The 57,671-nt window shown below is 34.8% G+C and carries 55 protein-coding genes, 2 tRNA genes and 1 rRNA gene (1 of these 58 running past the window's edge); 32 read left to right on the top strand and 26 right to left on the bottom strand.

The genetic code is table 11. From position 1 onward, the window contains the following. The 3 genes from gltB to lysA all read left to right on the top strand — a co-directional run. Positions 1–3,186, top strand: the 3' portion of a protein-coding gene (gltB, locus tag H599_RS0104870; RefSeq protein WP_026713095.1) for a glutamate synthase large subunit. 1,329 nt of this gene lie to the left of the window's left edge; only the last 3,186 of its 4,515 coding nucleotides appear in the window; its start codon lies beyond the left edge, outside the window; its stop codon occupies positions 3,184–3,186. Positions 3,187–3,190: 4 nt separating this feature from the next. Continuing rightward, positions 3,191–4,645, top strand: coding sequence for a glutamate synthase subunit beta (locus H599_RS0104865; RefSeq protein ID WP_026713094.1), 1,455 nt, complete (start codon positions 3,191–3,193; stop codon positions 4,643–4,645). A 212-nt stretch (positions 4,646–4,857) separates the two neighbouring features. Continuing rightward, positions 4,858–6,075: a diaminopimelate decarboxylase gene (gene lysA, locus H599_RS0104860; RefSeq protein ID WP_026713093.1), complete on the top strand. Its 1,218-nt coding sequence runs from the start codon at positions 4,858–4,860 to the stop codon at positions 6,073–6,075. Positions 6,076–6,137: 62 nt separating this feature from the next. On the opposite strand, the gene pafA is transcribed toward lysA, so the two are convergent. After that, positions 6,138–7,751: an alkaline phosphatase PafA gene (pafA, locus tag H599_RS0104855; protein ID WP_026713092.1), complete on the bottom strand. Its 1,614-nt coding sequence runs from the start codon at positions 7,749–7,751 to the stop codon at positions 6,138–6,140. Positions 7,752–7,942: 191 nt separating this feature from the next. Between pafA and H599_RS0104850 the strand changes: the two genes are divergently transcribed. The 4 genes from H599_RS0104850 (at position 7,943) to H599_RS0104835 (ending at position 14,386) form a co-directional block, all read left to right on the top strand. Beyond that, the gene (locus H599_RS0104850; protein WP_026713091.1) at positions 7,943–9,340 is read left to right on the top strand and encodes an alpha/beta hydrolase family protein; all 1,398 of its coding nucleotides are present in this window, start codon (positions 7,943–7,945) and stop codon (positions 9,338–9,340) included. Positions 9,341–9,669: 329 nt separating this feature from the next. Then, positions 9,670–11,931: a TonB-dependent siderophore receptor gene (locus H599_RS0104845; RefSeq protein WP_026713090.1), complete on the top strand. Its 2,262-nt coding sequence runs from the start codon at positions 9,670–9,672 to the stop codon at positions 11,929–11,931. A 120-nt stretch (positions 11,932–12,051) separates the two neighbouring features. Continuing rightward, positions 12,052–12,939 (top strand): dienelactone hydrolase family protein, encoded by an 888-nt coding sequence (locus H599_RS0104840; protein WP_026713089.1) that lies wholly within the window; start codon positions 12,052–12,054, stop codon positions 12,937–12,939. Positions 12,940–13,171: 232 nt separating this feature from the next. Further along, on the top strand, positions 13,172–14,386 hold the full coding sequence (locus H599_RS0104835; RefSeq protein ID WP_026713088.1) for an RsmB/NOP family class I SAM-dependent RNA methyltransferase: 1,215 nt from the start codon (positions 13,172–13,174) through the stop codon (positions 14,384–14,386). A 117-nt stretch (positions 14,387–14,503) separates the two neighbouring features. Here the strand turns inward: H599_RS0104835 and rho are convergent, their stop codons facing one another. Continuing rightward, entirely contained in the window at positions 14,504–16,294 is a 1,791-nt protein-coding gene (gene rho / locus H599_RS0104830) for a transcription termination factor Rho (protein WP_026713087.1), read from the bottom strand. Positions 16,295–16,477: 183 nt separating this feature from the next. Here rho and H599_RS0104825 point away from each other — a divergent pair, with 183 nt between their 5' ends. The 3 genes from H599_RS0104825 (at position 16,478) to H599_RS0104815 (ending at position 19,378) form a co-directional block, all read left to right on the top strand. Next, the gene (locus tag H599_RS0104825) at positions 16,478–16,891 is read left to right on the top strand and encodes a DUF4293 domain-containing protein (RefSeq protein ID WP_026713086.1); all 414 of its coding nucleotides are present in this window, start codon (positions 16,478–16,480) and stop codon (positions 16,889–16,891) included. 99 nt (positions 16,892–16,990) lie between these two features. Further along, positions 16,991–17,653, top strand: a complete 663-nt coding sequence (locus tag H599_RS0104820; protein ID WP_026713085.1) for a response regulator — start codon at positions 16,991–16,993, stop codon at positions 17,651–17,653. Between the two features lie 27 nt (positions 17,654–17,680). Further along, positions 17,681–19,378 (top strand): tetratricopeptide repeat-containing sensor histidine kinase, encoded by a 1,698-nt coding sequence (locus H599_RS0104815; RefSeq protein ID WP_026713084.1) that lies wholly within the window; start codon positions 17,681–17,683, stop codon positions 19,376–19,378. On the opposite strand, the gene H599_RS0104810 is transcribed toward H599_RS0104815, so the two are convergent. Continuing rightward, complete coding sequence (locus H599_RS0104810) at positions 19,379–19,876, bottom strand: metallophosphoesterase family protein (RefSeq protein ID WP_026713083.1); 498 nt, start codon at positions 19,874–19,876, stop codon at positions 19,379–19,381. 212 nt (positions 19,877–20,088) lie between these two features. On the opposite strand from H599_RS0104810, the gene truA reads away from it, so the two are divergent. From truA to H599_RS19220, 4 genes are all read left to right on the top strand, one after another. After that, the gene (gene truA, locus H599_RS0104805; RefSeq protein ID WP_026713082.1) at positions 20,089–20,829 is read left to right on the top strand and encodes a tRNA pseudouridine(38-40) synthase TruA; all 741 of its coding nucleotides are present in this window, start codon (positions 20,089–20,091) and stop codon (positions 20,827–20,829) included. Positions 20,830–20,920: 91 nt separating this feature from the next. After that, a complete protein-coding gene (locus H599_RS0104800; protein WP_026713081.1) occupies positions 20,921–22,675 on the top strand; it encodes an ABC transporter ATP-binding protein in 1,755 nt (584 codons plus the stop codon). A 3-nt stretch (positions 22,676–22,678) separates the two neighbouring features. Continuing rightward, complete coding sequence (locus H599_RS0104795; RefSeq protein ID WP_026713080.1) at positions 22,679–23,464, top strand: ABC transporter ATP-binding protein; 786 nt, start codon at positions 22,679–22,681, stop codon at positions 23,462–23,464. A gap of 137 nt (positions 23,465–23,601) precedes the next feature. Further along, a complete protein-coding gene (locus H599_RS19220; protein WP_051590643.1) occupies positions 23,602–24,456 on the top strand; it encodes a DUF5602 domain-containing protein in 855 nt (284 codons plus the stop codon). Positions 24,457–24,511: 55 nt separating this feature from the next. Here H599_RS19220 and H599_RS0104785 read toward each other — a convergent pair whose 3' ends face one another. The 5 genes from H599_RS0104785 to H599_RS0104765 form a co-directional block, all read right to left on the bottom strand. After that, positions 24,512–24,976, bottom strand: coding sequence for a tRNA (cytidine(34)-2'-O)-methyltransferase (locus tag H599_RS0104785; RefSeq protein WP_026713079.1), 465 nt, complete (start codon positions 24,974–24,976; stop codon positions 24,512–24,514). Positions 24,977–24,997: 21 nt separating this feature from the next. Further along, positions 24,998–25,567: a pseudouridine synthase gene (locus H599_RS0104780; protein WP_026713078.1), complete on the bottom strand. Its 570-nt coding sequence runs from the start codon at positions 25,565–25,567 to the stop codon at positions 24,998–25,000. A gap of 99 nt (positions 25,568–25,666) precedes the next feature. After that, the gene (locus tag H599_RS0104775; RefSeq protein WP_155960743.1) at positions 25,667–27,034 is read right to left on the bottom strand and encodes an outer membrane beta-barrel protein; all 1,368 of its coding nucleotides are present in this window, start codon (positions 27,032–27,034) and stop codon (positions 25,667–25,669) included. A 39-nt stretch (positions 27,035–27,073) separates the two neighbouring features. After that, positions 27,074–27,628 (bottom strand): RNA polymerase sigma factor, encoded by a 555-nt coding sequence (locus H599_RS0104770; RefSeq protein ID WP_026713076.1) that lies wholly within the window; start codon positions 27,626–27,628, stop codon positions 27,074–27,076. Positions 27,629–27,685: 57 nt separating this feature from the next. Continuing rightward, the gene (locus H599_RS0104765) at positions 27,686–28,024 is read right to left on the bottom strand and encodes a hypothetical protein (RefSeq protein WP_162174247.1); all 339 of its coding nucleotides are present in this window, start codon (positions 28,022–28,024) and stop codon (positions 27,686–27,688) included. 221 nt (positions 28,025–28,245) lie between these two features. On the opposite strand from H599_RS0104765, the gene rmuC reads away from it, so the two are divergent. Both rmuC and H599_RS0104750 read left to right on the top strand, forming a co-directional pair. Next, positions 28,246–29,613 carry a DNA recombination protein RmuC gene (gene rmuC, locus H599_RS0104760; RefSeq protein ID WP_026713074.1) on the top strand — a complete coding sequence of 456 codons (1,368 nt, stop codon included), beginning with the start codon at positions 28,246–28,248 and terminating at the stop codon, positions 29,611–29,613. A gap of 181 nt (positions 29,614–29,794) precedes the next feature. After that, the gene (locus tag H599_RS0104750; RefSeq protein ID WP_026713073.1) at positions 29,795–30,337 is read left to right on the top strand and encodes a YceI family protein; all 543 of its coding nucleotides are present in this window, start codon (positions 29,795–29,797) and stop codon (positions 30,335–30,337) included. Positions 30,338–30,342: 5 nt separating this feature from the next. Here H599_RS0104750 and H599_RS0104745 read toward each other — a convergent pair whose 3' ends face one another. Then, entirely contained in the window at positions 30,343–31,227 is an 885-nt protein-coding gene (locus H599_RS0104745; protein ID WP_026713072.1) for a DUF5777 family beta-barrel protein, read from the bottom strand. Positions 31,228–31,234: 7 nt separating this feature from the next. Further along, a complete protein-coding gene (locus H599_RS0104740; protein ID WP_026713071.1) occupies positions 31,235–31,624 on the bottom strand; it encodes an OB-fold protein in 390 nt (129 codons plus the stop codon). A 90-nt stretch (positions 31,625–31,714) separates the two neighbouring features. Here H599_RS0104740 and H599_RS19215 point away from each other — a divergent pair, with 90 nt between their 5' ends. Together H599_RS19215 and H599_RS0104730 are read left to right on the top strand one after the other, a co-directional pair. After that, complete coding sequence (locus H599_RS19215) at positions 31,715–32,101, top strand: hypothetical protein (RefSeq protein ID WP_035141187.1); 387 nt, start codon at positions 31,715–31,717, stop codon at positions 32,099–32,101. A gap of 5 nt (positions 32,102–32,106) precedes the next feature. After that, positions 32,107–32,652, top strand: a complete 546-nt coding sequence (locus H599_RS0104730) for a YceI family protein (RefSeq protein WP_026713070.1) — start codon at positions 32,107–32,109, stop codon at positions 32,650–32,652. Positions 32,653–32,667: 15 nt separating this feature from the next. Here the strand turns inward: H599_RS0104730 and H599_RS0104725 are convergent, their stop codons facing one another. From H599_RS0104725 to H599_RS0104690, 8 genes are all read right to left on the bottom strand, one after another. Next, positions 32,668–33,582 (bottom strand): TIGR01777 family oxidoreductase, encoded by a 915-nt coding sequence (locus H599_RS0104725; RefSeq protein WP_026713069.1) that lies wholly within the window; start codon positions 33,580–33,582, stop codon positions 32,668–32,670. A gap of 20 nt (positions 33,583–33,602) precedes the next feature. After that, positions 33,603–34,895 carry a cryptochrome/photolyase family protein gene (locus tag H599_RS0104720; protein WP_026713068.1) on the bottom strand — a complete coding sequence of 431 codons (1,293 nt, stop codon included), beginning with the start codon at positions 34,893–34,895 and terminating at the stop codon, positions 33,603–33,605. 5 nt (positions 34,896–34,900) lie between these two features. Further along, the gene (locus H599_RS0104715) at positions 34,901–35,359 is read right to left on the bottom strand and encodes an SRPBCC family protein (RefSeq protein WP_026713067.1); all 459 of its coding nucleotides are present in this window, start codon (positions 35,357–35,359) and stop codon (positions 34,901–34,903) included. A 342-nt stretch (positions 35,360–35,701) separates the two neighbouring features. Beyond that, the gene (locus H599_RS0104710; protein ID WP_026713066.1) at positions 35,702–36,142 is read right to left on the bottom strand and encodes a sterol desaturase family protein; all 441 of its coding nucleotides are present in this window, start codon (positions 36,140–36,142) and stop codon (positions 35,702–35,704) included. A 23-nt stretch (positions 36,143–36,165) separates the two neighbouring features. After that, on the bottom strand, positions 36,166–37,008 hold the full coding sequence (locus H599_RS0104705; protein ID WP_026713065.1) for a phytoene/squalene synthase family protein: 843 nt from the start codon (positions 37,006–37,008) through the stop codon (positions 36,166–36,168). Then, positions 36,992–38,479 (bottom strand): phytoene desaturase family protein, encoded by a 1,488-nt coding sequence (locus H599_RS0104700; protein ID WP_026713064.1) that lies wholly within the window; start codon positions 38,477–38,479, stop codon positions 36,992–36,994. The genes H599_RS0104705 and H599_RS0104700 overlap by 17 nt, the downstream gene beginning before the upstream one ends. Positions 38,480–38,515: 36 nt before the next feature. Then, positions 38,516–39,412 carry a MerR family transcriptional regulator gene (locus H599_RS0104695; protein WP_026713063.1) on the bottom strand — a complete coding sequence of 299 codons (897 nt, stop codon included), beginning with the start codon at positions 39,410–39,412 and terminating at the stop codon, positions 38,516–38,518. 67 nt (positions 39,413–39,479) lie between these two features. After that, positions 39,480–40,439: an ion channel gene (locus H599_RS0104690; protein WP_026713062.1), complete on the bottom strand. Its 960-nt coding sequence runs from the start codon at positions 40,437–40,439 to the stop codon at positions 39,480–39,482. A 159-nt stretch (positions 40,440–40,598) separates the two neighbouring features. Here H599_RS0104690 and H599_RS0104685 point away from each other — a divergent pair, with 159 nt between their 5' ends. From H599_RS0104685 to H599_RS20990, 3 genes are all read left to right on the top strand, one after another. Continuing rightward, positions 40,599–41,306, top strand: coding sequence for a DUF4197 domain-containing protein (locus H599_RS0104685; protein WP_026713061.1), 708 nt, complete (start codon positions 40,599–40,601; stop codon positions 41,304–41,306). 33 nt (positions 41,307–41,339) lie between these two features. After that, positions 41,340–42,194, top strand: a complete 855-nt coding sequence (gene purU, locus H599_RS0104680; protein ID WP_026713060.1) for a formyltetrahydrofolate deformylase — start codon at positions 41,340–41,342, stop codon at positions 42,192–42,194. Positions 42,195–42,596: 402 nt separating this feature from the next. Continuing rightward, the gene (locus H599_RS20990; RefSeq protein ID WP_169736894.1) at positions 42,597–42,743 is read left to right on the top strand and encodes a hypothetical protein; all 147 of its coding nucleotides are present in this window, start codon (positions 42,597–42,599) and stop codon (positions 42,741–42,743) included. Here H599_RS20990 and H599_RS0104670 read toward each other — a convergent pair. After that, on the bottom strand, positions 42,738–43,538 hold the full coding sequence (locus H599_RS0104670) for an ABC transporter substrate-binding protein (RefSeq protein ID WP_026713059.1): 801 nt from the start codon (positions 43,536–43,538) through the stop codon (positions 42,738–42,740). The two genes, H599_RS20990 and H599_RS0104670, sit on opposite strands and share 6 nt — an antisense overlap. 79 nt (positions 43,539–43,617) lie before the next feature. Continuing rightward, entirely contained in the window at positions 43,618–44,439 is an 822-nt protein-coding gene (pyrF, locus tag H599_RS0104665; RefSeq protein ID WP_026713058.1) for an orotidine-5'-phosphate decarboxylase, read from the bottom strand. Between the two features lie 175 nt (positions 44,440–44,614). Here pyrF and H599_RS21065 point away from each other — a divergent pair, with 175 nt between their 5' ends. From H599_RS21065 to H599_RS0104620, 9 genes are all read left to right on the top strand, one after another. Beyond that, a complete protein-coding gene (locus tag H599_RS21065; protein ID WP_026713057.1) occupies positions 44,615–45,178 on the top strand; it encodes a helix-turn-helix domain-containing protein in 564 nt (187 codons plus the stop codon). A gap of 12 nt (positions 45,179–45,190) precedes the next feature. Further along, positions 45,191–45,637 (top strand): response regulator, encoded by a 447-nt coding sequence (locus H599_RS0104655; protein WP_026713056.1) that lies wholly within the window; start codon positions 45,191–45,193, stop codon positions 45,635–45,637. 3 nt (positions 45,638–45,640) lie between these two features. Then, positions 45,641–47,407, top strand: coding sequence for a sensor histidine kinase (locus H599_RS0104650; RefSeq protein WP_026713055.1), 1,767 nt, complete (start codon positions 45,641–45,643; stop codon positions 47,405–47,407). A gap of 84 nt (positions 47,408–47,491) precedes the next feature. Then, complete coding sequence (locus tag H599_RS0104645; protein WP_155960742.1) at positions 47,492–48,043, top strand: hypothetical protein; 552 nt, start codon at positions 47,492–47,494, stop codon at positions 48,041–48,043. A 183-nt stretch (positions 48,044–48,226) separates the two neighbouring features. Continuing rightward, positions 48,227–48,856 (top strand): porin family protein, encoded by a 630-nt coding sequence (locus tag H599_RS0104640; protein WP_026713053.1) that lies wholly within the window; start codon positions 48,227–48,229, stop codon positions 48,854–48,856. Positions 48,857–48,884: 28 nt separating this feature from the next. Next, positions 48,885–49,037: a lmo0937 family membrane protein gene (locus H599_RS20730; RefSeq protein ID WP_155960741.1), complete on the top strand. Its 153-nt coding sequence runs from the start codon at positions 48,885–48,887 to the stop codon at positions 49,035–49,037. Between the two features lie 25 nt (positions 49,038–49,062). Then, on the top strand, positions 49,063–49,329 hold the full coding sequence (locus H599_RS0104630) for a YtxH domain-containing protein (RefSeq protein ID WP_026713052.1): 267 nt from the start codon (positions 49,063–49,065) through the stop codon (positions 49,327–49,329). Between the two features lie 66 nt (positions 49,330–49,395). Further along, positions 49,396–49,932, top strand: coding sequence for a hypothetical protein (locus H599_RS0104625; RefSeq protein ID WP_026713051.1), 537 nt, complete (start codon positions 49,396–49,398; stop codon positions 49,930–49,932). 73 nt (positions 49,933–50,005) lie between these two features. Beyond that, entirely contained in the window at positions 50,006–50,653 is a 648-nt protein-coding gene (locus tag H599_RS0104620; RefSeq protein WP_026713050.1) for a DUF6565 domain-containing protein, read from the top strand. A gap of 126 nt (positions 50,654–50,779) precedes the next feature. Here the strand turns inward: H599_RS0104620 and H599_RS0104615 are convergent, their stop codons facing one another. The 3 genes from H599_RS0104615 to H599_RS0104605 form a co-directional block, all read right to left on the bottom strand. Next, entirely contained in the window at positions 50,780–52,846 is a 2,067-nt protein-coding gene (locus H599_RS0104615; protein WP_026713049.1) for a DUF5723 family protein, read from the bottom strand. 132 nt (positions 52,847–52,978) lie between these two features. Further along, the gene (gene prfA / locus H599_RS0104610) at positions 52,979–54,055 is read right to left on the bottom strand and encodes a peptide chain release factor 1 (protein WP_026713048.1); all 1,077 of its coding nucleotides are present in this window, start codon (positions 54,053–54,055) and stop codon (positions 52,979–52,981) included. A gap of 185 nt (positions 54,056–54,240) precedes the next feature. After that, positions 54,241–55,401, bottom strand: coding sequence for an MFS transporter (locus H599_RS0104605; protein WP_026713047.1), 1,161 nt, complete (start codon positions 55,399–55,401; stop codon positions 54,241–54,243). Positions 55,402–55,542: 141 nt separating this feature from the next. Here H599_RS0104605 and H599_RS0104600 point away from each other — a divergent pair, with 141 nt between their 5' ends. Both H599_RS0104600 and H599_RS0104595 read left to right on the top strand, forming a co-directional pair. Beyond that, positions 55,543–56,019 (top strand): DUF6265 family protein, encoded by a 477-nt coding sequence (locus H599_RS0104600; RefSeq protein WP_026713046.1) that lies wholly within the window; start codon positions 55,543–55,545, stop codon positions 56,017–56,019. A 107-nt stretch (positions 56,020–56,126) separates the two neighbouring features. After that, the gene (locus H599_RS0104595; RefSeq protein ID WP_026713045.1) at positions 56,127–57,095 is read left to right on the top strand and encodes a family 43 glycosylhydrolase; all 969 of its coding nucleotides are present in this window, start codon (positions 56,127–56,129) and stop codon (positions 57,093–57,095) included. Positions 57,096–57,136: 41 nt separating this feature from the next. Here the strand turns inward: H599_RS0104595 and H599_RS0104590 are convergent. From H599_RS0104590 to rrf, 3 genes are all read right to left on the bottom strand, one after another. After that, positions 57,137–57,222: transfer RNA gene (locus tag H599_RS0104590), tRNA-Leu, on the bottom strand. Positions 57,223–57,229: 7 nt separating this feature from the next. Beyond that, a tRNA-Phe gene (locus tag H599_RS0104585) sits at positions 57,230–57,302 on the bottom strand. A 58-nt stretch (positions 57,303–57,360) separates the two neighbouring features. Next, positions 57,361–57,469, bottom strand: a 5S ribosomal RNA gene (rrf, locus tag H599_RS0104580). Between the last annotated feature and the right edge of the window lie 202 nt (positions 57,470–57,671).

Below are 57,671 nucleotides of genomic sequence, written 5' to 3'. Positions count from 1 at the left end.
TTAAGAGACGTTCCTACCACAACTAAAGCCTGTCCAATTGAAACTATCGATTTAAAAACAAGAGAACGTTTATTTAACTATACATTAGAGGATATTCAGGATATGATTACTCCTATGGCTCAGGCTGGTAAAGAAGCTTTGGGTTCAATGGGTACTGACACTCCACTTGCTGTATTATCAGACAGACCTCAATTAATCCCTAACTATTTCAAACAATTATTTGCTCAGGTAACTAACCCTCCTTTGGATGGTATACGTGAGGAAATTGTAACTGATATTAGCTTAGCTTTAGGACAGGACAGAAACATTTTTGACATTTCAAGCAAGCAATGTAGAAAATTAAGAATTCAAAATCCTGTTATCTCTAACGACGACTTAGAAAAAATCAGAAATATTGATATCGATCATTTCAAAGCGGAAACCATTGAAATTTTATACAAAAAAGACAAAGGTTTGAATGGTTTAGAAAATGCTTTAGAGGATATCATTACTCAAATCAGTAAAGCAGTTGACAGAGGAACTAACATCATCATCTTATCAGACAGAGGTGTTAACAAAGAGTTCGCTCCTATCCCGGCTTTATTAGCTTGTTCTTACGTTCACCATCAAATGAACCGTTTGCGCAAGCGTTCTTATTTTGATATCATTATCGAATCAGCAGAACCACGTGAACCGCACCACTTCGCTACATTATTTGGTTATGGAGCTAGTGCTATTAACCCATACATGGTAAACGAAATCATTCGTGTACAAGTACAGGAAGGATTCATCACAGGGATTAGCGAACAAAAAGCAGTTGACAATTTCAACAAAGCAATTGGTTCAGGTATTTTAAAAATCATGAACAAAATTGGTATCTCTACATTACATTCTTACAGAGGTTCTCAAATTTTCGAAATTGTTGGTTTCAACTCTAAATTTGTTGAAAAATACTTCCCTTACACGGCTTCTAGAATTGAAGGTATCGGATTGTATGAAATCGAAAAAGAAATTAGTGAAAGATACAACTACGCTTATCCGGATGTATTAATCCCTAATCGTTTAGGATTAAACATTGGTGGAGAATACAGATGGAGACGTAACGGGGAAAGACACATGTTCAACCCAACTACTATTGCTAAATTACAGCAAGCAGTACGTTTAAGTGATCAGGCTAGTTATGATGTTTACGCTAAATCTGTAAACGATCAGGCTAAAAATTTAATGACCATCCGCGGTTTATTTGAATTTGATAACTTAGATCCAATTCCATTAGACGAAGTAGAACCATGGACAGCTATCGTAAAACGTTTCAAAACCGGAGCGATGTCTTATGGATCTATCTCTAGAGAAGCTCACGAAAACTTGGCTATCGCTATGAACCGTATTGGTGGAAAATCCAATTCAGGTGAAGGCGGAGAAGACAGAACCCGTTTCCAACCGGATATCAACGGAGACAGTCGTAACTCGGCTATCAAACAAGTAGCTTCCGGACGTTTTGGAGTAACTTCTCACTACTTATCTAGTGCAAAAGAGATTCAAATTAAAATGGCTCAGGGTGCAAAACCTGGAGAAGGTGGACAATTACCCGGTGAGAAAGTATTACCCTGGATTGCATCGGCTCGTAACTCAACTCCTTTCGTAGGATTGATTTCACCTCCGCCACACCACGATATTTATTCAATTGAAGATTTGGCACAATTAATCTTCGACTTGAAAAATGCCAATAGAGAAGCACGTATCAATGTAAAATTAGTTTCTGAAGTTGGTGTTGGTACAATTGCTGCTGGTGTTGCTAAAGCAAAAGCTGACGTTGTATTAATTGCAGGTTACGATGGTGGAACTGGAGCTTCTCCATTAACTTCATTGAAACACGCTGGTCTTCCTTGGGAACTTGGATTGGCTGAAGCACAACAAACTTTAGTATTAAACAACTTAAGAAGCCGTATTGTTGTAGAATGTGACGGTCAGTTAAAAACAGGTCGTGACGTAGCTATCGCAGCTTTATTAGGTGCTGAAGAATTCGGTTTTGCTACTGCTCCATTGGTTGCTTCAGGATGTATCATGATGCGTAAATGTCACTTAAATACTTGCCCAGTTGGTATTGCTACTCAGGACAAAGAATTACGTAAAAACTTCAAAGGAACTCCTGAGCACGTAATTAACTTCTTCTACTATGTTGCAGAAGAATTAAGAGGTATCATGGCCCAACTTGGTTTCAGAACTTTAGAAGAAATGATTGGTCAAACACATAAAATCAATTCTAACAAAGCTATTACTCACTATAAAGCCAGAGGTTTAGATTTATCATCAATCTTACACCGTCCGGCAGCATACAGAGACATGGTGGTTCGCAACACAGAGAAACAGGATCACGGATTAGACAATGTAATGGACTTCCAAATCTTAAAAGACTCTCACCGTGCATTATACAGAAAAGAAAAAATGACTTTAGAATACCCTATTAAAAACACTGACCGTTCAGTAGGAGCTATTGTTAGTAACGAAATTTCTAAAATTTACGGACACTTAGGTTTACCGGAAGACACTTTAAATATCAACTTTACTGGTTCAGCAGGACAAAGTTTAGGAGCATTTAGTGCACACGGATTAACTTTCACAGTGGAAGGGAACACTAATGACTATTTAGGAAAAGGATTATCCGGAGCTAAATTAATCATCAAAAAACCAGCAAAAGCTACTTTTGTTGCTTCAGAAAACATCATCGTAGGTAACGTTTGTTTATTCGGTGCTATCGAAGGAGAAGCTTTCATCAACGGTATTGCAGGAGAGCGTTTCGCAGTTCGTAACTCAGGAGCTACAGCAGTTGTTGAAGGTGTAGGTGACCACGGTTGTGAGTACATGACTGGAGGAAAAGTAGTAGTCCTTGGAAAAACAGGAAGAAACTTTGCTGCAGGTATGAGTGGTGGTATCGCTTATATCTACGATCCTGAAAACAAATTCAAAAACGGTTTATGTAATACTGAAACCATCGAATTTGAAACAGTAGAAGGACAAGAAGCTGATGAATTAAAACACTTAATCGAAAGACACGTACAATATACAAACAGTACAAAAGGAAGCGAATTATTAAGTGATTGGAACACAAGCTTAGAAAATTTTGTAAAAGTAATGCCTACAGAGTACAAAAAAGCATTAGAGCGTTTGAAATCTGGGGTGCAAATGGTAGAAGAATTAACAGCATAATACAATGGGAAAAGTAACAGGTTTTAAAGAATTCGAAAGAAAAGATGAATCATACACAGCAGTAGAAGAGCGTGTAGGGCATTATAAAGAATTTACAGTTCCTTTGAGTGAAGCTGAAATTACAACACAAGGATCACGTTGTATGGACTGTGGTATTCCATTTTGCCACAGTGGATGTCCGTTAGGGAATTTAATCCCTGATTTCAACCACATGGTACACCAGGGTGAATGGCAAAAAGCCTCCTGGATTTTACATTCAACAAACAACTTCCCTGAATTTACAGGGCGTTTATGTCCGGCACCATGTGAAAAAGCATGTGTATTAGGAATTATCAATGATCCAATTTCTATCGAAAATATAGAAAAAAACATTGTGGAGCGTGCTTTCCAGGAAGGTTGGATTAAACCGCAACCTCCAAAAAACAGAACTGGAAAAACAATTGCTGTTGTAGGTTCGGGACCTGCAGGTTTAGCAGCTGCACAACAATTAAACAGAGCAGGGCACACTGTAACTGTTTTTGAAAGAGACAACGCTATCGGTGGATTATTACGTTATGGTATCCCTAATTTCAAATTAGAAAAAGAAATTATCGACCGTCGTATCGCTATCCTTGAAGCAGAAGGCATCACTTTCAAAGTAAACACTAACGTTGGCGTAAACTACTCTATCGAAGATTTGAAAGTATTTGATGCAATCGTTCTTTGTGGTGGTGCTACTGAAAGAAGAGGTTTACCAACTCCGGGAGCAGATGCTGACGGTGTAGTTCAGGCAATGGATTTCTTAACACAACAAACTAAAGTGGTTTGGGGTGAAAAAATCGAGAACCAAGTATTAGCTACTGGTAAAGACGTAATCGTAATCGGAGGTGGAGATACAGGTTCTGACTGTGTGGGTACTTCTAACCGTCATGGTGCAAAATCAGTAACTAACTTTGAGATTATGCCAAAACCACCAGTTGGAAGAAGCGAATCTACACCATGGCCTTTCTGGCCTTTACAGTTAAAAACATCTTCTTCTCACAAAGAAGGATGTGAAAGAAACTGGTTAATTAACACCAAAGAGTTCATCAAAGATGCTAATGGTAAATTGACAGCTCTTAAAACTGTAAATGTTGAATGGAAAATGGTTCCTGGACAACGTCCGGAATTAATCGAGATTGAAGGTTCTGAAAAAATATGGCCATGTGATTTAGCTTTATTAGCTTTAGGTTTCACTGGTCCGGAGAAAAACTTAGCAGAGCAGTTAGGTCTTGAAACTGATTTCAGAAGCAATTACAAAGCCAACAATTACCAAACGAATGTACCAAACATATTTACTGCGGGAGATATGAGAAGAGGACAATCATTAATCGTTTGGGCAATCTCTGAAGGTCGTGAAGCCGCCAGAGAAGTTGATTTGTTCTTAATGGGAACTACTAACCTTCCAACTAAAGAAGGTGGAGATTTACCTCCATTGTAATCTTATATAACTCAAAAAAAGGCTATCCGAAAGTAATTTCAGATAGCCTTTTTTATTTTTAAACTTTCTTTTAAATCATTAACAATGTGATAAAAACAAACACAAAACTCACATTAGGTTTATTATATAACTTATTGTTAGAATTTGTTAGAAATATTTTTATCTATTGCAGTATCAATAAAGAATAATAAATTTGCATAAAACTTACTAAAATGCAATCTAAAGACTTACTTCAATTAGCAGAACAATTTGGCACACCATTATATGTATATGATGCCGAGAAAATACAATCACAATATAACAGACTGACTAAAGCTTTTTCTAAAGTAGAAAAATTGCGTATTAACTACGCCATGAAAGCGTTGTCTAACATTTCTATATTACAACTTTTAAAAGACATGGGTTCCGGATTAGACACCGTTTCTATTCAGGAAGTACAATTAGGTCTTCATGCAGGCTATGCCCCTGACAGAATCTTCTACACTCCAAACGGAGTTTCTCTGGAAGAAATTGAAGAAGTACATGCATTAGGAGTTCAAATTAACATCGACAACCTTTCAATATTAGAGCAATTTGGTGCAAAACACCCACATGTTCCGGTATGTATCCGTATCAACCCACACGTTATGGCGGGTGGAAACGAAAACATTTCTGTTGGTCATATTGATAGTAAATTTGGTATTTCGGTACACCAATTACCTCATTTAGTTCGTATTGTTGAAAACACCAACATGAACATTGTAGGGATTCACATGCACACCGGTTCTGATATTTTAGATATCGAAGTATTCCTTTATGCTGCCGAAATCTTATTTGACGCTGCTAAAAACTTCAAAAACTTAGAATTCTTAGATTTTGGAAGCGGATTTAAAGTTCCTTACAAAAAAGACGATATCGAGACTGATATTGAAGAATTAGGTAAAAAATTATCAAAACGTTTCAACGCTTTTTGTGACGAATACGGAAAAGAATTAACTTTAATTTTTGAACCGGGTAAATTTTTGGTAAGTGAAGCCGGTTTCTTCTTAGCCAAAGTAAACGTAGTAAAACAAACTACTTCTACCGTATTTGCCGGAATTGATTCAGGGTTCAACCACTTAATCCGCCCAATGTTTTACGGTTCTCAACACCACATTGAAAACATCTCTAATCCAAAAGGAAAAGAGCGTTTTTACTCCATTGTGGGTTACATTTGTGAAACAGATACTTTTGCCAGCAACCGCAGAATTCAGGAAATTGCTGAAGGAGATGTCCTTTGTTTCAGAAATGCAGGAGCTTACTGCTACTCTATGTCTTCGAACTACAATTCAAGATACAAACCGGCAGAAGTTTTATGGATTAACGGAGAAGGGCACTTAATCAGAGCACACGAAACTTTCGAAGATTTATTAAGAAATCAAATTGCTTTACCAACTTCGGTAGCAAAATAATAACAACAAAAAAGGGACTCAAAGTAGTCCCTTTTTTGTTTAAAACATAAATCGATACAATTTTAGTTTCCTAAAACTTCAGTTAACACAGCTGCTTCTGTACCATTAGGAAAATCGACTCTAATTTTTTGTGCAACTGTTGGCGCAATTTGAGTTATTACTTTTCTATCAAATGATTCGCCTTTCTTTATTTTCCAACCATAAAACAACAAAGGGACGTGAGTATCGTAATTAAAAGGTGTTCCGTGTGAGGTTCCTGTCCCTTCATGCTCAATATAACCCGGTTTGTCCAAAATCACTAAATCACCATTTTGCTTAGGATCATAACCTTTAGCAATAAAGTTCAAATAAAAATCAGAAGTATTTGCTGCTAAAATTTCTTCTTCGCTATACACTCGTTTTACCTGAGGTAAAGTCATCAAATAGTCTTTAAAAACCTGCTTGACTTCATTTAACTGCAAGCCTTTTTCTTTAATTATTTTTTTATCAAAAAACACATTGTAATTAGAATAATTCAAAACCACATCTGCACCAAAACTTTTCTTAGAAAATTCATCCAACATATTCGACAACTTTTTATAATCGACCGCTTCTACGGCATATTTATTATCTTTTAAAAAATTTACATTCTCAGCAGCCGCATGATCAGCAGTTAAAAATATCAAATAATTGCCCTTCCCTACTTTTTTGTCTAAATAATTTAGAAAATCAGCAATGGTTTCATCCAATCGCAAATAAGTATCCTGAACTTCTCTGGAACGAGGCCCTGTTAAATGTCCGATATAATCTGTTGACGAAAAACTAAGTGCCAAAAAATCGATGTCATTATCTGCTCCCAGATTTTCATTAGCAATAGTTTCTTTGGCAAAATCAGCCAAAATAGAATTCCCAAAAGGAGTTGACTTGATTACTTTAGCACCTTTTGCAGCATACATTGACTTTAAATCATAAGGAAAAACAGGCTTTTTACTTCCATACAAAAGTCCTTCGTAAGCATTATCATCCGCTATACTTTTATCATAAACAGATTCCGGTTTCAGTAAATTCCATTCACCGTTTAAATAATCTTCATATTTTTTTTTCGAATTAAAATCAGCCACCCATTTTGGTAAATCATTTCCATAAAAAGTACTCGAAATAAAATTACCGGAATTGCTCATCCAAAAAGCCCAATTAGCAAAATGCCCTGCCGGAAGAATCGCACCACGGTCTTTAATACTTATTCCGATAACTTTCCCTTTAAAATTAGTCCCTAAACGCAACTCATCGGTAACCGAAGTCGTTTGTAAATTTAACGGCGACATTTGCCCTTCGTCTAAATCTCCTTTTCCTAAAAGTGTTACCGAAGCATCATCCGTACAATATCTTGATTTTCCCACCGACTTATCAAACCAGGTATTCCCAACAATTCCGTGTACTGCAGGCGTCGTTCCGGTATAAATAGAAGCATGACCGGGACCGGTATAAGTTGGCATATAATTATAATGTGTGTTATGAAAAACGTATCCTTCGTCCATTAATCTGCGAAAACCATTTGCAGAAAAATCATCCGAAAAACGGTAGAGGTATTCCATTTTCATTTGATCTACAACAATCCCAACAACCAACTTAGGTCTTTGCTGCGAAAAAGCATTAAAAATTGCAACTAAAGCAATAGGTAAAAATATTTTTCTCATGATAATTTTTGATATAAAAGCAAAAATACAAATTCTTAAATAGTGTTCCATTAGAAAATTGTTAGGGAATTAATAAGACATGGCAAAGAATCTATTTTCTCATTTGCCTCCTAATCTAACTTAAAAACTTATTTTTGTATATTAGTAATATTCCATACCACTTTCAAAACTGTAGTCAGAAACCAGTAAATATGAAATACCGTTCCACACTTTTTACCAAGCAACTTTTTCAAAAAATAATTTTCTCATTATTTCTTTTTTTATTGATTTTTTCAAAAAGTATTGCAGCTACAGGAAAATGGAAAAGCCAAACAACCGGAAACACCATAACATACAAAACCACAGAATCCAAAAATCCGCTTAAAGATTACTCCGGAAATTATGTGACGGTTGTTTATTTAAAAAATCTTTCTATAAAAAAAATTGGAAGATTCAGCAATAAGAAAAATGTGAATTGGTTACTCTCGCAAGGATATCGTGTGATTGAACTTAACTACAAAAAAGATACAAACGCCAAAGCCTTAAAAATAAATGAAGACATCATTGCCATAAATGATTCTATCGCTTCGGGGAATTTTTGCGGTTTAAAAAACTGTTCGCTTTCCAAATCTTACGTATTATTTGAAGGATACCGAATAGCCAGAAATGTTTCATACTTCATTGATAACCCCAAAATTTACAACACTCCGGAGCAATATACCGTTGGAGATTCATTGCACATGGATATTGTTTATCCCGCTAATCCTAAAGTAAAAGTTCCAACTATCTTATCATTTTCCTATAGTAATAGCTATGCTTTTTTTGATGATAAAAAAGGGATGCTAACAGATGCTTTTAAGGATCAAAGACTTTATCTGCCCTATTCATTTGCCGGTTTTAATGATTCTGTTCTGGAAGGAGCACCAGCTCACGGGATGGCCTGGGCGATTGCCGATCATCCAAAATATTGCCAATGGGGAAAAGGAAAACCTGAAAATGGTCCAAATGATGCTTATAAATCGTTCGAGACTAACCCTGATGCAGCTCAAAAAGTAAAATCTGCAATCAGAACTTTGCGTTTTTTTGCAAATAAAATGAAACTTTCAAATCGAATAGGAATTTTTGGTTTTTCCCGAGGTTCTACTGCGGGCTCTATGGCTATTGGTGATAAAAAAATTGACGAAATTGAAAATGCCGGTTTTCATATCGGAGTTTCAGCTGACGTTCAGGCAGCCGCTTTAGGCCCTGGTGTTTTTGACTATACCTTAATATATAATACGCTGGACGATGGCGATAAAAATTTAGAACAGAGATGTCCCTGGGTTTGGGGAAATTTGGAAGAGAACAGAAGCTTGTGGGAATCGATGGGTTCTTCTTTTTTAGTTGAAAAATCGGCACCCCCTACTCTTTTCTTTTATAATACAGATGATGATCATTATTATACCGATCAGATCAAACATTTCAAAAATAAATTGGACTCCTTAGCTGTTCCAACCTCTACATTAATCAATTACGGCAAGGGACATGCTATTCCACAAACTGCTTCCTCCCTAAAAACACTTTATGATTTCTTTGAAAATCACCTAAAAACGCCTCAAATCAATAGATAAATCCAAAAAATCATTTGTCAGAGCTGATTTTTAGTTATAACAATTCTAATTGTTGCTAAAATTTCAAGATCTCTGTTTTTTCTAATCCCATTTAAGAGCTAACATAACAAAAAAACACAAAACACTAAAATACAACAACTTAAAACAAACAAATATCTTTATATACAAAGTTTAATTCTTTCTAAAAAACACTTACAAAAGAAATTTTAAACAACTTATAAATGTTTTGTTAATTTTTATTTTTATTTATTCCAAATAACATTTTGTAAAACCAAATTCAGGTCATACATTTGCGCTGTTATTTTAAATGAATCCAAATAAAAAACAAAATGAAAAAAGTTTTACTACCCTCAATAGCATTATTATTTTCTATCGCTACACAGGCTCAGGAAATTGCTTCTGCATTAAATCATAATATTTCTGATGAGATTGTTTCTAATCCTTTCGATACCATAAAAAACAAAAAAGGGCAAATCCTTAAAGAAATTGTTGTCACCGGAAACAAACCTCATAAACCGGTTTCCGTTTCAAGATCTGGTATCAAACCAATGGATTTACCACAAAGTGTTCAGGTTATCGATAACGAAATCATCACGCAACAACAAGCTATCCGCTTGAGTGAAGTAATTAAAAATGCGAACGGAGTTTATGTAGGATCGGCTCGTGGTGGTGCTCAGGAATCATTCTGGTCAAGAGGTTACGATATGAGTGCTAATAATATGCTGAAAAACGGTTTTCGTTACAATGCAGGTTCTATCCCTGAAGTTTCATCATTAGAAAGAGTAGAATTTTTAAAAGGAGGTTCAGCTTTATTATTTGGAAATGTAGCTCCTGGAGGAATTTTAAATTTGGTTACCAAAACTCCTAAATTTGAAAGAGGGGGAGAAATCTCCATGCAGGCGGGAAGCTACTCTTATTACAAACCTTCGGTAGATTTTTATGGTCCACTAAACAAATCAATCGCTTACCGCTTTACAGGTTCTTATGAAAACTCCGAAAGCTTTAGAGACGTTGTTAAAAATGAACGCGTTTATTTCAATCCTTCATTCTTATTTAAAATTACCGACAAAACACAAATCACTGTTCAGGGTGATTATTTAAGCGCTGACTGGACACCGGATTTTGGTACAGGAATCATTGGTAAAGAAATTTTAGACACGCCTCGTAATACCTATTATGGTGCGCTTTGGTCCAATGGAAATACAAAATCAGCAAGTGCTTCTGCTTTATTGAATCATGATTTTAATAAAAACTGGAAATTAAACTTCAATACTTCCTTCCAAAATTATAAAAGAACGCAAACTTCAACTTCACAATTATCTAACTTAGATACCTATGCTGTACGTGGTGATTGGAAAAGAGGCTTAACAAAAAATGATAACAGAGAAAAAATCTTTGGAAATCAATTAAGTTTACAAGGGAATTTTAACACCGGATCAATCAAACATCAGATTTTCACAGGTGCTGACTTTGAAAACTCTCTGACTACCTCATACACATTTGCTTTTTATGATAGCGACGGTAAGGTTGTAACATCAGATAAAACTATTAATCTTTTTACTTACGATCCAAGTACAGAAAGCACTGTAAATCCATTTACAACAGCAGCCACAAGATATATCAATACCGAATACAACCGTTTTGGAGTATATGCTCAGGATTTAATTTCTTTTACAGATTACATCAAAGTTTTAGCAGGAATCCGTTGGTCTTGGCAGGAATCTCAAGCTATTACCTATAATTTACCAACAACTGCTACCAGTGTATCAGAAGCTCCTAAACGTTTAGACAATGCATTTTCTCCTAAAATAGGGTTAGTTGTTCAACCATCAAAAGATGTTTCATTATTTGCCAGTTATTCTAATTCATTTACACCAAATACCGGAAACACTTACGATGACAAACCTCTTGATGCTTCAATTATCGATCAATATGAAGCAGGTGTTAAAACAGACTTCTTGAGAGGCTTTTTAAGCACAAACGTTACTTTATATATAATTAAAAATAATAATTTAGTTCAAACTGCTCCTTTTGAAGCGGATGGAGTTACTCCAAATACCAATTCAAATCTGAAAATCATGAGTGGTGAAACTAAAAGTAAAGGGGTTGAAATCGATGTAACTGCGAGACCTTTTGAAGGATTTAAAATTAATGCAGGTTATAGCTACAATGATATGAGATTTGGAGATGTTCCGGTTGCAGTAGGAAACTCAATCAAAGGAGATCGTGTGGCGAGAACACCTACCACAACAGCTAATTTAAGTTTCTTTTACACTGTACCTTCAGGAGTTTTAAAAGGATTTTCTGTAGGAGCAATCGGAAACTATATTGGTGATCGTATTGCAGGATGGAATAATCGTTATATAGATGACCCAAATAATCCTGGAAATCTAATTATTCAGGACAGAGAAGTTCCTGTGGATGGTTACGCTACAGTTGATGCCTCTGTAGGGTACGAATGGAAAAAATTCTCCATCTTATGCAAATTATCTAATATTACTAACGAGTTAAATTATACGGTTCACGAAAATTACAGTGCAAACCCAATTGCTCCTCGTCAGGTTTTGGCAAGTATCAAATACAAATTCTAGTCTTGATAATTTTATTTTTTTTTTTGTAAGCTCCTGTTTGTTCAGGAGCTTTTTTTATTTAAAATCAATTGGATAAATAAGTATCTTTAAGTTCTTTTAAGAAACCAATCCTTTTTAAAAATGAAAAAAATAACCAAAGAAGACATAAGTCAGGAAATTTTTGACCTGTATGACGATTATGCACATAACAAAATCGAGCGAAGACAATTTATCGAAAAGCTATCGGTATTTGCCGTTGGAAGTTTGACTCTCCCCTCTCTTTTGAGCTTTATTACTCCAGATTATGTCAATTCCATCACTATTCAACCAAATGATCCCCGCATCGATTCGGATTATATTTTTTACGAATCACCTAAAGGTGGAGGAAAAATAAAAGGCCTGCTTTCTAAACCCAAAAAAGCTCCTAAAAAACTTCCCGGAGTAATTGTTGTTCACGAAAACCGCGGACTCAATCCTTACATAGAAGATGTAGGTCGCCGCTTGGCTGTGGACGGATTTATAAGTTTAGCTCCGGACGCTTTAACTCCGCTTGGCGGCTATCCCGGAAATGATGACGAAGGTCGTGAAATGCAGAAAAAAAGAGAGCGTTATGAAATGTTGGAAGATTTTATCGCCGCATATTATCATTTGAAGAATAATCCGGACTGCGATGGAAATATTGGTGTGGTTGGTTTTTGTTTTGGTGGTTGGATTGCTAATTTAATGGCAGTAAAAATACCAAGCTTAAAAGCGGCAGTTCCTTTTTACGGTGGCCAACCTACAGCCGAGGAAGCCGAAAAAATCAAGACCCCTTTATTATTACAATATGCCGGCTTAGACAGCCGAGTCAATGAAGGCTGGCCTGCTTTTGAAGCGATTTTGAATAAAAATAAAGTCGAAAACACAGCACATATTTATCCCAATGTCAATCACGGCTTTCACAACAATACCACACCTCGATATGATGAAAAGGCTGCTACTTTAGCCTGGGAAAGAACCTTAGCTTTTTTTAAAGAGAAATTAAAATAAGAACTCCATTTAAAAATATTATTTACCGCAAATTCGCTAATTAATTTTAAGAATATCTGATTTTAAAATTTGCGAATTCACGGTATTTTTTTTCAAAAAACTTTTCTAAAACTGCACGAAAAGATACTACTTTTCAAAAATATTTTACGAAACAAAAATCATTTTTACAGAATTAAAATTTTAATTTACTTTCAAATCATTTAATAGTACCTTTGCAGCTCAAATAATTAAGATGAGATTACACAGAAACTTAGTATATACTACTATTGATTCGCTAAATGCTATTTTTAACGAAGGAGAATATGCCGACAAAGTAGTAGCAAGAGCATTAAAAAAAGACAAACGCTGGGGAAGTTCCGATAGAAAATTTGTTGCAGAAACCATCTACGAAATCGTTCGTTGGAAAAGATTATATGCCGAAATTGCCGATGTAAAAGAACCTTATGACAGAGATAACCTTTGGAGAATGTTTGCTGCCTGGGCTGTTTTAAGAGGCTACCCTATTCCGGATTGGCGTCAGCTGGAAGGAACTCCGGAGCGAAAAATCAAAGGACGTTTTGATGAATTATCAAAAAACAGAGCGATCAAAGAATCTATTCCGGACTGGATGGATGAATTGGGGGTAAAAGAATTAGGCGAAAAAGTTTGGGCTAAAGAAATTACAGCTCAAAACCAACAGGCCAAAGTTATTCTTAGAACCAATACGTTAAAAACAACCAAAGAGAAATTAAGAGCCATCTTAATGGACTTAGACATCGAAACTGAATTTTTACCCAATCAGGCAGATGCTTTGGTATTAAAAGAACGCGCCAATGTTTTCCTAACTGATGCTTTCAAACAGGGATTATTTGAAGTACAGGATGCCAGTTCACAATTAGTCGCTCCTTTTTTAGATGTAAAACCAGGAATGCGCGTGGTGGATACCTGTGCTGGTGCGGGTGGAAAAACGTTGCATATTGCTTCTTTAATGGAAAACAAAGGACAATTGATTGCGATGGATTTGTACGAAAGCAAATTGAAGCAATTAAAATTAAGAGCCAAAAGAAATAGCGCTTTCAACATTGAATACCGTATTATTGACAGTACAAAAGTGATCAAAAAACTGCACGAAAAAGCAGATCGCGTGTTGATTGACGCGCCTTGTAGCGGATTGGGAGTTTTAAAAAGAAATCCGGATGCCAAATGGAAATTACAACCGGAATTCATAGACAACATCCGCAAAGTTCAGGCGGAAGTTTTAGAGAATTATTCTAAAATTGTAAAACCGGGCGGAAAATTGGTTTACGCCACTTGTTCGGTTCTTCCTTCAGAAAATCAGGAACAGGTAGAACGTTTTTTGAAAACAGAAATCGGGAAACAATTCACCTTTGTAAAAGACCATAAAATTTTAGCTTCTGAATCTGGCTTTGACGGATTTTATATGGCACTTTTAGAGAGAAAAATATAAATTGTACTAAACAATTGCAATAACAAATTCAAAAGTGATTGCTAAAAAAAAGTTCCGTTTTCTGATTAGAAAACGGAACTTTTTTTTATTGATACTGTGATTGAAATTGACATTAACCTAGTCGTTCATCGAAATCAAAAACTCTTCGTTATTTCTGGTTTTTCTAAAACGATCGTTGATAAATTCCATAGCCTCAATTGGGTTCATATCCGAAAGGTACTTACGCATAATCCACATTCTTTGCAGCGTATTATCATCCAGTAATAAATCATCACGACGCGTACTTGAAGAAGTCAAATCAATCGCAGGAAAAATACGTTTGTTGGCAATTTTTCTGTCTAATTGCAACTCCATATTACCCGTTCCTTTAAATTCTTCGAAAATAACCTCATCCATTTTCGAACCTGTTTCGGTTAAAGCCGTAGCAATAATACTTAAGGAACCTCCTTTTTCAACATTACGAGCCGCTCCAAAGAAACGTTTTGGTTTTTGCAAAGCATTAGCATCCACCCCCCCACTCAATACCTTACCAGAAGCCGGTTGAACGGTATTGTAAGCTCGCGCTAAACGCGTAATAGAGTCTAACAAAATCACCACATCATGACCGCATTCTACCAAACGTTTTGATTTTTCTAAAACGATATTCGCAATTTTAACGTGTTCCTGTGGTTCTCTGTCAAAAGTAGAAGCAATTACTTCACCTCTTACCGAACGCTGCATATCCGTAACCTCCTCAGGACGTTCATCAATCAACAAAACAATAAGATATACTTCGGGATGATTCGCTGCGATAGCATTGGCTATTTCCTTCAACAGCATAGTTTTACCCGTTTTTGGCTGGGCTACAATCATACCACGTTGTCCTTTTCCTATTGGAGAAAACAAATCGATAATTCGGGTAGAAATGGTACTTTCTCTTTCGGCTAATTTGAATTTTTCTGAAGGAAAAACAGGAGTTAAATGTTCGAATGAAATTCGGTCTCTCACTACCTGCGGGTCATGTCCGTTAATTTTTAAAACGCGTACTAAAGGAAAGAATTTCTCTCCTTCTTTTGGAGGTCTTACCACTCCTTTTACGGTATCTCCGGTTTTCAATCCAAACAATCTGATTTGGGATGTTGACAAATAAATATCGTCAGGGGAAGCTAAATAGTTATAATCGGAAGAACGTAAAAAACCATAACCGTCAGGCATCATTTCTAATACCCCTTCACTTTCAATGATTCCGTCAAATTCAAAATCAGCATCTCTAAAATTAGTGTTCTTCTTATTTTTGTGATTTTGATTCTGGTTCTGATTAGGATTATTTTGATTTTGATTTTGCTTATTCTGATTTACTTCATCAGTTCGCTTGCGCTCATGTGGATTTATTTTCTTTTGCGGAGCCGGAGTTGCAACTTCCGATACAACATCCATTTGAGCTGTTTCAACAGCTACCGGATTATCATTAGTAGCTTCTTTATTTTCTTTGTTTTTCTTTAAAGCGACTTTCTTTTCATAATTCGCTTTATTAAACTTAACTGCTTTTGGTTTTTCGGCGGCAGCTGTTTCTTCTGATTTTTTATCAGATTCTCCCGCAACCACATCGTTTACAACAGTATCAGCCTGAAACGCTGTTTTCTCATCAGTTTGCACTGCTTCTGCTGTTTCCTCATGAGCAACAACTTCATTTTTTGGAGCTGACTGCTTTTTAGCCGGGGTAATACGAACTCTTTTAGGTTTATTATCTGCCTCTGCCACGGGAGCTTCATCGGCAACTACTGTGGCTGCCAAAGTGCTTTGAAATTCCAAAATACTTGTAATTAAAGCTTCTTTTTTAACACCGTTATATTTTATTGTTTTAGCTGCTTTAGCTATTTGTTGAAGCTCAGAAAGCTTCATTTCTTTTAATGCAGAAATATCAAACATGAATATTCTATGAATTTAATTAAAGATGGGGAATCTTGAAAAGATTTAGGTGTATTTTTTATTTTGAATTCACCGCAGTATGAAGTGCTTACGGTATTGTAATGCAATAATACGAATAAAAAATTAGGATACAATAGTATTTTAAAAAAAGAAAATATATTTTTGTAAAGCAATATTGAGAATATGATACAGCGAATTCAAACCGTATATTTACTTTTAGCTTTTGTTATTACAGGAGTTTTGCCTTTTATTTTTCCTTTATGGACTTTGAGCAACGGTAAAGCCTTTTTGTTTATGCAAAATCAGTTGTATATTGTTTTGTTTGGACTAAGTACCACATTATCCGTATTAAGCATTTTATCCTATAAAAAAAGACAAAATCAATTTGTCATTGGCAGATTGAATATCATATTAAATTTGATTTTATTAGGATTGTTTTTATATCGTTCACTAAATTTATCTGGAGAAACTCCTGTAGTTTCTGAGAAAGGTATTGGGATGTTTCTGCCTATTTTTGCAATCGTGGCATTAGTTTTAGCTAACAAAGCGATTAAAAAAGATGAAGATCTTGTAAAATCTGTGGACAGATTGAGGTAACCCTATAATTTTAATTTATTAGTGCGAAGGAAACCCGAATTTAATATTCGGGTTTTTTTGTGTTCTATTTTGTACATTTGAAACCATTAGTTTGCAATCATGGAAAAAACAATACGAATTCATTTAGCCGATGACCACAAAGTACTAATTGATGGCATGCGAACCTTATTAAATTCAATTCCTAAATTCAACGTAGTAGGTTATTCACTAAAAGGAACAACCCTTTTTGAAGAAGTAACCAATAATGCTACTGACATTTTAGTTTTGGATATTAGCATGCCCGAAAAAGACGGTATCGAAGTACTTAAGGAATTTTCTAAAAAAGGTTTTCCCTGCAAAGTAATTGTACTTTCGACTTATGACGATCTGAAAATAATTCAGGAAGTGATGAAATTAGGCGCAAGCGGCTATTTGTCTAAACAATGTGCCGGAGAAAGTATTGTAGAAGCTATACAGGTTGTAAGTACCGGCGAGGAATATTTCTCTAATCAGGTTCGGGAAACTATTTTTGATTCGGCTACTAAAAAGAATCCAAAACTCAACCAAACCACCATTAGTCCGGAATACCAGTTAACCGGAAGAGAAATCGAAATTATCACACTCATCGCCTTAGAATACAGTGGAAAAGAAATCTCCGAAAAACTTTTTATCAGTTCCAATACGGTTGAAACACATCGTAAAAAAATTTTGAAGAAATTAAATGCCAAAAACACCATTAGTTTGGTCAAATTTGCCTTAAAAAACAACTTAATCAAATCTTAATCTGAAGCTGTTCTACTTCTTTTATTCATGTCTTTCAAACATTTATACCGCTTTTTATTACTATTCCTGCTAAGCAGTACTCATTTGTTGTTTTCGCAAACCAACAGCGAAATACACAAAGAAACTACGGCTTTGACTCAAAAAGCGACCGATTTAATGAAAACAGAAAAATATGAAGAGTCGCTGATACTTTCCCGCAAGGCACTGACTAATGCTATCACTTTAAAAGACAATAATCTTATTGCGCTTAATTACAACACTATTGCGGCAAATTTTGATCAGTTGGGCGAGTTTGAAAAAGCTTTGTTTTATTACAAAAAAGCTATTGTTCATGCGAATAAAACAAATAACTTCCATCTTAAAAACTGGATTTACAACAATTTGGGAAACATTTATTGCTTTAACAAAAAAGAATACAACAAAGGAATTTACTATTATAAAAAATCACTCGATTTCAGCACTAAAATTGCCGATTCATCCGAAATTCTTTTCACCAAACTCAATATTACCTGGGCTTATTTTGATATTCAAAGTTTCGATTCCGGACTTCCTTACTTGAATTATGTAAATAAATACCATCCAAAAAACGGAGACACATCAACTATTGTAGCCCTAAACATGCTTAATGGCATGTATCATTCCCATAAAAACAATTTCGAAAGAGCTACTTTTTATTTTGAAAAAGCCATAAAACTGGGAGAAAAAGAAAATGAAAAATCCGATTTGTCTTTTACACATCAGGAATATGCTAAGTTTTTATACAAAATAAAAAACTATGAAAAAGCCTATGAACATTTAAACGCTTATAATAAAATTACCGACGAATTGAATAACGAAGAAAAACTTCGAAAACTAAATATTGCCGGAATTAATCTCGAAATAGACGAATACAGAAGAGAAATAGACAACATTAAAACAGAATATAAAACCAGTCACCAACTTTTGCTGGAAAAACAATCTAAAAACCGATTGTACAGTATCATTATTATCTCGACCTTATTGCTTATTATCGTTTTTTCATATTTCTATTTTCAAAACAGCCAATTAAAACAAAAAAACAGAATCAAAGACATTGAAAGTAAAATTCAGGAAAATATTATTACCGCTTCGATAAATGGTCAGGAAATGGAACGCAAAAGAATTGCTTCGTTCCTGCATGACAACATCAGCGCATTACTTTCTTCGGCTGCTTTACACCTCACTGTTTTTTCAACAAAAAACAAAACAAATAGTGAGGAAATCACTAAAACTAAGTCCATCCTGATTCAAACACATTATAAAATTCGGGATTTATCACACCAGCTTTTACCTTCTTTATTAGCCCGTTTTGGACTATTTTATGCTTTAAATGATTTATGCGAAATAAACTCCAACTCGGCTATCCAATTTGATTATTCCTCTAATGTGACCTCCGAAACCCGCTACGATGAAGATTTTGAAATGAAAATTTATTTCATTGTCAGCGAATTATTAAACAATATCAACAAACACAGTAAGGCTAAAAGGGCCAAATTAACTCTAAAACAACAAAATAACCAACTCCATATTCAGGTAAAAGACAACGGAATTGGCTTTGAGATTAATCCCCACAAAACTATAGATGGTTTTGGTCTCAACCAAATCAAAGCCCGAATCAATACTATGAAAGGAAAATTTAAAATTGATTCCGTTCCAAACGAAGGAACTACCGTTAAGATTAGTGTTCCAATTGAATTCAAAATCTAATCAGACTCTTTTCCCCAATTCGATAATTTCCAAATCCTTGATTTTATCGCCATCAATTACAAATCGTAACATGGTGCGCATTTGATGAAATCCGCTTTTTCCACAGGCTCCCGGATTCATATGCAACAAATTGTGTTGTTTATCAAACATTACTTTTAAAATATGCGAATGCCCGCAAATAAATAATTGCGGTGGATTGGCAAGCATTTCAGCCCTTACATTAGGATTGTATTTCCCCGGATAGCCGCCAATATGTGTCATCCAAACCGAAACACCTTCGCACATAAACCGATTGTGTAACGGAAATTCTAAACGCGCCTGTGCATCATCAATATTTCCATAAACAGCCCGCAAAGGTTTTACTATTTTGATGGTATCTATAACTTTCAAATCGCCAATATCACCGGCATGCCAAACCTCATCGGCTTGATTTACATATTTTAAAATAGCATCGTCAATATGGCTGTGTGTATCCGAAAGTAAAAGGATTTTTTTCATTATTAGTTTTAGAATCTAAGATTTCAAAACGCTAAGATACTACGCTTTTTTTTAGGTTAAATTCTGAAATCTTAAAGATTTTTCCATAAAAATTAATTTTAACCTCAAATAGATTGTCAAACAGCTCTTAACAAAAACTTAGTATCTTAGCCACTAAGCAGCTTAGTTACTTTTTTGTACCTTTGAAATTCTGAAACTTTGAGATTAAAAACTTGAGATATTTTATAAAATTAGCCTATAACGGCACTCCTTATAACGGTTGGCAAATACAGCCAAACGCTCCTTCGGTACAGGAAACTTTAAACAAAGCTTTTTCTGTTTTATTACATTCCGAAATCAGCCTCATGGGAGCCGGACGAACCGATACAGGTGTTCATGCCCGGGAAATGTATGCCCATTTTGATTTTGACGCTCCTTTTGACCCCAAAAAATTAGTTTACAAACTCAATTCATTCCTACCAAAAGACATTGTTATTTATGCTATTTTTAGTGTTGCTGATGAAGCACATTGTCGTTTTGACGCTGCCAAAAGAACCTATGAATACCATATCAACACTTTTAAGGATGCTTTTTTACAGGAACAAAGCTGGTATTTGAATCAAAAATTAGATGTAGATTTAATGAATGAAGCAGCAAAATTGCTGTTACAACACACCAATTTCCAATCCTTTTCAAAAGTTAACACCGATGTAAATACGTTTGATTGTACTATTTTTGAAGCGAATTGGACACAAAAAGATAATAAATTAATTTTCACGATTTCGGCAAACCGTTTTTTGAGAAACATGGTGCGTTCTATTGTCGGAACTTTGGTAAACATTGGTTTGCATAAAATAAATTTGGACGATTTTAAATCTATTATCGAAAGTAAAAACAGAAAAAAAGCAGGATTTTCAGTTCCTGCCCACGGATTGTATTTAACAAAAATTGAATATCCTTACATAGAGGATTAGTCCTTAGTAACTAGTCCTTAGTTTTTAAATTATAAATAAAAACTAAAAACTAAGGACTAAGGACTATAAACTAAGAACTAAAACAAAATAAATGAAAGCAAAAGTATTTGACACCCGATTATTCAAGCGAATATTACAATACACCAAACCCTATCAATGGCGTTTTAATGGTGTGGTTATATTTGCTGTTTCCTTATCTGTTTTTGCTGCTTTACGTCCGTATTTATTAAAACAAACTGTTGACAGCTATATTCAAACCGAAGATGCTCCGGGACTTTTGCTCTACATTAGTTTAATGGGAATCGTACTTTTATTGGAAGTTTTTTCCCAATTTTATTTTGTGTATTGGGCCAACTGGCTGGGACAGGATATTGTAAAAGACATTCGAATCAAATTGTTCAAACACATTTTGAGTTTCCGAATGAAATATTTTGATTTGATACCGGTTGGACAATTGGTTACCCGCTCGGTTTCTGATATTGAGTCGATTGCCCGTATTTTCAGTCAGGGTTTATTCATGATTATAAGTGACCTTATGAAAATGCTTGTGGTACTTATTTTTATGTTTTACATGAACTGGAAACTCACCTGGATTGTCATTATTGCAATGCCTATTCTGGTATTTGTAACCCGAATTTTCCAAGGTAAAATGCAAATTGCTTTTGAAGAAGTACGAACCCAAATTGCCAATATGAACACCTTTGTTCAGGAAAGAGTAACGGGAATGAAGATTGTACAACTCTTTAACCGCGAAGAAATTGAATCGAAAAAATTCAAAGAAATCAACGAAAAACATCAAAATGCCTGGATTAAGACCATTTTGTACAACTCCATCTTTTTCCCGATTGCCGATATTATTTCGTCATTAACTCTTGGATTTGTAGTGTTGTACGGCGGTATCAAAATCTTAAATGGCGATCATTTTACCACTTTTGGAGATTTGTTCTCTTATACCATGTTCATCAGTATGTTGTTCAACCCGTTACGTCAGATTGCGGATAAATTCAACGAGATGCAACTGGGAATGATTGCAGCCAATCGTGTTTTTGAAATTATTGACAAACAAGACCAAATTCAGGATACCGGAACTATTGAAGCTCCTGTTTTTAAAGGCGCTATTACTTTTAAAAACGTTCGTTTTAGTTATATCGACAAAGAAGAAGTCATCAAAGGAATTGATTTAAGTGTAAATCCCGGAGAAACTATTGCCATCGTGGGGTCAACTGGTGCCGGAAAATCAACTATCATCAACCTATTGAATCGTTTTTATGAAATCAAAAGCGGAAGTATCAGTATTGACAATGTTAATATTGACCATTATACGCTAAGTTCACTTCGAAAACAAATTGCCATTGTACTTCAGGATGTGTTTCTTTTTGCCGATACCATTTACAACAACATCACTTTAAACAATCCCGATATTACAAAAGAGCAGGTTTATGTTGCAGCAAAAGAAATTGGCGTACATGATTTTATCATGAGTCTGCCTGACAATTATGATTTTGATGTCAAAGAACGCGGAGTCATGCTATCGTCAGGACAACGTCAGCTGATTGCATTTTTAAGAGCTTATGTGAGCAATCCGAGTATTTTAATTCTGGACGAAGCTACCTCCTCTATTGACACTTATTCCGAAGAATTAATTCAGTGCGCCACCGAAACCGTTACCAAAGGAAGAACTTCTATCGTTATTGCACACCGCCTGGCAACCATCGTGAATGCTAATAAAATTGTAGTAATGGACAAAGGATTAATCGTTGAAGAAGGAACGCATCAGGAATTAATAAACAAAGAATCCGGTTATTATAAAAACCTCTATGATTCTCAATTTTCATTAGCCGAATAATTTATGAATACTTCCAATATCATATTACAGGCCAGACAAATAAGCATTGGTTATGCTCACAAAAAAGAGCAAAACATCGTAGCTTCGGGCATTGATTTAACCTTAGAAAAAGGCAAATTAGTCGCTTTAATTGGTGCAAATGGGATTGGAAAATCAACTTTATTACGAACTATCACCGGCATTCAAAAAACAATTTCAGGCACTGTTTTTTTGAACGAAAAAGACATTCACCACATGAATACTTTGGCCTTAGCCAAAAATTTAAGTTTGGTTTTAACCGAGAAATTGCCTCCAAGCAATTTAAGCGTTTTTGAATTGGTCGCTTTAGGAAGACAGCCTTACACCAATTGGATTGGCACTTTAACCGAAGAAGATGTAGACAAAGTCAACGAAGCCTTAACGCTTACGCAAATTGAACACTTGGCTTCCAAAAAACATTTTGAAATTAGTGACGGCCAGCTGCAAAAAGTCTTAGTTGCCCGGGCACTTGCTCAGGACACACCGATCATTATCTTAGACGAGCCAACCACTCATTTGGATTTATTGCACAAAGTAGCCTTATTCAAACTCCTGAAAAAACTCACGCAGGAAACCCAAAAATGCATCCTTTTTTCAACACATGACATCGATTTGGCGATCCAATTGAGTGATGAAATGATTATTATGACACCCGAAACTGTCGTTCAGGATCAACCCTGCAATTTAATTTCCAAAGGAAGTTTTAACAGCTTATTCAAAGACGAACACATTGTTTTTGATGCTACAAAAGGAAAGTTTGTAATTAGTTAATTTTTTCAAATTCAAAAAAAATTAAACCACTAAAAACCAACGATTTATTTTAAAAAAATCGTACTTTTATTCTCTTTCTTTTTGCTCCAAAGCTAAACTTATCTACATCATTAAATAATCATTTAAATTCTTTAATCATGGAAAATTTGTTTACTCTGTCCAAAAAAACGATTGCTTTTGTAGCTTTGCTTGCCCTTTTTGCCTGTAGTTCAGACGAAATAACGAACAGTGATTTAGAAGCTAATTCGACCTTATTACTTTCCGGAAAAGTTAATTCAGAAAAACTACTTGTTTTTAAAGGTCCTGAAGTCCAACTGGGTTATGGAAAAGTCCGTTCCTGGATAAGCGTTACTCAAAATGGCAATCCAAACGAAATTGGCTTGGAAATAACCGCCGAAGCTTTTAAAAATCTTACTGATGAAGATGACAAAAAAATCCCTGCCGACCACTCGACAATCATTGTTCCTTTGCATCTGAAAGCCAGACAACTTACGCCATTCAACCACATAGGACTCAACTGGAATCCGCACGGACATATTCCGGAAGGCGTTTTTGATGTTCCTCATTTTGACATTCACTTTTACATGATTTCGGTAGCTGAGCAAATGGCTATTCCGGCCTGGTCTGAAGAAACTGACGCCGCATTCAATAATTATCCACCGCAAGGATACATGCCTGCCGATTATTTCACTCCGCCCGGTGATGCCACTGCCGAGCCGCAAATGGGTAAACACTGGCTACCGGTTAATTTACCAGACTTTTTACCTTTCACCAAAATTATGATTTACGGTTCTTATGATGGAAAAGTAATTTTTACAGAACCAATGATTACACTGGAGCATTTGCTCTCTAAAATGGACAGTTACAACGATTATTCCCAACCGGAATTTTTCCAAAAACCCGGAAATTATCCAACAAAATATAATATTTATCACAATCCCGATAACGGCAACACTTATATTACTTTAAGTGGTTTTGTCGCACGGGAATAACAGGTAAAAAAAAGAGGAAGCAAACACTTCCTCTTTTTTTATAGTTTTCAAAAATTTAAATGCTGTTTAGAGCCAACTGTCGCTTAGCTTCGCCAACCACAAAAGCCACTGAATTAGCAATATTAAAACTTCTGATTTTATTAGACATTGGAATCGTCAGTTGATTTTCTTGTGGAAATAAAGCCAAAAAATCTTTACTCAAGCCCACACTTTCTTTTCCAAAAACCAACCAGTCACCGTCCTGAAATTTATTTTCCAAATACGATTTTTCGGCATGTGAACTCATCAAAAAAACTCTGGATTGATCCCGAATCTGCTCTAGCCATTCTGCTACATTTTGATATTCAGTCACATCCAGATGCACCCAATAATCCAAACCCGAACGTTTTAAATTTTTGTCATTTATCACAAAACCATAAGGATGAATCAAATGCAAACGACTTTCAGTTCCTACACACAAACGACCAATATTTCCGGTATTATTTGGAATTTCAGGCTCTACTAAAACGATATTAAGCATTATTTTGATTTGTTAATTGGGTTATTTGATATTAAAATTTTCTACTTCAATTACTTCTCCGGCTTTTAAATGATTCAAATATACGTTTCCAATACGAACACGCACCAAACGCAACGTAGGAAATCCAACAGCCGAAGTCATTTTTCGCACCTGACGGAACTTCCCTTCGCTAATAGTAATGGAAGCCCAGGAAGTCGGTCCGTGACGTTCGTCTCTGATTTTTTTTCCTCGGGGACCAAAATCGGGAATTTCATCTAATAATCGGGCTTCGCAGGGTTTGGTGAGGTATTTTGTTCCGTTAAAACCAATTTTAACGCCTTTTTTTAGCTCTTCAATTGCTTCCTGAGTTATCCGTCCATCCACCTGAACATAATATTCTTTTTCCACTTTTTTGGAACGAACATATTCGCTCATTTTTCCGTCGGTTGTCAACAATAGCAATCCTTCCGAATCTTCGTCTAAACGACCAATGGCCATCGTTCCTTCCGGAAAAGGAAACAATTCCCCCAATAGTTTTTTCTTTCGCTTCAATTCATAAATAAACTGACTCAGATAACCATAAGGTTTGTGAAGAATAAAATGCTGATGCAACATGCTCTGAAGTAAAATTTGAGCAAAAATAAACAAAATGAAAGCAGCGCTAAAACATTTCGAAGCGAATTCGACTCAAAATAAATTTAGACAAAAAACCTAAAAAGAAATATTCAAACCGAAATTAAAATTCAATTGTAATTGATTGAAATTTTGGTTTTGAACAGGCTGTGAATAATAATTCACTCCCGGTTCTACAAAAACCTTGGTCTTTTTGTACAATTCATATTGCAACGTACTGCTCAAAACCGTTCCGAAAACCATTTCATTTACATCTGAATTTTTACCAATTGCATTATTATTCAATAAAACTTCATTAGAAATTACCGTACCTACAAATCCTCCGGTATTCAAATTAATGCGGGCTTTTCCTTTATTTAAAATCGCATAAGAAACCTCCAAAGGCAGTTCTAAATACTGCATTCTTTGGGATAAATTGGCTGTTTCATAAAAGGTAGCGCTTAAGGTATTTTGTGGCTGATTGGGCTGCTGAGGAATAAATAAATAATTCGGATTATTCACAATGCTGTGTTTCTCCTTAGGTTGTGGCGAAAACGGAATTTTAGAAATATTCACTAAACTTTTCGCCGAATTCACATAAGAAACATTTGCCAGTTGCTGCCCGAGTTCGCTTACCTTAACTCCGGCTCTCACCGCCCAACGACGATTGAATTTATAATTGGTTTTCACCCCATAATTGTACCCGGTTTGAGATTCAATAGTATTTCCTAAAGACTTTTGATTTCTTACATTTTGCGAACTATTAATTCCGGCAAATAGCTGCAACGACCATTTCTCCTCTGCCGAAGTTATTTTTTCTTTCTTTTGCTGCTCTTGAGCGATAGTCTCCAAAGCGTTTTCTTCCGTCTTTACAGCAATTGGATTTTCTTTTATTTTAGAATCGGGAACAGTAGTTTCAGCGATATTTTTAGTTGCAATTGGTGTTTTATCTGTTAAATTCTCCTCTGATTTTGACGATATTAATGATTTACTTTTATCTTCTTTAATTGTAGCTGCCGTTTTTGAAACCCCTGATACTGCTTTTTGATTAGATTGTAAAATTGGATTTTGATTTGTACTTACAACACTGTTTTTTTGATCTGCTTGCTGCTCTTCTTTATTTTTATTCCTTACTACTCCTTTTAAAATTTCCGGTTTTGATTCCTTATTCACTAAGCTGTCTTCATTCTCTTCCGATTGAGTTCCTCTGGATTGATTCACGACTCCATTTTCATGCTGCACCGGAATATTTTGCAGTGAATGTTCTTTGTCTGAATAAAAATAAAAAGTAGCCAAAAGTCCTAAGCCAATTAGCAAACTAGCAGCAACCGGCCACCAAAAAACAAAGCCTTTTTTCTTTTCAGAAGAAGCTAATTTTTCCTCAATCCCTTTCCACAAATCATCGGGAGGGTTTTTGGAAAAATCTTCCAAAGAAGAAAATAGTTTCTCTATATCATCTTTTTTCATAAGTTCTTTATAAACGTGGCCTGAAGCCAATCCTTTTCATTAATCTATTTGTTTCAAAGCTCTGATGGCACTAATTTGTTTTTGCAAATTACTTTTAGCACGGTTCAAATTTGACTTAGAAGTGCCTTCCGAAATATTCAGTACGCTGGCAATTTCTTTGTGTTTCATTTTCTCAAAATAATACAGGTTGAAAACCAATCGGTATTGATCAGGTAATTGTTGAATGCATGCTAATAATTGTTCCTGCGGAATTAAAAAACGTTCAGCTTCTTCGTCTTCATCAATCATTTCTTCCGAATACATTTCATCTGTCAGCAAAATATCTTTTTTTCTCTTATTTAAAGTTTCAATGAGTTTGTTGATGAAAATACGTCTCAGCCAGCCTTCAAAACTTCCTTCAAAACGGTATTGCTCCATTTTTTGAAAAGCAATCACAAAAGCTTCCTGAAAAACATCTTTAGCATCCTCTTCATTTTTCATATATTTCAGGCACAGACCATACAATACAGGAGCAAACAACTGATAAATTTTCTGTTGTCCTCCTCTATCATTTTCGATACATTTTCGGATATAATGGTCTATTGGTTCTTTCAAAAAATAAGGATTAAAAACAATTTGATGTTAACAAATTTAAAACATTCTTATTTTAAATTATCGGACATAGGTTAAAATATAACCATCTGCAAAATTGTCCTGAATACTCATTTCGCTCTTATCAATATATCGAATTACATAATTCATTTCGTTAAAATTCAGTAAATAATGTTCCTGATTATCAAAAATACTTTTGCCCGTTTTAATAGTGTAAGGATAATTTCCGGTCTCCATATCATTCGTAAAAACGGTTACTTTTTTATTGGCTCCAAAAACCAATTTTATAACTACACCGGTACTTTCGGGTGTAATTAATTCGTTTCCGCTAATGCCGCCGCTGGATTGCTGCCAATACCAGGTTCCAATTACAGCCAGGCGGCTTTGTGCTGTGTCCAACTCATTTTTTGAGGAACAGCATACTAAAAAAAGTACCATCACAAACCCAAAAGACAACTTCATTTTTCCCATACCACTAGCTAACTAATACTTACTAGAGTAAAAAAAATAAAAAAGGTTGCGTGAAAAAAGCATAAAAAAAACTCTTGGGAACCAAATAAAAAAAACGCTAAGTCGGCATTAATCTTTATTTTTGCTTTCAACATTTATAAAACACACTTATGTTCAATATGCTTCCTTTTTTAATTTCGTTTATCATTGCGCTTGTCATTGGTATTTTTATTGGAAAACTTATTTTTTCCGCTCGCTTTCAATCGGAAAAAATCGCTTTAGAAGAAAAATTAATTGCGCTAACCACTCAATTAGAACAATACAAAGAGCAATTTTCAAATGAAAAAATCAAATTCGAAAAACAATTAGAAATCAGCAATCAGGAAAAAGAAGCTATTCGAACTGAAAAAGACAGTCTGGCCATTCAGCTTTCTAAAAAAGAAGTGGATTTTGAAAATCTTTGGGAACGCAACAAAGAACAAAAAGACGAAGTAGAAAAATTACAGGAAAAATTCACTAAAGAATTCGAAAATTTAGCCAATAAAATTCTGGACGAAAAGTCGAATAAATTTACCGAACAAAATAAAGAAAACCTGAAAAACATTCTGACGCCGCTTCAGGATAAAATTCAATTATTTGAAAAGAAAGTCGAAGACACGCACAAAGAAAGTATCGATTATCATGCGGCTTTGCGCCAACAAATTTTGGGCTTACGCGAAATGAACATTCAAATGAGCAAGGAAACCCTGAATTTGACCAAAGCCTTAAAAGGCGACAGTAAAATGCAGGGAAACTGGGGCGAATTAGTTTTAGAGCGTGTTTTAGAAAAATCAGGATTAGAAAAAGGACGCGAATACGAAGTACAGCAAAGTTTTACCACCGATGAAGGAAATCGCGTGATGCCCGACGTGGTGATTAATTTGCCCGACGGCAAAAAAATGATTGTCGATTCAAAAGTTTCGCTGACCGCTTATGAAAAATACATCAATGAAGACGACGACGAAAATAAAAATTCATTTTTAAAAGAACATGTCAATTCAATCAAACGTCACGTAGAACAATTAGGCAACAAAAATTATCAGGATTTGTACCAAATTGAAAGTCCTGATTTTGTATTGCTTTTCATCCCAATTGAACCCGCTTTTGCGATTGCGTTGAATGAAGACGTTAGCCTATACAACAAAGCTTTTGAAAAAAATATTGTAATCGTAACTCCGGCTACTTTACTGGCTACTTTACGCACTATCGACAGTATGTGGACCAATCAGAAACAACAGGAAAATGCCTTTGAAATTGCACGTCAGGCAGGAGCTTTATACGATAAATTTGAAGGTTTTGTAGCCGATTTAATTAAAATAGGCAAAAAAATTGATGAAACAAAAGTGGAATACAGCGGTGCTATGAATAAACTAGTGGAAGGAAGCGGAAACCTGATTAGCCGGGTTGAAAAACTCAAAAAAATGGGAGCCAAAGCCAAAAAAGCATTACCCGAAAGCATCCTGATACGAGCCAAAAAAGACTCCGGTTTCACTGAATAATTCCTAACCGTTTTCATTAATTTATCCCAAATGAAAACGGTTTTTATTTTATTTTTATGGCTCCGTTTCTATTCCGGATAAAAAGCATTAAAAAAACGATATTCTACCCAATCTTAGTCGCTGTTTTATTAGGATTTTTTCACTTTTTTTTCTAACTTTAAGTAGAAAAATTAATGCTGCCATGAAAAAAATTCTACTCTTTTTTTTCTTTTTTTTCATTGTTCCAATAGTTGCTCAGGATAAAAAAATGACAACTAATGGCATCATTACTTTTGAAGCATCCGTTCCTTTCTACGAAGCTGTTGAAGCTAAAAACAATAAGGTTTTTGCTTTTTTAAACAGTAAAAACGGTAATATTAATTTCGTTGCGGGTATTAAAAATTTTCATTTTGAGAGAAGCTTAATGGAAGACCATTTTAATGCTAATTATATGGAAAGTAAAAAATACCCAAAAGCAACTTTTAAAGGTCAAATAGAAAAATTTTCTATTGCCAGAATTAATGCCATTCCTACCGAGCACATCATCAAAGGACGCATGAATATGCATGGCGTTACAAAAAATATCCGGGTAATGGCAAAAATCTCCAAAACTCCCGAAAACAACATTGTCATTCAATCGGATTTTAGTTTGAACACCGATGATTTCAAAATAGAAATTCCTTTTATCGTTCGCAGTAAAATATCTAAAACGGTAAATGTAAATGTGAATTGCACTTTACAATAAAGAGCTTAAAAAACTCTTATCAGGTTAAACCCAAAAGAAATCTCTCCTTTCCCCCAGTCTCCTGTGGTATGTCCTAAGAAACCGGCTTCATGCATCGCTCTTGCATTAGTAAAAAGAATTTGAAAAATATGACCGCCGGTATCGATGTCCATACCAACAGACAACGGGTTTTTGAAAACCGACTGAGATGCCCGATTTAAATGAACACCATAATCCAGATTTAGAGAGAATCTTTTGGACAATTTATACCTTCCTCCCATTCCTAAAGCAAATTGCGCTTTATCCTGCGGATTAGGTGTAATTACATTATTGTTTTCATCTAAAACTTCTACCAGAAAATTTTCGTAGAAAAAAGTGGGTGCTATTTCCAATGAAAAATTATCCGTGAACTTTCTGGACAACAACAACTGACTCACATAACTCAAACGATCCTGAAATTCAAGTGACGGATAATTATCTTTATCCAATTCTGTATTGGCGGCAATACTATTGAAAAAAGCCACTGCTAACGGAAAACCATCACTTTTCTGATTTGCCAACAACCATTTCACTCCCAAATCATAAGTCTTCTGAAATCCGCTTCGGGCAGCCTGAACCGTTACTTTATCGCTTACACCATAAGCAAATTTAATTTGGGTAAAAGCTCCGTCTAAACCAAAAAAATCTTCAAATCCTTTATTCAGATAATCAAAACGATGGGAAATTATCAAATAAAAATCTCCTTCCCCGATGACTTTAGTTGTTTCAAAATTTACAATTTTCAAAGCCTTAAAAGCCGAAAGTTCAGTAGTATTTTCCATTGACGGAGTATCAATTTCTTTTAACAAATCATTTTGAGCCAAAAGAAATAAAGGAAAAAAGAAAACCAGGAATGCACATTTTATCTTCATCTTTAAACTAGTTTAAAATTATACATTGATCCATTTTAAGCTGTTCCAAAAGAGAATCATACCCAATAAGACGGCCTTTAATTTTCACATTGGATTTAATTGTTACTTCAGACGGTAAGGTATCAGTAAAAACAGCAAATAACTTTTGATTTAAAACAACCGAATGAGTTTCGGGATTTAACAAACTAACTTCGCCGCTAACGACTATCGTTTTATTTAAATATTTTGTATCAGCATCGGTTTCATTGTTTTGATAAGCACCAAAAAGAGTTTTCACATCCACCGCATAACTTTCCTTTTCAGTTGCAATATCCCGATGTCCCTGATAAACATAAAAATAAGCTGCAACCAAAAATAGCAGTAAAATCAATATCCCTATGCTTACTTTTTTTTTCATAATCGCAAAAACAAAACAAACAATCTACTGATTTTTAAAAATTAAAAAGAAATATTTAGTAAATTTACTTAAAATATAAATACAAAAGTCATGAGAACAATTTTAAAATTTTTCTCAATAGCAATGGTGTTGTTATTGAGTAGTTGTTCATCAGGCGGTGATTCAGATCCCGGTCCAGACCCAAATCCGGATCCAGATCCGAATCCAACCCCAACAACTGTAACGTATACTAATACAATTAGTCTTGTTATCTCAAGCAATTGTATTTCCTGTCATGGCAGCACTCCAACTAACAATGCAACAATATCTTTAAATACTTATGCAAAAGTTAAAACGGCAGTAGAAAGTAACGGACTAATCGACAGAATTTCGCTCCCACAAGGAAACACTAATATGATGCCTAAGGACGGCACCCGATTGCCTCAGGCTACCATAGACAAGTTTATTACCTGGAAAAACAATGGTTACGTAGAATAATACAAATGAGACTTTTATTCCTTATCGCCGCATTTCTTTTTTTGGGAAAAACAACTGTTTTTTCGCAGGATAAAAAAATAACTAAAACAGGCCGTATTACTTTTGAAGCTTCTGTTCCGTCATTTGAAGAAGTAAAAGCAAGCAATACTACCGTTAGCTGTATTATGGACACTAAAACCGGAGAAATAGCCAGCCTGGCTCTCATGAGAGGGTTTCATTTTAAAGTTGCTCTGATGGAAGAACATTTTAATGAAAATTTTATCGAAAGCAGTAAGTATCCAAAAGCAATTTTTAAAGGAAAAATTAAAAATTTTGATGTTAGCAAAACAAATGCAAAAGGACAAAAATATGATGTTAGCGGAACCCTGACTTTACATGGAGTAACCAAAGAAATTACAGTCCCGGTTGTTATCAAAAAAACAGGAAATAATCTGGAATTAAACGCTGATTTTATCCTGTATCCGGAAGATTTCAACATTAGCATCCCTAAAATTATCCGGCCAAAAATTGCTGAAACTGTAACAGTAAAAGTGAATTATATTTTACAATAATCCGATAAAAACCGCTTATCTCCCTAGACAATCACGCAAGGCGATTTCCAGATTTTCAAATTGAAATTTAAACCCGGCTGCTTTTATTTTTGCATTGGAAATTCTTCTTCCGGTAAGAACCAGTTTCGCCATTTCACCCAAAGCTAATTTTATCAAAAAAGCCGGAACATTGGGTAACCAAATTTTATAATTGTAAATCCCGGCTAAAACTTTCGAAAATATTTTATTGTTAGTATCATCGGTAATAGCAGCATTATAAGCCCCGTTCATCTCTGAATTTATGATTGCTTCTAAATAAATCCGACACAAATCATCAATATGAATCCATGGCATAAATTGTTTTCCGGATCCTAAAACAGCACCTAATTTCAATTTAAAAACAGTACTTAATTGTTTTAACAAACCTTCGTTTTCTCCCAAGACTAATCCGGTTCGAATCCTCACTGTGCGAATGTCTAAATTTTCAAACTGTTGCACAGCTGCTTCCCATTTTTGACAGCTCAAGCCTAAAAAATCGTCGGCAGGCGGCATTTCTTCGGTACAAATTTCCTTTCCGTTTACGGCTCCGTAAATCCCCACCGCCGAAGCTGAAATAAAAGCAGCCACTTTGTGATTGTTTTTTAGTAAAGCTGTATAAAGCAATCGCGCCGACGCCACTCTGCTGAATAAAATAGATTCTTTTCTTTTAGTTGTCCAACGTTTTTGAGCAATACTTTCTCCTGCCAGGTGAATGATATAATCGGCTCTTTCAATAGCTCCAGAAGCTATAGTTTGCTTTTCTAAATCCCACAAATAAAAAGAAACATCGTCAGTATCAGGTTGTTTTTTCCGACTTAAAACAGATACTGAAAAACCATGAGTAACCAACATTGCCGTTAAATGTTTACCTACAAAACCAGTTCCTCCCGTTATTAAAACATTCTTTTTCATGACACCCCTCTTTACTTAATTTATACCAAAATCCCCGCTTTATATGTAGCAATAGCCCGATCTCTGGCAAAATCATGATCAATCATCGGTTGGCCATAGCCCAAATCAAATTCAGGAATCCATTTTCGAATATATATTCCTTTTTCATCAAATTTTTTAAGTTGAATGTCCGGATTAAAAACACGAAAATAAGGCGCCGCATCGCAACCTGTTCCGGCCGTCCATTGCCAATTACCAACATTAGCCGACAAATCATAATCCAATAATTTTTCGGCAAAATAAGCTTCCCCCCATTGCCATTGAATTAAAAGATGTTTACATAAAAAGCTCGCTACCACCATCCGCACCCGATTGTGCATATAACCGGTTTGATTCAGCTGACGCATTCCGGCATCCACCATTGGATAACCCGTTTTTCCTTCGCACCAGCGTTTAAAATCTTCTTCATTATTGCGCCATTGAATGCCATCATAAGCCGACCTGAAATTTTGAGTAACCACTTTTGGAAAATGATACAAAATTTGCATAAAAAACTCTCTCCAAATCAATTCACTCAAAAAAACAGTATTAGTTTTATCAGCAAAATCAACCATTTCACGAACACTCACTGTTCCAAATCGTAAATGAGGCGACAAATAAGAAGTGGCATCTTGCGCTGGAAAATCGCGTTTTTCCTGATAATTCAACAATCCTTCCAACATATAAGCTTTTACTTTGGTGCTATTTTCTACGAAACCAATTTGTCCCAAAGAAGGAAAGGTAAAATTACTTTTATAAAAATTTGAAAACAATCCGGACGTATCATATTCCCTGATTGGATTTTTTCGAAATTGCTCCAACCATTTGTTTTTATAAGGCGTAAAAACCGTATAAGGCAAGCCGTCAGCTTTGGTGATTTCCTTTTCTTCAAAAATTACCTGATCTTTAAAAGCGAATGAAATACTGTTGTTTTTTTCCAATAATTCACAAATACGCTCATCGCGCTCCCTTGCATAAGGTTCGTAATCTTTGTTAAAAAAAACTTCTTTAACATCAAATTCCTCAAGAAGTGACTGCCAAACTTCATGCGTTTTTCCTTTTTTTATCAAAAGTGAACTTCCGGTCAAATGTAAGGCTTTATTGATTTTTGATAAAGTTTCATAAATAAAACCTACACGAGCATCGTCTTTCGGTAAAGCATCTAAAATGGCTTCGTCAAAAATAAACAAAGGAATCACCGGAAACCCCGATTGCAGGGCATGAAACAAACCTACATTGTCCTGGAGCCTCAAATCGCGTCGGAACCAAAAAAAAGAAACAGCAGCCTTAGTCATTTTTGTTAAGAATTAAAGATTTCTTTGATTTTCTCTGCCCGATACTCAAAAATTTCTTTGAGTTTGTTTTTGACTACCAAAGCATTCAGCATGCGCCCGATAAAACCTAAAGGCAATGCATAATGCACCAAATCGGTCATGAGGACTCCATTTTCCACAGGTTCAAAAAAATGTTTATGATGCCATAAGGTGTAGGGACCAAATCGCTGTACATCTATAAAATAACGATTTTCTTCTACGATGGTAATTTCGGTAACCCAAGTGAGTTTTATCCCTAAAAGCGGAGAAACTTTGTATTGAATAATTTGGCCGGGATACATGTTTTTCCCGTCAAAATCAGTGATTTCGAAACCCATTGTCAATGGTGTCATTTTTTGCAAATTGCGCGGACTGGAAAAAAAAGTCCAACATTCTTCAACAGACGCATTGACTTTTTGAACGCTTTGTTTAGAATATACTTTCATCTGATTTTTTTGTTAGTTGGATTTGCGTGAAGGATGGAAGCGGCATCCTTTTATGTAGTCCCGCCTCTTCCGGACTGCATAAAAGATATAGCATACAGCCTGACCCCGCTGAAACGATAGTGCAATGTCATTAAGTTAAGCTTTTTTCGTCACTTCGAGTGATTTTAAATAATAATGCGGTAGCTTTATTATTTAAAATTGTATCGAGAAGTCTTGTTTAAACTAGAGTTCTCGATACTGGCTTACGATTTTCTATAGCAAATTGTAAGCCAACTCGAACAGACGTATCCTCAACTTAATGACATTGAACGATAGTGAAAGCGGAGGCACACCCGAATTATTTTAGATTTTATAATATTTAAAAGGAACAAAAAGCATCCCGAAACATTCTCCGTCCTGCTTTCCTAAATGCTTGTGATGAACTTTGTGCGCTTTTCGTAAACCAATTAAATATTTGTTTTTAGTGTTTTTAAACCACTTGAAACGCTGATGAATTAAGACATCGTGAATCATGAAATAACAAAAACCGTAAAGGGTAATCCCAAGACCAATAAAAAACAATTCGTTCATTCCGCCTTCGACTCCAAAATAAAAAAGGATGATGCTGGGAATGGCAAAAATGACAAAGAAAATATCGTTGCGCTCAAAAACATGATTGTATTTGGGCTGGTGATGATCGGCGTGAAAATACCACATAAAACCGTGCATGACGTATTTGTGCGTTAACCAGGTAACACATTCCATCAAAAGAAAAACGACTATTGTAATTAAAAATGAAATCATTTTTACTGTTTATAATTCTTAAATTATTCGACCAATCGCAACTTGTAGGTCAGAAATGACTGCGCTAAAAGGGTTGCTTTTGTGTAATTAGAAACCCGAATTCTGCTATTTCCAATTTCTTTACAAGGCGTATTTTCGAGTTTTCGAAGCAATTTTTTATAATACACATAAGCGGTGTAAACGCCAAATTTGGCTTCGATAGGCAATTTTACAATTCCTTGGTAAGCCACTTTAAAATCTTCTTTTATTTCCTCGACAATAACTTTTTTAGCCTTTTCATCAAAAGAATTCAAATCGACTCCGGGAAAATAATTGCGATTAAGAATTAAATTATCGTCTTTTAAATCCCTGAGGAAATTTACTTTTTGAAAAGCCGACCCCAATCGCATAGCCTGATCTTTCAACTGCTCGTATTTTTGATTATTACCACGAACAAAAACTTTTAAACACATTAATCCTACTACATCTGCCGAGCCGTAAATATATTCTTCATATTCGGCTTTCGAATCATAATCCTGCTTGATTAAATCCATTTTCATGCTTTTTAAAAAAGACTGAATCAAATCATCAGAAATATTATACTCCTTAACCGTTTGTTGGAAGGAATTCAAAATTGGATTCAAACTTATGCCGGAATGATAGGCTTTGTAATATTCCTTTTCGAATTCGTTAATTAGATTTTCTTTGTCAAATCCATGAAAAGAATCTACAATTTCATCGGCAAACCGCACAAAACCGTAAATACTGTAAATCGCATCTCTAATACTTGGCGAAAGCATATACACCGCCAATGAAAATGAAGTACTGTAGTTTTTTGTTACTAACTGGCTGCATTTGAAGGAAACATGGTCAAATAATTGCTTCATGGTTTTTTTTTTGAAATTGTTTATCTATCAAATCCGATACTAATTTCCCCGAAATTAAAGCCGGAGGAACTCCCGGTCCCGGAACGGTTAATTGTCCTGTAAAATATAAATTACGAACTTTTTGGCTTTTTAGTTTTGGCCTCAAAAAAGCCGTTTGCAATAAAGTATTCGCCATTCCGTATGCGTTTCCTTTATAAGCATTGTATTGCTCCACAAAATCATTCTTGCAAAAAGACTCTTTGAATACAATATGTTCTTTTACACTTTGTTTCGTAATTGTTTCAAATCGCTGCATGATTTTATCAAAATATTCCGCTCTTAACGCAGCCGTATCTTCAATTCCCGGCGCCAAAGGGATTAAGAAAAATCCCGATTCCATGCCGTCAGGCGCAGCAGTTTTATCTGTAACCGATGGAAAATTAGCATAAAACAACGGCGCTGTTGGCCATTGAGGTTCATCATAAATTTCTCTGGCATGTTGATTAAAATCGGTATCAAAAAACAACATATGATGTAAAATATTTTCTAATTTTTTATTGAATCCCACATAAAACAATAAAGACGAAGGTGCAAAAACCCTGCTTTCCCAATATTTTTCCGAATACTGACGATATTTTCTGTCTAATAATGTTTCAGTATGCTGATAATCGGCGCCGCTTAAAACCAAATCCGACTCGATTCTTTCTCCGTTAACAACGATAGCTTTGGCTGTTTTATTTTCGACAATGATTTTCTCAATATTCGAATTCACAAAAAACTGAACTCCTAATTCTGTCGCTAAATTTTCCATGGCCCGAACCACATCGAACATTCCGGTTTTAGGATGCCAGGTTCCGAGTCCGAAATCGGCAAAATTCATAAAACTATAAAATGAAGGAGTATCTGATGGTTTTGCTCCCAAAAATAAAACCGGAAATTCTAAAATTTGGATTAACTTTTCGTTTTTAAATTTCTTCCGTACATCACGACTGATATTTCCAAAAAACTGACCAATCTTTTTTACTGTTTCTACACTTACCAACTCCAGCGGAGAGACGCCCGGTCGATATACCAAATCTTTTATAGCAATATTATAATTACTTTGGGCTTCAGCCATAAATTCCTGAAGCTGCTTACCACTTCCCTTTTCGATGCTTTCAAATTCAGCCACAATTTCGTCTAAATTATCAGCGATGGCAATGAACTCCTCCACTCCAAAATAAACCCTGTATGCCGGATTTAACTTTATAAGTTGATAATAATCGATTGTTTTCTTTCCAAAATCAGCAAAAAAGCGTTCAAAAACATCCGGCATCCAATACCAGCTAGGCCCCATATCAAAGGTAAAACCCTTTTTTTTCATCTGCCTTGCTCTGCCGCCAATACTATTGTTTTTCTCAAAAACAACTACTTCATGACCTTTTTTCGCCAAATAACAGGCCGCTGACAAAGCAGAAAAACCAGAACCTATAATTGTAATTTTCTTTTTCATTTGTTTAACAAATATACATAAAAATTAAACAAAAAATTAAAGCCGTACTAATAATTCCTCAATAGCAGAAAACACGTTGACTTTTTCGGAAAATGACTCCTGACGAATCAAAGCGGCTAACCTTCCTGTAAACCATAATTCGGTAGAATCATCTAATAATTCATCAGCCATTACCTGAATATATGAGTTTATTTCGTCCCGATCCGGTTTGACCGTAAAACAGGAAACATAAACAATAGTATCAAAATGTTTTTTTAAATCTTTCAAATAACACACAGGCATACTTTCGCCCAAATAAATACTTTGGTAGCCCGCTAAAAGAATTTCATAATGCAAATACATCAATCCCAACTCATGAATTTCATTCAAAGGAAGCGACAACACAAAGACTTTATCGGTTTTAGTCGGATTTAAAACCTGCAATTTTTCGGAATTTAAGATGATTTTCTGCCGGATTAAACAACTTATAAAATGCTCATGTGCAGGCGAAATAGTATCGGTTTGCCACAATAAACCAATTTCATCCAGAAGAAGTAAAAACACCTGCTGAAAAATTTCCTGAAATGTTTTTTCAGAAGCCAGCCAATCGTAAGTATTAAAAAACAATTGTTGATCAAAATTAATCATAGCCATTTTGAAAGCATTCAAGGCATGATTTTTTGCGTTTTTGGCCGAAACAATCTGGCGGACTAATTCCGGAATTTCAGTTTCCGGATAAGAAGCTATTTTTGAAATTTTATACCCGTATTCATGCAAAAAACTAATATTCAACAACTTTTGCAAACTGCTCAAATCATACAACCGAATATTAGTATCCGTTCGCATTGGTTCTAAAATCTGATATCTTTTCTCCCAAATACGAATGGTATGTGCTTTAATTCCGGAAAGATTTTCGAGATCTTTAATACTAAAAACTGTTTTTATATTGTTCATTTTTTAAAGAATAACGTTAAACAAATATAAGTTTTATTCCTTAACTGAACAACACAACTTTAATTAACTAAAAAATATAATCATCAAAGTGATTTAATTTATCTAAATCCAAAATAGTTTTAGAATTATCCGAACTCCTTTTATACATTGGAACAAACTTAGCACCATAAATTACTTCGTTAAAGGTATAAGAAGTTCTTGTCGCTACAGTATTGGAAAACATATCATCAAAAGTTTTGACAAAAACCAGAATTTCACCAACAGTATTATTAAAATCCTCTTTAGAAAACTGATATAAAGGGCTTTTTTCATTGATAGGATGCACCAAAGTCCAACTTAGTGTTAAGGTATTTATTTTGGACAATTCCAGATCTAATGAATAAAACTTATTTACCTTAACACCATTCTCTTCAACACTCATTCCTAAGGTCATTTTGGCCTCAGCGTCTGTAAAATTGGTATTTTTAAAAGGTGTCATTCGAATCATCAGTCCTCGACCGTCGCCATAAGGAGCAATAAGAGCATAATGTGAAAATTTCAAAAAAGCAGTTGGCTTACTAAACCTACCAAAAAACAAACCGGTAGCAATAGCAAAACTCAGCAATCCAATCAAAGCCTCAGTAGCCGCCAGTAAACTCGTCAAAAATCCCACCGGACTAATATGGCCGTAACCAACTGTTGTGAAAGTTTGCGCACTAAAAAAATAAGCCTGCCCAAATTTAACCCAGTAACTATCTGTTACAGGAATACCATCCAAATGTTCTATCCCTATCGCAAAATAAATCGAAGCAAAAAATAAATTAATTAGCAGATAGAATGAAAAAATAACCATCATAAATTTCCAAGCCGGCATATCTATCATCGTATGATACCAACTAATCCGATGCAAAAAATGCATCCCGCGTTTCTCTACATTTGCAGTACCGTCTTTATTAAAAAAGCGTCCCCCGTAACTATTTGCATTGGTACCAAATCCTGTATTTCTATCTAATACAGCTCTTAAATTAATCTTATTTAAAAACGCCATATAAGTCCAACTATTTATTTTGAAAGTAAATTTAACTAAACTCGATTAAAAACTTTAAAAACACCTATCATTTTCAGGAGTTAATTATAAGAAATCAGCCTAAGTAATGGAATTAAATAGTATTTTTGGCCGTAAACAGAAAATCTTAATACACCTAAAATGAAAAAAATACTTTTTTTAATACTACTAAGCGGATTTTACGGCTGTGCCGAAATGCAACAAGTCATGAATCAATTGCCTCAGGTGGGAACCACAGGAACTATTGACATTGCCGGCGGATTGAAAGAGGCCCTAAATAACGGAATCACCAAACAGGTAAGCAAATTGACTGCTACCGACGGTTTTTATAAAAATGAAGCGGTAAAAATTTTACTCCCGGAAGAACTCCGAAAAGTGGATACAGGATTAAGACGTATCGGATTAAGTTCGCTAGCCGATGAAGGTTTAAAAGTAATGAATCGTGCAGCCGAAGACGCTGTAAAAGAAGCCACTCCTATCTTTGTAAGCGCAGTTAAAAACATGTCTTTTACCGACGCTAAGGGGATTTTATTAGGCAATAACAGCTCGGCGACAACTTATTTAGAGAACTCAACTTCGACTGCTTTGTATGGAAAATTCAGTCCGGTTATTAAAAATTCATTTTCTAAAGTGGGTGCTGATAAAGTTTGGTCGAATATCATTACGAAGTACAACAGCATTCCGCTGGTAACCAAAGTAAATCCTGATTTAACAGACTATGTTGCCAAACAAGCCATGAACGGCGTTTTTAAAATGATTGCTGTAGAAGAAAAAAACATTCGAACCAATATCAGCGCAAGAACATCGCCATTATTGCAAAAAGTTTTTGCCATGCAGGACAACAAATAAAACAATTCTCTTGACTTATTGAAGTAATATAAAATGCAAAAAATCACCATACTCATCCACTGTGAGGATCAAAAAGCCATTATTTCCTCGGTAACGAATTATATCGCAGGAATTGAAGGAAACATTATTTATTTAGACCAACATGTTGACGCCAATGAAAATGTTTTTTTCATGCGTCTGGAATGCGAATTCAACATTGAAAATTTTGATTTAGAATCTATTAAAAAAGATTTTCAAAACAATTTAGCCAATAAATTCAATATGTCCTGGGAAATTTACACTCAGGAATACAAACCCCGAATGGCGCTTTTTATTTCCAAATACGACCACTGCCTGTATGATATTTTAGGAAGATACAGTGCCGGAGAATTGCCTCTGGAAATTCCTTTAATCATCAGCAATCACGAAGATTTGAAAGGTGTAGCCGAACGTTTTGAAATTCCGTTTCACCATGTTCCTTTTACCAAACACATTAAAGAAGAAGGCGAAAAACAACAAATTGCCCTGCTGGAAGAATACAAAATTAACTTTATCGTTTTGGCACGTTACATGCAAATCATCACACCAAAATTGATTGAATTGTACAAAAATAAAATTATCAACATTCACCATTCCTTCTTACCGGCTTTTCCGGGAGCCAAACCTTACCACTCGGCTTTTGCCAGAGGTGTTAAAATTATTGGCGCTACCAGCCACTATGTTACCGAAGAATTAGACGAAGGACCAATTATTGAACAAGACATCACCCGTGTTTCGCACAGTCATTCTATAGAAGATTTTATTGTAAAAGGCCGTGATTTAGAACGTAGTGTATTAGCCAAAGCAATTAAATTACACGCCGAACGCAAAACCATGGTGTACAACAACAAAACGGTTATCTTTTCTTAAAATGAATCTTTTTGTTAAACAGACGTTTAAAACTTAACTTATAACCAACAAAGTAATAACAAAACCTTAACAGCTATATCGGTCATTAAGTAGCATCTTTGCAATGTAATGAACTGGTTATTTATTATATTTGGTTTTGGTTAGTTAAACAAGTGCTAGTATCCCAATACTAGCACTTCTTTATTTTATGACCTCCCTGTTTCTTTTTTGATTCACTTTTTCTCACCTCAAAAAAAAAAAAAAAAACGCTTTATCAGCAAAACCAATCCGAAAATTACACAAGAACTCTTTTAAGTATTATTCTTAGCTTTTATACCTAAAAACTGCCGAAATACTAAACTTAACATAAAAAACTAGGTTTTTAATGTTGTCATAATGTAAATTTGCCAAAAATTTACTGTTATGAAAGGTCTTTTGAAAGAAAAAAGTGAAATTGAAAAACTACAGGAAGAGTTTAAAATCTTAACCGGAATTAAACAAAAAGAAACCAATAATTCTTCCAACAAAGAAGAAGAAGAAGAATTAGTTTTAGAAGATTGCGAATCATAATTTTTGCTGCAATTCTTTAAAATAATCCAAAGCCAATAACAAACGGCTTCCGTGCCAGGAAAACATCTCTCCATCTACCAGAACAATTTTTATGGAAGGACAAAATGAAGCTATTTCGGGAATATCTTTTTCTTTAAAAGGATAAGGTTCGGAAGAAAGAAAAATACAACCCAACGATTCCTTTTCATTCCAATTTTGAAGATGCACTTCCGGATATCGGGATTGATTTCCGAAAGCATTCTCAAAATGATTCAGTTGCAGCATTTGATGGATGAAATTATCGCCGCCCACAACCATATAAGGATTTTTCCAAATAAAATAAGCTACTTTTTTTATCGGTTTCTTTTCAATAAAAGCATTAAAATCACTTAAAGCATTTTGAATTTCCGCATTCAGCTTCTCGGCTTTTAAAACACAGGAAAAAAGTTGTCCAAAATCAGCAATCATCTTAAAATTATCCTCAATCGTTTCAATATCGGTCACCCAAACCGGATACAAACGACGCAGATTTTCGACAATTTCTAAGGTATTTTCTTCTTTGTTACAAATAACAATATCAGGCTGTAAATCACTAATTTTAGTATAATCTACTTTTTTAGTCCCTCCTACAATGATCTTTCTTTTTCTCAAATTCTCAGGATGCACACAAAATTTAGTAATCCCGACAATGTTTGCTTCCAAACCTAAATCGACTAATAATTCTGTTTGTGAAGGTACCAAGGAAACAATTCGTTGCGGAACCTGATTAAAAACATGCTTTGTTCCCAAATCATCAGTTAAAGTATATTTTTCCAAATCGGTGATTTTAAATTTTGTGCATAAAAAAACCACTAAAAAAATTTTAATGGTTTTCTACTATTTAAAAAAGCTTCTTTTAATTTCTAAATTGCATAATCGCAGCCATTTCCTGTTGCATTTTCAAGGCTTCGGCTCGTGCTTTTTCGGCAAAATCATCTTCTTTAGAAGCATAAATAATTCCTCTGGAAGAATTGATTAACAAACCTACATTGGCATTCATTCCGTATTTACAAACTTCCGATAAACTTCCTCCCTGAGCACCAACACCCGGTACTAACAGAAAACTATCCGGAACAATTTTTCTAATTTCTGTAAAATATTCGGCCTTAGTAGCCCCGACTACATACATCAAATTATCAGAATTATCCCAGCTTTTTGAAGTCTCTAAAACGCGCTTGTACAATTCTTCACCATCCACATTAAGCGTTTGAAAATCAAAAGCCCCTTCATTAGAAGTCAAAGCTAACATGATGGTATGCTTGCCCTCAAAAGCCAGAAAAGGCTCAACAGAATCTTTCCCCATATAAGGCGCAACAGTAATACTATCAAAATTTAAATCTTCAAAAAAAGCTTTAGCATACATCGAAGAAGTATTTCCAATATCACCGCGTTTTGCATCGGCAATTGTAAAAACTTCAGGGTAATTTTCATTGATATAATCAATGGTCTTTTTTAAAGACATCCACCCTTTTATTCCATAAGCTTCAAAAAAAGCGATATTCGGTTTGTAAGCAACAGCCAAATCGTGAGTTGCATCAATTATTGCTTTATTGAATTCAAAAATAGGATCTTCTAATGCTAAAAAACGCTGAGGAATTTTATTTAAATCAACATCTAAACCCACACATAAAAAGGATTTTTTCAGGTTGATTTGCTCAATAAGTTGCTGTGTAGTCATTCATTTTGTTTTTCAAAGCGCAAAGTTACAAACCCAAAGCTAATTAATATAAGAATTGTATAAGTTTCTCTAAAAATTCTGTAATGCGACACTTTTTAGAGTAATCTAACTTTGAAAAAAAGCGCAATTAAGCAACTGTTTTATTACTTTTACTGAAAACCTAAAAATAACAGCCTTGAAATTATTTTTAAAACCCGACACTGCTTTTTTAATAAAGAAAATTTTAGAAGAGAAATTAGCCGTATTCAATGTTAAATACAATCTGATTAATACGAATGAAATTTTGTTTTTAGAAAGTATCGATACGGCTACTTCCGAAAAAATAGCGGTAGTATTAAACGAATACGGATTTGAAATTATCGAAAATCAAAAAAACATCATTGTTCAGAAAATTAAAGAAACAATTATCGAAATGATTTTTAACGAAGAAACTCCGGCTGTTAAAAGTTCGGTTTATTTAGCCGAAAAATTAAATCACAGCTATGGTTATCTTTCTAATTTGTTTTCGGAAGTAACTTATACCTCAATCGAGAATTTTATCATCATTCAAAAAATTGAATATGTCAAAAAACTCATTACCCATCATAATTTAACGCTGACCGAAATTGCCTTTAAACTCAATTATTCCAGTGTAGCACATTTGAGTTCTCAATTCAAAAACACTACCGGAATCACACCTTCGGCTTTTCAGCGAATTATTAAAAAAAGAAACGAAATTAGCAATCAAAAAATCAATTAAGCCCAATAAAATATGCAAAAAGATTTCATCTTAATTACGCTTGCAGATGACGACGAAGACGACAGAATGTTTTTTACAGATGCTTTTGACGAATTAAAAATCAACACAGTCGTTAACACCGTAAACGATGGTGTGGCTTTAATGAATTTCCTGAACGATCCCGAAAGTATTTTACCTAACATTATTTTCCTGGATTTAAATATGCCGTTAAAATCAGGAATGGAATGTTTAAAAGAAATCAAAGCCTATCCGAAATTTAAAGATATTGTTATCGCTATTTACTCGACTTCTTCTTCGGAAGAGGACATAGAAAACACCTTTGTTTTGGGTGCAAATATTTATATCAAAAAACCCAATCACTTTGAAAAACTAAAAGAAGTTTTATCCGAAGTCGTAACGCTTAACTGGCAGTACATCACTTCGGGATTAGATAAAGATAATTTTTTATTACGCATGTAAACTATGTTTAAATCTAAGTTATTTGATTCCTTAGGCTTTATCAGGGCTGTATTTTTAGTCGCTTTTTTTATCCTAATTTTTCTGGCCTCAATTACATACAGGCACATTAAAGAATTAGATAAAATAAGTGATTCGATTACTAATACCTATGAAATTTCTATCGAATTAGGTCAACTTATTTCTTTTATAAAAGACGCCGAAACCGGTCACAGAGGCTACATCATTACAAACGATTCCATCTATTTGGAACCATTTATTGATGCCCGAAAAAATGTCAATCGTTCGTTTCAAAACTTAAACAATACCATCCTGAACGACGCCAAAAAAGAGCTTCAACTCAAACGAATTTACGATTTGGTTGACCGTCGTTTTTCCTATTTCAAAAATCATTTTTCAAATAAAAAAGAATTTAACGACGATTTCAGAAACGGAAAATTAGTCATGGATTCCCTGAGAATGGAATTAGACAACATGCTCAACACCGAAAACAAATTATTAGATTCTAAAGGAAGGCTTTACCGTTACAACAATTCCAATACACCGTTGATTGTTTTTTCGACTTTCTTAATTTCCATCTTAATTTTAGGTTTGGGTTATTTGCGAATTATCAAAAACTACAACGACTTAATCAGTCAAAATATACAGTTAAAAATATTTGACGAATCCAGCAAACAAGCCGAAATTTTGGGAAAATACGGAAGCTGGCTGTTAAATCTGGAAGACAAAACTTTTAATTATTCCGACAATCAGTTTCGTTTATTAGGCTGTGAACCGGAATCTTTCCTGCCTACTTTCGAAAATTCATTAGACGCGGTGCATCCGGACGACCGGGAAATTCTTATTGAAGCTTTTCAGCAAGCGGAAACAAACGAATTATTACCACTAATTCATTACCGAATTATTAAAAAAGACACGTTGGAAGTTCGTCATTTTCGATCAACAGCCAAAATATTCGTAGATCGTTTGGGCAACAAAAACATGATTGGAACCACACAGGATATTAGCGAAGATTTCAATAAAACGCAGTTAATCGAGTTACGAAATAAAGAATTGGAACTAAACAACAAAGAATTAATGGAATTCAATCACGTTGCCAGTCATGATTTACAAGAACCGCTGCGAAAAATCCAGACTTTTATTTCCCGAATTGAATATAAAGAGAAAGATCACCTATCAGAAACTGCCCAAAGTTATTTTGAAAAAATTCAGGAAGCTTCTAACCGAATGCGCATTTTGATTGACGATTTATTGCAATATTCAAGAACCAGCCGTTCGGAAAAAACTTTTGAAGTTACCGATTTAAATACTATTGCAGCAAATGCCATAAGCGAACTTTCGGAAAATATTGAAGATAAAAAAGCTGAAATTCATTTTGAAAAATTACATCAGGTGCAAGGTGTTCCGTTTCAACTTCAACAGTTGTTTATTAACATCATCGGGAATTCTTTAAAATATTCGAAAACTGAAGAAGCGCCTTTGATTACCATTAGTTCCAAAAAAGTAAAAGCGTCTAAAACACCAAAACTAAACGATCATTCCAAAAAAGAATACATCAAAATAACTTTTAAAGACAACGGATTAGGTTTTGAACAAAAATATGCCGAAAAAATCTTCCAGCTTTTCAACAGATTGCATGGCAAAAAAGAGTTTCCGGGAACCGGCGTAGGACTGGCTATTTGTAAAAAAATAGTCGAAAACCACAAAGGCTATATTTTTGCAAAAGGAAAACCAGACGAAGGTGCTGTTTTTGAAATTTATTTGCCTGTTTAATAAAAACGAATTATATAATATTATTAAAGAATCATATAAAATCACTAAAAGTCTTTTTATTTATTTTTACACAAAATTCACCAAATGACCACAATAAGAAGCATCAGACCTGTTTTCCTTTTCATTCTGCTTCCCCTCTGTTGCAGTATGTTTGTAACATCCTGTGAGAAAAAAAACAAAGAAAACAAAGAAGCTAAAATTGAAACACCTAAAACCAACACTAAAGTAAGTGAATTTGTTTTAACTGAAATTGCCGAATCCAATCTGAAAATAGTAGCCATTTCCCAAAAAGCGCGGGAAAGAAAAATACCAAGCAGTACTCAAAACGTTTTACTGCAAATAGAAGAAAACCACAGCCAATTTAAAAATACCATTAGAAAAATTGCCAAAGACAATTACATCATTATTCCAAATACACTTTACGACACCACAACTTTAAAAAGTTTTATCAGCGAAGTAAGCACCAGTATGTATTTGAAAAAACTTCATAACTCCCTCCTCGCCGAATTAGAACTTTACAAAAAAACCGCAACAACAAGCCTGAATAACGACTTATTAGCCCTGACAAAAGAAGCAATTCCAATTATTCAACAAAATATTGCCAGCATTCAGGAAGAGCAAAAAATCCATCCCTAAACCCTAGTATAAATTCTAAAAAGCGCCTTTTCGGGCGTTTTTCTTTGTGCCAAAATGCAAAATGGCAATTGTATAAAAGTCTGAAAATATCCTGTAACATTTTTAATACAAAGATGTTGCAATTTTGTACTGTATCCTGGGAACTACATATAAATCCAATTTGATAACTTAAAATACAATGCCATGAAAAATTTAGTATTAGCCGCATTTTTATGCTTCACATTCGTAAATTTTACAAAAGCACAAAGCCTAAGTCCGTCAGCAGGTATAAAAGGAGGTCTTAATTTTACAAATCTTTATACGGACGATGTTGATGATAATAATGTTTTAAGCAGTTTTAATGCCGGTATCTATGCCAATTTACCTGTCTCTCCGGCTGTTTCCATCCAACCAGAGCTGAACTTTTCCAGAAAAGGTGCCGAATTAGTATATGATAATGCTTTTGCCACCGGAACTACCCGATTAAAACTAAATTATCTTGAAATGCCTGTTTTATTAAAACTGAATGTAACTCCAAATTTCAATATTCACTTTGGTCCTTATGCGGCCTATTTAATTGACGGAAAAGCCACTAACGAAAGTAACAACAGCAGTTTCAACTTTGAAGAAAACATCAATAATGATGATTTAAACAAATGGGATTACGGTTTATCGGGCGGAATCGGATTTGACTTTGCGTCAACCTCATTGGGAATTCGTTACAACTATGGTTTGCAAACCATTGGGAAAGAAAGAAATTTTGGTGGAAGCACCTATACTTTTCCCGACTCAAAAAACAGTGCTTTGAGTTTATATATTGGTTTCAAACTCTAAATATTTTTAATCTAAAAACAAAGAAATCATGGGAAATATACTTTATCTGGCCGCAGTATTATTAGTAATATTTTGGGCCTTAGGATTCTTTATCTACAGTATCGGAAGTCTGATTCATATTTTATTAGTAATTGCAGTAATTGCGGTACTTATGAGAATTATTAGCGGAAAACAACTTTAAAAAATAACCCTAAAATCCATATATTATGAAAACAAATAAAGTAATGCTGGCCGCAATTGGCGGACTGGCAGCAGGAGCAGCTTTAGGAATACTATTTGCACCCCGAAGCGGGAAAAAAACCAGAAAAAAAATCGCAGAAAAATCCAAAGCGCTTAAAGAACACGCAAAAGAAGATTTTGACAAACTGATTGAAAAAATAGATCATAAGTACAAAATAATTTCTGACGATGCACATCGATTGCTTCAGGAAAGCAAATCGAAAGCCGGGAATGGAATGACTAACAAAAGCTAAACAGCATCTTTCTATTCAAAAAAAAATTAAGTAAAAAATAATTGTAAAACTCAAATCGAACTCATCATGAAAAATGTAATCCAAAATATCGCGGTCTTATTTTTATTTCTTCTGGGAACCACTTCCATAATGGCTCAGGATATTCCGGGAGATAAATATGAACAAAAATTCAAATTAGGTATTGGTGCCAATGTCGGTTATCCTTTTGAAGATCCATACAACTTAAATGTTGGCGGAGATGTTCGTTTACAATATGATTTATCTAAAAGATATTCGCTTACAGCAACCACAGGTTTCAGTAATTTATTCGTTAGCGGAGACGACAATGATTTAGGTTATATTCCTGCCAAATTAGGTTTTAAAGCCTTTGTTTTAAAAGACAAATTCTACTTAATGGGAGAAGCCGGAGCTGCATTTGCAGTAACCAATAAATACAACGACAAATCATTGTTATTAAGTCCGGGAATTGGTTATGCAACTAAATACATCGATATCAGTGTACGTTATGAATACTTACCTGATTTCCCTTCGATAAGAAACGATGCCGCCGACAAAGGTCTGGGACAAGTTGCTTTGCGATTGGCTTACGGATTTAAACTTTAAAGAAAAATGATGAGTAGTATGTAAAAAATACTACTCACAAATCAACTTCATATTAATTTAAAATAGAAAACCTATGAAAAATATCCATAAATATATAGCTTTAACTGTTCTGGTCACCCTTAGTGTTTCCTGTAAAGATGAAAAACAGGAAATGGCACATCAAAAAGTGGCTCAATTTACAATGTATGTTGATTCCATCAGCCGGGTAGCTACTGATGAAACCACCAAAAACTGGGAAAGCATTCAGGTCCGATATGAAAAAGTCAAAATGGAAGCTCAGGACGCTATGAATCAACTGGAAAACAAAATGGAAATGGAATCCCTGATTGATAAAGCTGACAGCAAATATGAAGAATACAAAGCTGCAGTCCTTTTAAAAAGAGATGCTATGTTGCATGAAAGTTTCAGAAACAGCTTTTTTACCGAAAAAGTTGGCGAAGACATGAAACTTGAATGGGTAAATAAAGACAATATTGCTAATGTTTATTTGCATTTTATTAGCACTATCGAACAAAATAAAGATTCTTACAGCAGAGAAGACTGGGATGAAATTAAACTTATCTACGAAGCCTTAGATACCCGAAAAAACACTGTTGAAAAAGAAGGTTTGTCTTCAAAAGACAACATCAAAATTGCAGGTTTGAAAATAAAATTTGCCACTCTTTACCAAATAAACAGAGCTACTGCTAAATCTAAAGAGAATACAGAAGCTAAAGAATAAGCCCCCTTCTACTTCTATTTATATAAAAAAGCTCCCTCTTTTCGACTTGAAGAGGGAGCTTTCCTTTTTTAAACAAAACAAAAAATGAGGCACTCAGGCCTCATTTTTTTATCAATTTAAATTAAATTATTTTACTACAATAATTTCTACTCTACGATTTTGAGCTCTGCCTTCTACTGTTTTGTTAGAAGCAATTGGTTTAGTAATTCCATAACCTTCAGAAGAAAGTCTGTCAGCGCTGATACCTTTGGCAATTAAATAATCTTTAACTGCTGCGGCTCTGTCTTTTGATAACTGAAGATTTTTAGCTGCATTACCAGTACTATCAGTATGTCCTTCTAATTTGAAATTAGCATTGCTGTATTCGTTCATCACTTTTACAATTTCATCTAATTTCGCAGTAGATTCTGCTTTAATAGTTGCTTTAGAAGTGTCAAATAAAACAGATTTAGAGAAATCATTTAATTTTTTAATCACTTCAGTAGTTACTTCAGGGCAACCGTTATTCGCCAAAGTTCCTTTTACTTTAGGACATTTATCATCTTTGTCTAAAACACCATCACCGTCAGTATCCGGCCAAGGACAACCTGCATTTTCTTTTGGTCCGGCAACTGTTGGACATTTATCATCTTTATCTAAAACGCCGTCTTTATCCTTGTCTTCCCACGGACAACCTTTATTAGCAGCTGGTCCGGCAACAGTTGGACATTTATCGTCTTTATCTAAAACGCCATCATTATCCTGATCTCCCCAAGGACATCCGTTATTTTCAACTGGCCCTGCAACAGTAGGACAAGCATCATCTTTATCCAATACTCCGTCTCCATCCTGATCTTTCGCTTTCTTTTGATAAACCGGGATTTTAAATCCTAAATGAATATCAGCAGCTTTTGAACTTTTTGAAGCCAAATTAGAAAGAACTGAACCTGAACCGATAAAGAAAACTCCTGTTCTTAAACCTAGCCCCACTTGCGCCTGTTTGCTATAATCCATATAAGATACCGGAATATAAGCACTAAACCATTTCGACTCGTAACGAGGCGTTACGCTCACACGATTAGCAATACTATTTTGATTTAATTTGGTATCACTTACAATTCCTAAATCACCATTAGCATTCAAATAGAATTTTTTGTAAATATTCCAATCTACATCAGCATGTAAAGCCGTTGGTAAATATGATCTTACAGTTCCGTCAACCGGAATACTACTATAATTATCCTCCAAGAACTGATCAAAATTTTCAGAGCTATCATAATCATCCTGAGTAATTGTCTTGTTTAAATCATACATATTACGAACTCCTTTAGCGTATTTCACAGAACCTAAATCAGTTACCGAAATACCAAAACGCAGTTTGTATTTATTTACTTCTTTTAAGTCGTTAATATCCGCTCTGTCCGCTGTATATTCAGGTCTCCATTCATAAACTAAACCTAAATCAACACCAAAACCTCTTGATTTTGAATCTATATCTAGATCTGAATTAGCTGCAAAATCCTGACTCGATCCGTAAACAGCTGTACCCGTTGTGGTATAAGTACTGTTTTGTGGCAAAATCAAATCCTCATTATATGCCATTGTAATTCCGGTTCCTTGAAAATGGTAGTTTGCTACCCCTTGCAAATATTTGGCTGTAATACCTCCTTTTAAGAAATGTTGCCCTTTTTGATATAAAACAGCAGCATAAGAAATTCCTAACTCACCCCAGGAATTCCCAACGGCATTTGGGCTTCCAACATTAGCAGTAGGAAAACTGGAAGAATTATCTTTTGTAATATCATTAATTACTTGTCCATTCACATCAATCACATTAACAAAAGCCCTGGCTCTGGTAAAAATTGCCAAAGAATGTTTAGGAGCAATGTTAAACATTACCGATGGTCCCATTACATCCGTATTTAAAAAAGCACGATTCGCATTGCTAAAATTCTTTTTAGCTTCTAAATCAAAATCATATCCGCTTTTAAAAACATCAAAAATCTTAACACCATACAAATCATTCCCGGCAGCAGAACTAATAGAAAAGATATTAATATCAGTTTTAAAACGAGAATCAACTATGGACGCTGGATTAAACAATACACTCTGAACACCGGCATAATTATCCGGCGTATATCCCAGATAAGACTGTGCATTTACCGAAAAAAAGCCGGTAAAGGCAAATAACGAAAGATAAATTCTCTTCTTCATACATAATACTATTTAGTTAATAATTTAGGGCAAAAAAAAACACTTAATTTACAAACGCAAGTTAAGTGCTTTTTCTTATTAATTTAAATAAAAAATTATACTTTTTTTTAACAAATAATATTCAGTTAACGATTAGAAAACCTCGCTGGCTTCTTTTAGTTTTTCAGTATTGTTAACTAGTTGTAACTCATCTACAATTTTCTGAATATCACCATTCATAATATTCCCTAAATCATACAAAGTCAAACCAATTCTGTGATCCGTTACACGACCCTGAGCATAATTATAAGTTCTAATTTTTGCCGAACGGTCTCCGGAACTTACCTGAGAACTACGTTTTGAAGCATCTTCAGCTTGTTTTTTAGCCAATTCCATTTCGTACAAACGAGAACGTAAAACCTCTAATGCCTTATCCTTATTTTTATGTTGTGATTTTTGATCCTGACATTGCGCTACTAATCCGGTAGGAATATGTGTTAAACGCACCGCCGATTTGGTCGTATTTACCGACTGCCCTCCAGGTCCTGATGAACAAAATAAATCAATACGGACATCATTCATATCAATTTGCACATCAAATTCTTCAGCTTCAGGTAATACCATTACCGTAGCTGCCGATGTATGTACACGTCCTTGAGTTTCTGTTTGAGGAACACGCTGTACACGGTGTACCCCAGCTTCAAATTTTAAAGTTCCGTAAACATCTTCTCCGGTTACTTCAAAAATAATCTCCTTGAAACCTCCCGAAGTACCTTCATTCATATCCACAACCGATGTTCTCCAACCTTTACTTTCACAATATTTAGTGTACATTCTAAATAAATCTCCGGCAAAAATACTCGCTTCATCTCCTCCTGTCCCGGCACGAATTTCCACCATCACATTCTTAGCATCCTCAGGATCTTTAGGAATCAACATAAACTTGATTTCCTCTTCTAACTGAGGCAATCTTTCCTTAGCTTCATCCAACTGCATTTTAGCCATTTCTACCATATCAGCATCACTTCCGTCAGCAATAATTTCGTTTGCCTCGTCAATATTAGCCATCAAAAGAACATATTCATCTCTTTTTTCAGCCAAAGCCTTAAGATCTTTATACTCTTTATTTAACTGTACATAACGTTTTTGATCGGCAATTACATCCGGTTGGATAATCAAATCCGAAATTTCATCAAAACGTTGCTTTACTATCTGAAGTCTGTCTAACATAGTTATAGTCCTTATAATTGGAGTGCAAAAATACAAAAAAGATTGCACAATTTAGAAGCCTCTTTTTAGATTTTTTTTGGAGCTTAACCTGTTTCCCGATAAACAAAAACTACGGCTAAAAAGGTTTGTTTTTCTTAAATCTAGAGATACCGCTCCCTTCAGTTCCAAAAGTCCGTTGTAGTACACTAATTTTCTTCCGAAATTTTATTCACCATAAAAATCATCACTCCACCTAAAAAAGCCATTATTAAAAAAGCCCATTTCATACTCAAAATTTCTGAAATATAACCCACCATTGGCGGTACAACTAAAAACCCTAAATATCCAATCGTTGAAATAGAAGTCAAAGCCGAACCGCTACTCAAATTTTTAGATTTTCCGGCTATACTAAAAACCAAAGGGACCGTACAGGAAACCCCAATCCCAATTAATATAAATCCAAAAATTGTTGTAACCACAAAAGGAAGTAAAAAGCATAATAAAAATCCCAATGAAATAAATATAGCGCTGTACAACAATATGTTTTTTATACCAAATCGCATCACGGCATAATCACCACAAAAACGTCCCAGTGTTACTGCCGTCATAAAGAAAACAAAAGCCGCCGTAGTCATCTTCTGTGAGGCATGCAAAACATTTTGAAAATAAATCCCACTCCAGTCGTACATCGTATTTTCACAAGCCATTGACACAAAACAAATAATAGCAAATTTCAACAAGGTTTTATCCGGCATCGAAAAAAACTTAGATTGTTCTTTTGACGGTTCACACTCAATTGTCATTGGATAAAAAGAGGCGGTAACCGCAAGCATTGCAACACTTATTCCTAACAGATGAAACGAAGGATCTATATGTTGCGTTACCATGACATATCCTAATCCGGCTCCGGCAAATCCAGCCAAACTCCATACAGCATGAAAAGTAGTCATAATCGATTTTGGATACAAACGCTGCACTTCTAGCGCCTGTGCATTCATCGACAAATTCAAAATATTACGCGAACCACCAAATATCAGAAGAATCAAAACCAATTGCCATACAAATGCTGCAAAACCAGGCAAAGCCAAAACGACATTAAACATAACTGCTCCTAACAGCATACAATAACGACTGCTCATTATATTTAAAATTCTTCGTGTAAAAGGCATCGTTAACATTAAGCCTATTGGAAAAGCAAACAAAACCGTTCCAAATTCAGCTTCCGACAAATGCAACTGTTCTTTAATCGCCGGAATTCGCGATGCCCAGGAAGAATATCCAAAACCTGAAATAAAGAAAAAAACGGTTGTTGCTAATCGATATCCTTTAGGAGTCTGACTTATTTTTCTAAAACAGTCTGTAATCATGTTATAAATTTCAAATTGGACTGTAAAAATAAAGCTTTTAATATGTAAAGAATATTAAAATAATGATAATCTCAACTAATAAAACAAATAGTATTTTTCGTAATTTTGTCTCGAATTTGACACAACATCAAATCCTTTTTTATGAAAAAATCAATCTTCTATTTATTTGCTTTTTTGCTTGTCATCGCATGTCAAAAAAATAATTCAACCGAAAAAGACCTGATTAAAAAAGCTGATTGGCTTATTGGAAATTGGGAATACAAAACTAATTGGGGCACACTTTCGGAAAGTTGGCAAAAAGTAAATGACAGCACATTTAAGGCGCAATCACTTTTTATCAAAGACAAAGACACGATTCACCACGAAAATATTATCCTCCAACAAAATGGAGAAAAACTTAGTTATATAACTACTATAAAAGGACAAAACAACAACAAACCTATCCGTTTTGAACTGAATAAAGAAATTGAAGACAAAGTACTTTTTGAAAATCTAAAAAACGATTATCCTCAAAAAATCACTTATAAAAAAGACTCCAATGGCATTATTACCGAAATTTCAGGAGTCCAATCAGGAAAAACCACCACTGAAAAATACACATTAGTAAAAACTAAATAAAAACAAGTATCTTTTTCTTAAACCTTGCCCTAAAAAGCAAGGTTTTTTTATTTAAAATCACTTATATTTATCATAACCATGATTTCTAATCTAAAAAACCAACTTAAATGAATAGAAAAACCATATCAATTCTATCTGCTTTTCTTTTATTAATCGGAAGCTCAAAAAAATCATTTTCTCAAAATCCCCTCAACTTCGGAAGCAAAATATTTACAGCTGACCCCTCCGCTCATGTATGGAAAGACGGAAAAATGTATGTTTACACCTCCCATGACGAAGAATGTCAGACTGATTTTTTCATGAAAGACTGGCATGTTTTTTCTTCGGCTGACTTAGTCAATTGGACAGATCACGGAGTTATTTTATCCGTTAACGATCTTGATTGGGCCGATAATTTCGCCTGGGCTCCAGACTGCGCTTACAAAAATGGCAAGTATTATTTTTGCTTTCCGGCAGGAACAGGTTTTAAAGACCGAGTAAACCCAAAAAACAGTACAAAATGGATGGGAATCGGTATAGCTGTAAGTGATTCCCCCATCGGTCCATTCAAAGATGCCATTGGAAAACCTCTATGGACAACGCCTTACGCTAATGATCCTTGCCTCTTTATTGACGACAACGGCAAAGGATACATCTATTTCAACGGAGGAGGCGATTATTTAGTTGCCGAAATGAATGATGATTTACTTAGTGTAAAAGGAAATCTATACAAAATGGACATGGGAGGTTATAAACCCAAAAGAGAAGGACCATGGATATTTAAAAGAAAAGATCTTTACTATTATACAATGCCTGAAGAAAATAGAATTTTAACTTATTATACAGCCAAATCTCCAAAAGGCCCTTGGAAATATCAGGGAGTAATCATGGATGAAGAAAACGAAAGCAACAATCACCATTCAATTGTAGAATTCAAAGGAAAATGGATATTATTTTACCACCGTTGGCTAGAAAACGAATCAAACTGTGGAGAAAGACAACGTCAGGTATGTGCCGAAAATCTTTATTTCAATGAAGACGGAACCATCCAAAAAATTAAAAGAACTAATAACGGAATAAAAGATACTTTTAAATAAAAAAAAAACTCCAATTAGATTATTCTAATTGAAGCTTTTTGTACTCAGAGCGGGACTTGAACCCGCACGAACATTGCTGTTCACTGGATTTTAAGTCCAGCGTGTCTACCAATTTCACCATCCGAGCAATAAAGTGGTACCTCCAGGGATCGAACCAGGGACACATGGATTTTCAGTCCATTGCTCTACCATCTGAGCTAAGGTACCATTTCTTATCCGAAGATAAAAAAAGAATAAAAAACCCCGTCGTTACGGGGTTTTCAAAGAAAGGCGACGACATACTCTCCCACAAAATGCAGTACCATCTGCGCAGGCGGGCTTAACTTCTCTGTTCGGGATGGGAAGAGGTGAGCCCCGCCGCAATAACCACCTTAAGGTTATTAGTCTAAAGTCTAAGGTCTTAAAGTCTAAAGTTTTCACTTTATGACTTTTGACTTTCGTCTTTGAGACTGCTCGCGTCGAGCTAATATCTTAACATACTGAGATAAATAATTCAAATTGTCATCCTGAGCTTGTCGAAGGACGGATTAGAAAGTTTCCCCTCCCTTTTATCAAGGGAGGTGATTTGTACATAAG

Source organism: Flavobacterium daejeonense DSM 17708 (assembly GCF_000425425.1).
Lineage (GTDB): Bacteria > Bacteroidota > Bacteroidia > Flavobacteriales > Flavobacteriaceae > Flavobacterium > Flavobacterium daejeonense.
Note: the sequence above shows the minus strand (reverse complement) of the source record. Positions and strands in the feature narration are given on the sequence as shown.

Bases quoted from the DNA above. Each gene is read 5' to 3' on its own strand.
- H599_RS0104750 (WP_026713073.1), top strand. From the start codon at position 29,795: ATGAAAAAAATTCTACTCTTTTTTTTCTTTTTTTTCATTGTTCCAATA.
- H599_RS0104710 (WP_026713066.1), bottom strand. From the start codon at position 36,142: ATGATTTCATTTTTAATTACAATAGTCGTTTTTCTTTTGATGGAATGT.
- H599_RS0104840 (WP_026713089.1), top strand. From the start codon at position 12,052: ATGAAAAAAATAACCAAAGAAGACATAAGTCAGGAAATTTTTGACCTG.
- H599_RS0104600 (WP_026713046.1), top strand. From the start codon at position 55,543: ATGAAAAAATCAATCTTCTATTTATTTGCTTTTTTGCTTGTCATCGCA.
- H599_RS19215 (WP_035141187.1), top strand. From the start codon at position 31,715: ATGAGAACAATTTTAAAATTTTTCTCAATAGCAATGGTGTTGTTATTG.
- H599_RS0104730 (WP_026713070.1), top strand. From the start codon at position 32,107: ATGAGACTTTTATTCCTTATCGCCGCATTTCTTTTTTTGGGAAAAACA.
- H599_RS20730 (WP_155960741.1), top strand. From the start codon at position 48,885: ATGGGAAATATACTTTATCTGGCCGCAGTATTATTAGTAATATTTTGG.
- pafA (WP_026713092.1), bottom strand. From the start codon at position 7,751: ATGAGAAAAATATTTTTACCTATTGCTTTAGTTGCAATTTTTAATGCT.
- H599_RS0104745 (WP_026713072.1), bottom strand. From the start codon at position 31,227: ATGAAGATAAAATGTGCATTCCTGGTTTTCTTTTTTCCTTTATTTCTT.
- H599_RS0104595 (WP_026713045.1), top strand. From the start codon at position 56,127: ATGAATAGAAAAACCATATCAATTCTATCTGCTTTTCTTTTATTAATC.
- H599_RS0104725 (WP_026713069.1), bottom strand. From the start codon at position 33,582: ATGAAAAAGAATGTTTTAATAACGGGAGGAACTGGTTTTGTAGGTAAA.
- H599_RS0104615 (WP_026713049.1), bottom strand. From the start codon at position 52,846: ATGAAGAAGAGAATTTATCTTTCGTTATTTGCCTTTACCGGCTTTTTT.
- H599_RS0104655 (WP_026713056.1), top strand. From the start codon at position 45,191: ATGCAAAAAGATTTCATCTTAATTACGCTTGCAGATGACGACGAAGAC.
- rmuC (WP_026713074.1), top strand. From the start codon at position 28,246: ATGTTCAATATGCTTCCTTTTTTAATTTCGTTTATCATTGCGCTTGTC.
- H599_RS0104835 (WP_026713088.1), top strand. From the start codon at position 13,172: ATGAGATTACACAGAAACTTAGTATATACTACTATTGATTCGCTAAAT.
- H599_RS0104605 (WP_026713047.1), bottom strand. From the start codon at position 55,401: ATGATTACAGACTGTTTTAGAAAAATAAGTCAGACTCCTAAAGGATAT.
- H599_RS0104850 (WP_026713091.1), top strand. From the start codon at position 7,943: ATGAAATACCGTTCCACACTTTTTACCAAGCAACTTTTTCAAAAAATA.
- H599_RS0104695 (WP_026713063.1), bottom strand. From the start codon at position 39,412: ATGAACAATATAAAAACAGTTTTTAGTATTAAAGATCTCGAAAATCTT.
- H599_RS0104650 (WP_026713055.1), top strand. From the start codon at position 45,641: ATGTTTAAATCTAAGTTATTTGATTCCTTAGGCTTTATCAGGGCTGTA.
- H599_RS0104625 (WP_026713051.1), top strand. From the start codon at position 49,396: ATGAAAAATGTAATCCAAAATATCGCGGTCTTATTTTTATTTCTTCTG.
- H599_RS0104700 (WP_026713064.1), bottom strand. From the start codon at position 38,479: ATGAAAAAGAAAATTACAATTATAGGTTCTGGTTTTTCTGCTTTGTCA.
- H599_RS0104705 (WP_026713065.1), bottom strand. From the start codon at position 37,008: ATGAAGCAATTATTTGACCATGTTTCCTTCAAATGCAGCCAGTTAGTA.
- H599_RS0104865 (WP_026713094.1), top strand. From the start codon at position 3,191: ATGGGAAAAGTAACAGGTTTTAAAGAATTCGAAAGAAAAGATGAATCA.
- H599_RS0104845 (WP_026713090.1), top strand. From the start codon at position 9,670: ATGAAAAAAGTTTTACTACCCTCAATAGCATTATTATTTTCTATCGCT.
- H599_RS0104825 (WP_026713086.1), top strand. From the start codon at position 16,478: ATGATACAGCGAATTCAAACCGTATATTTACTTTTAGCTTTTGTTATT.
- H599_RS0104720 (WP_026713068.1), bottom strand. From the start codon at position 34,895: ATGACTAAGGCTGCTGTTTCTTTTTTTTGGTTCCGACGCGATTTGAGG.
- H599_RS0104800 (WP_026713081.1), top strand. From the start codon at position 20,921: ATGAAAGCAAAAGTATTTGACACCCGATTATTCAAGCGAATATTACAA.
- H599_RS0104775 (WP_155960743.1), bottom strand. From the start codon at position 27,034: ATGAAAAAAGATGATATAGAGAAACTATTTTCTTCTTTGGAAGATTTT.
- H599_RS0104795 (WP_026713080.1), top strand. From the start codon at position 22,679: ATGAATACTTCCAATATCATATTACAGGCCAGACAAATAAGCATTGGT.
- H599_RS19220 (WP_051590643.1), top strand. From the start codon at position 23,602: ATGGAAAATTTGTTTACTCTGTCCAAAAAAACGATTGCTTTTGTAGCT.
- lysA (WP_026713093.1), top strand. From the start codon at position 4,858: ATGCAATCTAAAGACTTACTTCAATTAGCAGAACAATTTGGCACACCA.
- H599_RS0104740 (WP_026713071.1), bottom strand. From the start codon at position 31,624: ATGAAAAAAAAAGTAAGCATAGGGATATTGATTTTACTGCTATTTTTG.
- H599_RS0104715 (WP_026713067.1), bottom strand. From the start codon at position 35,359: ATGAAAGTATATTCTAAACAAAGCGTTCAAAAAGTCAATGCGTCTGTT.
- prfA (WP_026713048.1), bottom strand. From the start codon at position 54,055: ATGTTAGACAGACTTCAGATAGTAAAGCAACGTTTTGATGAAATTTCG.
- H599_RS0104620 (WP_026713050.1), top strand. From the start codon at position 50,006: ATGAAAAATATCCATAAATATATAGCTTTAACTGTTCTGGTCACCCTT.
- H599_RS20990 (WP_169736894.1), top strand. From the start codon at position 42,597: ATGAAAGGTCTTTTGAAAGAAAAAAGTGAAATTGAAAAACTACAGGAA.
- H599_RS0104640 (WP_026713053.1), top strand. From the start codon at position 48,227: ATGAAAAATTTAGTATTAGCCGCATTTTTATGCTTCACATTCGTAAAT.
- pyrF (WP_026713058.1), bottom strand. From the start codon at position 44,439: ATGACTACACAGCAACTTATTGAGCAAATCAACCTGAAAAAATCCTTT.
- H599_RS0104820 (WP_026713085.1), top strand. From the start codon at position 16,991: ATGGAAAAAACAATACGAATTCATTTAGCCGATGACCACAAAGTACTA.
- H599_RS0104690 (WP_026713062.1), bottom strand. From the start codon at position 40,439: ATGGCGTTTTTAAATAAGATTAATTTAAGAGCTGTATTAGATAGAAAT.
- H599_RS0104815 (WP_026713084.1), top strand. From the start codon at position 17,681: ATGTCTTTCAAACATTTATACCGCTTTTTATTACTATTCCTGCTAAGC.
- H599_RS0104785 (WP_026713079.1), bottom strand. From the start codon at position 24,976: ATGCTTAATATCGTTTTAGTAGAGCCTGAAATTCCAAATAATACCGGA.
- H599_RS0104645 (WP_155960742.1), top strand. From the start codon at position 47,492: ATGACCACAATAAGAAGCATCAGACCTGTTTTCCTTTTCATTCTGCTT.
- rho (WP_026713087.1), bottom strand. From the start codon at position 16,294: ATGTTTGATATTTCTGCATTAAAAGAAATGAAGCTTTCTGAGCTTCAA.
- purU (WP_026713060.1), top strand. From the start codon at position 41,340: ATGCAAAAAATCACCATACTCATCCACTGTGAGGATCAAAAAGCCATT.
- H599_RS0104630 (WP_026713052.1), top strand. From the start codon at position 49,063: ATGAAAACAAATAAAGTAATGCTGGCCGCAATTGGCGGACTGGCAGCA.
- H599_RS0104685 (WP_026713061.1), top strand. From the start codon at position 40,599: ATGAAAAAAATACTTTTTTTAATACTACTAAGCGGATTTTACGGCTGT.
- H599_RS0104810 (WP_026713083.1), bottom strand. From the start codon at position 19,876: ATGAAAAAAATCCTTTTACTTTCGGATACACACAGCCATATTGACGAT.